The sequence below is a fragment of the Micromonospora pisi genome, from assembly GCF_003633685.1.
GTDB classification, from domain to species: Bacteria; Actinomycetota; Actinomycetes; order Mycobacteriales; family Micromonosporaceae; genus Micromonospora_G; species Micromonospora_G pisi.
In genome coordinates, this window is record NZ_RBKT01000001.1 from 343,131 (window position 1) to 400,269 (window position 57,139).

Below are 57,139 nucleotides of genomic sequence, written 5' to 3' on the forward strand. Positions count from 1 at the left end.
CGATGGTGTGCGGGTCGGTGAAGCGACCGCTGCCGCCGATCAGTCGGATCCGGTTACGGGACAACTGGTTGCGGATGACGTCGATCTCACGCCCGATCACGTGCTGGGTACGGGCGGCGAGGTCGGCCACCGTGATGTCGTCCTTGAGCCGGTAACTCTGGCCGTACGTCTCCCGCTGGCTCAGCCCGGTGAGATAGAGGACCGCCTCGCGCAGGGTCTTCGACGGGATCGTCCCGGTGTTGATGCAGACGCCGCCGACCATGTCGACGCGCTCGACGACCGCTACCCGCCGGCCGAGTTTCGCCGCCGCGACCGCCGCCTTCTGTCCACCCGGGCCGGACCCGAGCACGAGGAGATCGAAGTCATACATCGGTCCAGCATTTCAAGATCAGGTTTCCGTTGGCCATGCGGTACACGAACGACATTCACCTGTCGACGTAACCGACACCGTTCCGTGACATGAGGGATCGCACCACCTCTACTGCATCCTAGGAGGCTAGGTGTCATGGGATGCAATGCTTGTCACCCGGCGCGACCGGGGCCATTCGGAGGGTTCGTGGACGAAGGGTTGGTGGGCCTTGTTCCTGCGGCACCTGGAATATCTCAGCGCCCTCGCCCGCGAGGGGCACTTCGGGCGGGCGGCTGCCGCCTGCTGGGTCAGCCAACCGACCCTCTCCGACGGCATCCGCAAGCTGGAGGCGGAGTTCGGGGTCGCCGTGGTGCGCCGCGGACACCGCTTCGAAGGACTGACACCGGAAGGCGAACGGCTTCTGAACTGGGGCCGGCGTCTGCTCGCCGACCGGGACCAACTGATGGCCGAGTTCGGCCGGACCAGCCACGAGGGCCTGACCGGGCATCTGCGCCTCGGTGCCGTACCAGCCTCGTTGCCACCGGTCTCGCTGCTCACCGGGCCGTTCCGCGACCGGCACCCGGGCACGAACCTCACCGTACTGTCGCTGACCTCGGACGAGATCCTGCGCCGGCTGACCGACTTCGAACTCGACGCCGGTCTGACCTATCTCTCCGGTGAACCGATGGCGGGCTTCCGGACCGTACCCCTCTACTCCGAACGCTACGTCCTGCTGACACCGGAGAACGGTGACTTCGCCGGCCGTACCGAGGTCGGTTGGGCCGAGGCCGCCCGCCTGCCGCTCTGTCTGCTCACCCCGGACATGCAGAACCGGCGCATCCTCGACGGGCTGTTCCACCGGGCCGGGGTGACCGTGACCCCCCGGATGGAAACAAACTCCGTCTCCACCCTCTGCTCGCACGTACGCGGTGGACGCTGGGCGAGCGTCATCCCGCAGGCCTGGCTCGGTCTGCTCGGGGTGCCACCGGGCACCCGGGTACTGCCGTTGGCCCGGCCGGCGGCGACCAGCACCGTCGGGTTGGTCATCCTCGACCGCGACCCTCCCCCACTGGTCGTCAGCGCACTGGTGCACGTCGCGGAAGAGCTCGACCTGCAACGCAGCCTGGACAATCTGGTCCCCGTCGACCTGACGGCGAGATTCGACGGCTGAGCAGGCAGCGCCGCAGGTCAGCTCTCACGAAATATCGTGAGGGCGCGACTGGACCGACCAGCCCACTTGACCGTTGGCGAGAACGACCTGCCCGTTGTCCGGCTCTTAGCGATCGAACCAGGAACGGGACGCCTTGGGCACGATCAGGGCCACCAGCGCGACTCCCACCAAGGCGCGTAGGAGATACGGCGTACCGCCCCCCAGCAGCGAGGTAATCGTGAGGAGAGCGCCAGCGCCCAGGGTTAGCCAGCGGGCCCGACGCCAGCCTTTCCACAGTGCCCAAACAAGCCAACCATGCAGTCCGATCGACACAACCACGAGTCCCAGGGAATCGGATGTACCCGCGCCGACAAGATCAATCAGCATGATCAAGGCATCGAGGAGCACGACTGCCATCGCGACGACGACCGTGAGGGGCGGGCGCGGAGGCTGCTCGGCGGGCGGCTGACCAGCAATGATCTGCTCGACGGTGTGAGGAGCAATGTCATGTCGGGCGGCAATCTCGGCAACGGGCTGCCCGGCAGCCCAAGCAGCGATGATCTGGTCGGTGTCGGTGTGAGGCACGGCGGCACTGTACCGGCACACTCCGATTCCCACGGCAGCCCAGATTCACCAGCATGCCTACAGGGAGCCCCAAGACGGCGGCGTAACTCGGGTTCCGAAACCCATGCTCGCCGCGAGCATGAGCACCCACGGAACCCTCCAACGAGGATCACCCCACTCAGCGGGGACACCGGCGGTCGCCGCCCGGACACCCACCTTCGGCCCGAATCAGAACCTGACCGGGCTCGATAGGCGGCACCGATCGGACGTTCGGGAACTGCTCATTGTGGCCGGGGCCGGTACGACGCAGGCTGGGAACTGTTCACGGAGCGACCCGGACATCCGCCATCAGGAACAGGTGGCGAAGAACCGCCACCAGAGTCTCCCGGGCCTTGATCCGTCCCCGATCGTTTCGAGAGAGGACACCACCATGGCGAAAGTGCTGTGCGTGCTCTACGACGACCCGGTCACCGGCTACCCGAGTTCCTACGCCCGGGACGGTGTGCCGCACATCGACCACTATCCCGGTGGGCAGACCGCGCCGAGTCCGGAGAAGATCGACTTCACTCCCGGCCAGCTCCTCGGCAGTGTCTCCGGCGAACTCGGCCTGCGCCCCTATCTCGAATCCCTGGGGCACACCCTCGTCGTCACCTCCGACAAGGAGGGTCCGGACTCGGCATTCGACCGGGAACTCGCCGACGCCGAGGTGGTCATCTCCCAACCATTCTGGCCCGCCTACCTGACCGCGGAACGAATCGCCAAGGCGCCGAACCTGAAACTGGCCATCACCGCCGGCATCGGTTCGGACCACGTCGACCTGACGGCAGCCATCGGGCGGGGCATCACGGTCGCGGAGGTGACGTACTCCAACAGCATCAGCGTGGCCGAACACGTGGTGATGATGACCCTCGCGCTGGTTCGCAACTACCTTCCGTCGCACCAGTGGGTACGCGACGGCGGCTGGAACATCGCCGACTGCTCGGCGCGCGCGTACGACCTCGAGGCGATGGCGGTCGGTACGGTCGCCGCCGGTCGGATCGGGCTGGCCGTACTGCGTCGGCTCAAGCCCTTCGACGTCGCGTTGCACTACACCGACCGGCACCGGCTCGCCCCGGAGGTCGAGCAGGAACTGAACGTCACCTGGCACCCGGACGTCGAGTCGCTGGTGCGGGCGTGCGACGTGGTGACGATCAACTGCCCGCTGCACCCGGAGACCGAGAACATGTTCGACGACGCGCTGCTGGCGAAGATGAGGCGCGGGTCGTACCTGATCAACACCGCCCGGGGAAAGATCGTCGACCGGGACGCGGTCGTCCGCGCGCTCGAGTCCGGCCAACTGGCCGGGTACGCCGGCGACGTGTGGTATCCGCAGCCGGCGCCGGCGGACCACCCGTGGCGGACCATGCCGAACCACGGCATGACGCCGCACACCTCCGGCACCACTCTCTCCGCCCAGGCGCGGTACGCCGCGGGCACCCGCGAGATCCTCGAGTCCTACTTCCAGGGTCGGGCGATCCGCGACGAGTATCTGATCGTTGATGGCGGGAGGCTGGCCGGGACGGGCCAGCACTCGTACAGCGCGGCTCAGGGCGCGCTGTAGCCGCCCCGTGACGGCGTAGGCCGGCGGGGTCCACCCGGCCTGCGCCGTCCAGGGCGTCTCCCGGCACCGACAGCTCCGTCTTCCACCCTGTCCAGGTCTCCTGGACGGGGTGGTCGTGCGTGCGACTGTCGCATGGATCCGGCCGTCCGCTCGGGGTCGGGTGTCGTCGGCCCGGGGCCCTGGCGCGGGAGCCATAGCGGCAGCGGGCGGCGCTTTCCTGACCGGATCGCGCCGGGGCCAGGCAAGACGTCACCGACACCCGTTTCGGGCACCGGTCAACCGAGGGTTGTCAGTGACGAACCCCTATTGCATACTGTACTCCCCATAACGCATACAGAAGTCTGTCTTTTGTGTGCGCTCGAAGGGAGCAGCCCGTGCGAGTCGCAGTGCTCGGAGCCGGCGCCATCGGCGCCTACGTTGGCGCGGCCCTCTGTCGCGCCGGAGTGGACGTCCACCTGATCGCCCGCGGTGCGCACCTCGCCGCTTTGCAACGGAACGGAGTCCGGATCCTCAGTCCGCGAGGCGATTTCTCCGCCCATCCGCACGCCACCGACGACCCCGCCGCGGTCGGTCCGGTGGACTACGTCTTCCTGGGCCTCAAGGCACATTCGTACGCCTCGGCGGGGCCGCTCCTCACCCCGCTGCTCGGTCCGCACACCGCACTCATCGCGGCCCAGAACGGCATCCCGTGGTGGTACTTCCACAAGCTCTCCGGTCCGTACGAGAACCAGCGGATCGAGGCGGTGGACCCGGACGGCCAGACCTCGTCGGTGATGGAGCCGGAGCGGGCGATCGGCTGCGTGGTCTACCCGGCCACGGTGATCGAGTCACCCGGGGTGATTCGACACCTCGAGGGCACACGTTTCTCCATCGGCGAACCCGACGGGACCATCTCCCGACGGTGTACGGAGTTCAGCGCGGCGATGATCGCCGGCGGCCTGAAGTGCCCGGTCGAGCCCCAACTGCGCGACGACATCTGGATCAAGTTGATGGGGAACGTGTCACTGAACCCGATCAGCGCCCTGACCCGGGCCACGATGATCGAGATCTGCGAGCACCCCGGCACCCGGCAGGTGGTCGCACAGATGATGGAGGAGACGCTCGACATCGCCTCGCGGGTGGGCAGCCACCCGGAGATCTCCATCGACAAACGGATCGATGGCGCCCAACGCGTCGGGCATCACAAGACCTCCATGTTGCAGGACCTGGAGGCGGGCAAGGAACTCGAACTGGACGCGATCATCGCGGCCGTAGTGGAGATGGCCGACATCACCAGCGCGCCGGCACCCACCCTGCGCACCGTCTACGCCGCCACCGACCTGCTCGCCAGGTCCGCCGCCCGGCGGACCGTCACGCCGACCCTGACGGCGGCCTGAGCCCCAGCCCCACCCACCCGCCCGTCCCCACCGCTGCGCCACAGCGCACCGGTCGCGGTCCGGCGGCCACCGGAGTTGGCCGCGAAACCGCACCCCAGCAGCGAATACCCGCTCGAAGTCTTGCACTGGTTCGGGCGACAGAATACTGTATGCAGTACGCGCGAATGGCTCAGTCGTGAACACCGGGATCCGGTGCCGGCCAGCCAGCGGCGCGACGCCGGCGTCCTCGGCGTACCAGACGCCTGACGCGACCCGGCGCGCCAGCCACATTCCGCAGGACACCCGACGCCCTGGAGGCTCCCGTGCCCCTGATCCTCAAGCCTGGTACCGCTTGGTCGGACGTCTACGCCCGTTGCCAGGAGGTAGCACCCGAGGCATTCCACGATGGCCGCCTCTGCAACTACTGGGACGGCCGCTGGCAGGCCGACGGGGTGCCCGCGCTGGCCACCTCCCCCGTGGACGGTACGCCGATCGCCGGCCCACCCCGGGTCACCAGCCCGACCGCGACCGCCGCGGTCCGGTCGGCCCTCGACACCCATCAGGTCTGGTCCCGGCTGCCGCTGGCCACCCGGAAGGCGCGGGTCAGCGCGGCACTGGACGAACTCGACGCGCACCGTGACCTCCTGGCGCTGCTGCTGGTCTGGGAGATCGGCAAGCCGTGGCGGCTGGCCCGGGCCGACGTCGACCGCTGCATCGAGGGGGTGCGCTGGTACGTCGAGGAGATCGACGAGATGGTCGACGGGCGTACCCCGCTCGCCGGCCCGGTCAGCAACATCGCCAGCTGGAACTACCCGATGAGCGTGATCATGCACGCGATGCTGGTGCAGGCGCTCGCCGGCAACGCGGTGATCGCCAAGGCCCCCTCGGACGGCGGGGTCAGCTGCCTGACCCTGGCGGTGGCCATCGCCGCGCGGCACAACCTGCCCTTCACCCTGATCAGCGGCGGTGGGGCGGAGCTCTCCTCGGTGCTGGTCGCGGCCGCCGAGATCGGGTGCGTCTTCTTCGTCGGCGGGCGCGACGTCGGCGGTCAGGTGGCCGCCGGACTGGTCGACTCGGACAAGCGTCACGTCCTCGAGCAGGAGGGACTGAACTGCTGGGGGGTGTGGGAGTTCAGCGACTGGGACCTGCTCGCCACCAACGTGCGCAAGTCCTTCGAGTACGGCAAGCAGCGCTGCACCGCGTACCCCCGCTACGTCGTGCAGCGGTCGCTCTTCGACGAGTTCCTCGCCGCGTACCTGCCCGCCGTCCGAGGTGTGCGGTTCGGGCACCCACTGGCGGTCGAGCCCGGTCAGGAGGAGCTACCCGAGCTCGACTTCGGGCCACTGATCAAGGACGCCAAGGTCAAGGAACTCGACGACGCGGTGCAGGAGGCGATCGCCAAGGGCGGGGTGCCGCTCTACCGGGGCTCGCTGGAGAGCGGGCGCTTCCTGCCGGGGCAGGACACCTCGGCGTACCTGCCGCCGACCGCGATCCTGGCCCCTCCTCCCTCATCGCCGCTGTTCCACGCCGAGCCGTTCGGGCCGGTCGACACGATCGTCCTGGTGGACACGGAGGCGGAGCTGCTGGCGGCGATGAACGCCAGCAACGGGGCGCTGGTCGCCTCGATCGCCTGCGACGACGAGGCGACGGCGCACCGGCTCAGCGGCGAACTGCAGGCGTTCAAGGTCGGGGTCAACCGGCCCCGGTCGCGGGGCGACAAGCAGGAGGTCTTCGGCGGCAAGGGCGCGTCCTGGCGGGGCGCCTTCGTCGGCGGAACGCTGCTGGTCCACGCGGTCACCGAGGGCCCGGCCGACGAGCGGCTCTACGGCAACTTCCCGTCGCACGCCCGTTACCCGGCGGTGTGACCTTCCACCGCCAGCCGCCGCCCGTGCCGTCGCGACCGGTACGGGCGGCGGCGCCGGTCCCCGACCCTCCGCCCGCCCCGACCGCAGGAGTCTCCGCCCATGACGGCACATGATCTCCGGTTCGACGTGAACCTCTCCATTCTCTTCACCGAACTGCCGCTGCTGCACCGACCGGCGGCCGCCGCCGAGGCCGGTTTCGACGCGGTCGAGTTCTGGTGGCCGTTCGCCGAGCCGGTGCCGGCCGACCGCGACGTCAGCGCCTTCCTCGCCGCGCTCGACAACGCCGGCGTACGTCTGGTCGGCCTGAACTTCGACGCCGGTGACATGGCCGCCGGCGACCGGGGCCTGCTCTCCCAGCCGGCGAACTCGGCCCGCTTCCGGGACAACATCGACGTGGCCATCGGGATCGCGGAGGCGACCGGCTGCCGGGCGCTGAACGCGCTGTACGGCAACCGGGTGGACGGGGTCGATCCGGCCGCGCAGGACGACCTGGCCGCGGAGAACCTCGCGCTCGCCGCGGAGGCGGCCGCCGGTGCGGGTGCGATCGTGCTGGTCGAGCCGCTGAACAGCGCGCAGAACCCGGCCTATCCGCTGGCGACCGCCACGGACGTGCGCGCGGTGATCGACCGGGTACGGGTCGGCTCCGGTCAGCACAACGTCCGACTGCTCTGCGATCTCTACCACCTGGCGAGCAACGGTGAGGACCTGGAGAAGGTGATCACCACGCACACCGGGCACATCGGACACGTACAGATCGCCGACACCCCGGGGCGCCACCAGCCCGGCACCGGCGACCTCGACCTCGACGGCCTTCTCGCCCAGTTGGAACGGGCCGGCTACCGCGGCTACGTGGGGTGCGAGTACAAGCCCCTCGGCACCAGCGCGGACAGCTTCGGTTGGCTGCCACGGGAACGCCGCGCGTCCGCCCGGCTCTGACCGTCCGTCGCCCCGGCCCACCCGCCGCCGGCGTTCCGGCATCCGTCGTTCCACCGGCACCCGTCGTCCATCCGCCGCTGAGCGTCTCCCCCGCACCCGAGAGGTATGGAAACTATGCCCAAGATCCCCTGTATGGAAGCGGTGGTCGCCGTGCTCGCGTCGGAGGGCGTGGACATCGCGTTCGGTTGCCCCGGCGCCGCGATCCTGCCGCTGTACGCCGCACTCAGGAACAGCGACATCAAGCACCTCATCGTCCGGCACGAGGAGGGCGCCACGCACATGGCGGACGGCTGGGCCCGGACCAACGGCCGGGTCGGTGTCGCCATCGGCACCTCGGGACCGGCCGGCACCAACATGATCACCGGGCTCTACACCGCGCAGGCCGACTCCATCCCGATGATCTGCATCACCGGGCAGGCGCCGACCAGCAAACTGCACCAGGAGGCGTTCCAGGCGGTCGACATCGTCGAGATCGCCAAACCGGTCACCAAGTGGGCGGTGCAGGTCAAGGAGGCCGCCCAGGCGCCGTGGATCTTCCGCGAGGCGTTCCGGATCGCCCGCTCCGGCCGGCCCGGCCCGGTCCTCATCGACCTGCCGCTCGACGTGCAGCGGCAGGAGATCGAGTGGGACACCGCTATCGACGCCCCGTTGCCGGTGACCCGGGTCGAGCCGCACCCGCCCCGGGTGGAACGCGCCCTGGACCTGCTCCTCGCCGCCGAACGGCCGCTCATCCTGGCCGGCGGCGGAGTCATCCTCGGCGACGCCACCGACCTGCTGCGCGAGGTCGCCGAGACGCTGGACATCCCGGTCCAGGTGACCCTGATGGGCAAGGGTTCGCTCCCGGAGGACCACGACCTGTTCGCCGGGATGACCGGGATCCAGACCACCCAGCGCTACGGCAACGCGTCCTTCCTGGAGTCCGACCTGGTGCTCGCCCTCGGCGCCCGGTTCGGTGACCGGCACACCGGTGACCTGGAGACCTATCGCGGTGACCGGAAGTTCATCCACGTCGACATCGAGCCGACCCAGATCGGCAAGGTGTTCGGGCCGGACCTCGGGGTGGTGTCGGACACCGGCGCGTTCCTGGCGGCGCTGCTCGACGCGGTCCGGCGCCGTGACACCCGGGTCGACCGGACGGAGTGGGTGGCGCGGGTGCGTGAACTGCGCCGCACGCTCACCCGCCGGGACGACTTCGACTCGGTGCCGATCAAGGCGCCGCGGGTCTTCCGGGAGATCAACGAGTTCTTCGGCCCGGAGACCTACTTCGTCACCGCGATCGGCCTCTACCAGATCTGGTCCGGTCAGTTCCAGCACGTGTTCAAGCCGCGCCACTACCAGGTGTGCGGCCAGGCCGGGCCGCTCGGCTGGGAGATCCCGGCGGCGATCGGGGTGAAGGCGGCCCGGCCCGAGGCCGAGGTGGTCGGGGTGGTCGGCGACTACTCGTTCCAGTTCCTGGTCGAGGAGCTCGCGGTCGCGGCGCAGTACAACGTGCCGTTCGTGCTGGTGATGCTGAACAACGAGTACCTGGGTCTGATCCGGCAGGCCGAGATCGGCTACGACATGAACTTCGAGGTGGACATCCACTACGACGAATACGGCACCGACAACGTCAAAATCATGGAGGCGTACGGCTGTTCCGGTCGCCGGGTCACCGAGCCGGGCGAGATCAGCGACACGCTCGCCTGGGCCAGCAAGGAGGCGAAGCGCACCAGCCGGCCGGTGCTGGTCGAGGTGATGATCGAGCGTGAGGCCAACACCGCGCACGGGCTCTCGATCGCGAAGGTCAACGAGTTCGAACCGGTCCCGGAGATCGCGGAAGTCCCCGCGCCCTCCCACTGAAGCACGTCCTCCTGGATCGACCGGTCACCAAGGGCACGCCGGCGCACGTCCACCCCGGGTGGGCGTGCGCCGGCGGCAACGCGGCCGTACGGCACCAGAGATTCGTACGGGTCCAACCCGACCGCGGGCAACGGCGCCAGCGCATCGACGCAGCTAAACCTCATCGTGGTGGCGCCGAGGAATTGCATCTTGGCGACTGTATGCTATGAACACATTCGGACGGGCATCGCGTCCGATCGATCCAGCAGAGCCGGAGGTTTCCATGACGGACTGGGACCCGAGCCCGCCAGCCGCCGCCAGCGGTGGACGACGGCTCGCCGCCGCACGAGCCGAGGCCCGTGCCGTACGCCAGCCGCTGGAGCGCCCCGCACCGCTACGCCAGGCGGTCTACGACGTGATCGCCGAAATGATCATCAATCGTGAGTTGCAGCCCGGCGAGCACCTCGTCGAGAACGAACTGGCGGCCCAGCTCGGTGTCAGCCGGCAGCCGGTACGCGAAGCGCTGCAGCGCCTGCACAGCGAGGGCTGGGTGGACCTGCGGCCGGCGCTCGGCGCCTTCGTGCACGTACCGACCGAATCCGAGGCGGACCAACTGCTCGCGGCCCGCACCCTGCTCGAGACCGAGTCGGCCCGGCTGGCGGCCCGCCTGGCGACGCCGGAGAACATCGAGCACCTGTGGGGGTTGCAGCGCGCCGGCGAGAAGGCGCTCAGCGACGACGACCAGGAGGGCATGGTCGCCGCCAACGCCGCGCTGCACGCGTACGTGGTGTCGATGTCGGGCAACAACGTGCTGGCCGAACTGATCGCGCTGGTCGACCGTCGGGTGCGGTGGTACTACGCGCCGATCGCGCGCTCCCGTGGTCGGGAGGCGTGGGACGAGCACGCGGCCCTGATCGAGGTGATCGCCAGCCGCAACGGCAAGCGCGCGGGCGACATGATGCGCCGGCACACCGAACGCACCCGGGAGAGCTACCACAAGCGTCGCAAGGAGGCCGCCGAGCGGGAGGCCCTGGCCTGACCCACAGCGCCCGTACCGCCACCATCCGACGCCGGGTGGTGGCGGTATTCGTTGCGCCGGGTTCGGCGCGCAGCGGCGACCACAGCCCGTTTTCCGGCTGACTCACGGCAGCCCGGCGGGGTTCGTTCCAACCGGACCGTCCGCCGTTCTCCGCCCACACGCCAGCGTCGACCGGTACGGCTTCCGCCGCGCCGGTCGACGCTGGTCCGGCCAATCCCCACTGGCCGTCGAAACAAGCTGTCCTCAACCGCAACCACTGATTCCGAATTCGGGCCGAAGGCCCCCTACAAAGGTCCGGAACCCTCAACCGCAACCACTGATTCCGAATTCGGGCCGAAGGCCCTTACTTGTACATGGTCTGGTTCATCGTGCCCGGGGCGTACGCGTCCGGGTCGACCCAGACGTTGATCAGCGACGGGAGCCCGGACTCGCGGGCCCGCTGCAGGGCGGGCCCGATGTCGGCCGGATCGCGCACCTCCTCGCCGTACCCGCCGAGCATCCGGGCGAACTCGTCGTACCGGACGTCGCCCAGGGTGTTGCCGACCCGGGCACGGGCGGCGCCGTACTTCTGCGCCTGGCCGTAGCGGATCTGGTTCATCGAGGAGTTGTTCCCCACCACGCCGACGAACGGCAGGTTGAACCGGACCAGGGTCTCGAAGTCCCAGCCGGTGAGGCTGAAGGCGCCGTCGCCGAAGAGCGCGACAACCTCCTTGTCCGGCCGCCCGTACTTGGCGGCGAGGACGAACGGGATGCCGACACCGAGGGTGCCGAGCGGGCCGGGGTCCATCCAGTGACCGGGCGACTTCGGCTGCACCACACCACCGGAGAAGGTGACGATGTCACCGCCGTCACCGATGTAGATCGAGTCCTCGGTGAGGAACTCGTTGATCTCGTGGGCCAGCCGCAGCGGGTGGATCGGGCTGGCGTCGGAGAGTTGGCGGGGCAGCCGCTTCTCGTACGCCGTGGTCTCCTCCGCCCGCAGCTCGGCGAACCAGGGCTTCCGCCCGGCGGCTCCGTTGTCGATCCGGCCCGACGCGGCCTGGGTCACCGCGGCGAGGATCGCACCCGGGTCGCCGACCAGCCCGAGATCGATGTCGCGGTTCTTGCCGACGGTGCGGTAGTCCAGGTCGATCTGCACCACGGTCGCGCCCTTCGGCAACCGGCGGCCGTAGCCCATCCGGAAGTCGAAGGGGGTGCCGACGATGATGATGACGTCGGCGTTGTTGAACGCGTACCGACGCGACAGGTGGAAGTGGTGCGGGTCTCCGGGCGGCAGGGTGCCGCGCGCCGACCCGTTCATGTAAGCGGGAATGTTCAGCGTCCGGACGAAGTCGATCGCGGCGTCACTGCCCCGCGCCGTCCAGACCTGGGTGCCGAGCAGCACGGTCGGCTTCTTCGCCTTGACCAGGATGTCGGCCAGCTGCTGGATCGCGGCCGGGTCACCGATGCTCTTGGTCGAGGCACGGTAGCGGCCAGGCTCGGGAATGGTGCAGTCGGCCAGGCGCACCTCCGCGTCGAGCACGTCACGCGGTATCTCCAGGAAGGACGGGCCGGGTGCCCCGTTGTACGCCTCCCGGAACGCCATCGACACCATGTCCGCCGCGCGCGCGGTGTGCGGCACGGTGGCGGCGAACTTGGTGATCGGCGTCATCATGTCCACGTGCGGCAGGTCCTGCAGCGAGCCCATCTTGTGCTGGTTGAGCGCGCCCTGACCGCCGATCAGGAGCATCGGGCTCTCCGCGCGGAACGCGTTCGCCACCCCGGTCACGGCGTCGGTCGTACCGGGACCCGCGGTGACCACGGCGCATCCCGGCTTGCCGGTGGCGCGGGCGTAGCCGTCGGCCGCGTGGGCGGCGACCTGCTCGTGCCGGACGTCCACCACCGCGATGCCCTCGTCGACACATCCGTCGTAGATGTCGATGATGTGGCCACCGCAGAGGGTGAAGATGACGTCGACGCCCTCGGCCTTGAGCGCCTTGGCCACCAGGTGCCCACCGGAGATTCGCTCCGGGTCACGACTCGGTTCGGCCAGGATCGGGTCCACGACGGGTTCGGTCGCGGTCTGAACCATGTTTCTCAACTCCCTTGAGTCGCCGCCGGCGACCTGCGCACGGTGACGCGACGGGTCCGGCGGTGTTGGGCTGGAAAACTGCTCCGGGACGTACGCGGGCGCGGCGCGGCGGGCGCGCACGGCGCACGGCTCCACATCGGCTGCTCGACCAGGGCAACCTCCCCTGTCCACGGGTGAGCACGGTCGTACGCCGGTGGCCGGGACGGGCCGACCGGCACGGGCCGCGCGTGAAACACGGCGCCAACGGTGGTCGCCGCACGGGCTCGATCTCGCTGACGAGTCATGGGCTTCCTCCGCCACCCTCAAGGATTGCATACCGTATGGGGTAGGCAATATCGTGGCCCATGTAACAGCGGAGTGTCTAGGGGGTAGCAGAAGGTTTTCCGCAGGAGCGGTAGCCGTCTCCCTCCGGTCTCCCCCGGGGCGAAACGACGCGGTGCGTGATATCCGGCCGGACCACACTCGCCGGTTGCGCCCGGCGCACCTCCCGCCACCATGGACAAGCTGGATCAACAACGTGGCACCGGAGAGCACGAAGTTTGGCCCGCCGTCACTGGGGGTAGGGGAACCAACCAGGACCACCGCGCGGGTGTCCAGCAGGGAGGGTCCTCTCCGGACCCGACGGAGCGAGCGCCACGACCCGGCGACGAGCGTCGTGGCCTTGGTCACTGAATCAAATTTTGCATACAAAAGCCTGTATGCTGGAGCCCAGGCGGGGTCACGGGAATCGAGCAAGAAGCAGGTCTGAGCGGTGAACGGAACCACTTCCCACACGACCACCCCACCCGGCTGGCGCCGAACCACCGGCACGCCACCGGAGTCGACCGCTCGCACCACCGGTCAGCGGCGGGCCCAGCACACCCCGGCGGCCCAGCGGCAGGACATCAGCTGCCGCGCCGAAGACCGGACCCGGATCAACACCACAACGCCCGAGGGCCCGAGCCTCGCGGCCCGAGCCCTCGGCGACCACATCGTGCACCCGCGCCCGTCCCCTGGTGGCAACGGAGCAGCCAGCAACAGACGCGCGTGACGGTGCGCACCCTCCCACGGGGCGTCGTCCCGCGGGAACGCCAATAACCATCGAGGTGAGAAGGTCATGGCAACCCAAGGAGAGTTCGTTCGTTTCCTCAACCGAATCCAGCGCGGACTCAATCTTCCGCGTGGATTCAACGCCGACGGTCGTACCCTCGGGCTCGGCCTGGCGCTCGCGCTGGAATCCCAGCGGCGGGCCACCCGGCCGAGCGACGAGGAGATCGCGCGGCTGCTGAACGAGCACACCGAGAACGACCTGGTCAAGGTGTGACAACCACTCAGGACGCGTCACGTTCCGCCATGGCGACCTCCGGCGTACGTGGCTGATCGTCCGTCGTACCGGTCGGGACGGCGGTGGGCTGGGGGGCCCGCTGTCCGTCCCGCCGGGTCTTCAGGAGGCTGGCGACGGTGGTGACCAGCAGGGTTCCGATGATCACCGCGAGTGAGGCGAGGATCGGCACCTCCGGAGCCCAACCGACACCGTCGTGGTGCAGTGCCTCCAGCACGAGCTTGACGCCGATGAACGCCAGGATCAGCGCCAGGCCCTTGCTCAGATACACCAGGCGGTCCAACAGGGCACCGATCAGGAAGTAGAGCTGCCGCAGGCCCATCAACGCGAAGGTGTTCGCGGTGAAGACCAGGTACGGCTCCTGGGTCAGGCCGAAGATCGCCGGGATGGAGTCGAGCGCGAACAACAGGTCGGTGGTTCCGATGGCGACCATCACGATCAGCATCGGGGTCACCATCCGCCGACCGTCGATCCTGGTGAGCACCGACGCACCGTGGTAGCTCTCGGTCGTCGGGAGCACCCGCCGCACCGCCCGCAGTGCGACGTTCTCCGAGAACTCGTCCTCCTGCTGCGGCCCGACCAGCTTGATGGCGGTGTAGATCAGGAACGCGCCGAACAGGTAGAAGAGCCAGTCGAACCGGGTGATCGCCTGGGCGCCCGCGGCGATGAACACGCCCCGGAGCAGGAGGGCGATCACGATGCCGATCAGCAGCACCTTCTGCCGGTACTGCACCGGTACGGCGAACCGACTCATGATGATGACGAAGACGAACAGGTTGTCGACGCTGAGCGAGTACTCGGTGAGCCAGCCCGCGAAGAACTGCCCGCCGTACGTCGCGCCCGCCGTCCCGGTGAGGATGAGGCCGAAGACGACCGCCGCCATGATGTAGAAGCTCACCCACGCCACGCACTCCCGGAACGACGGGTCGCGTGGGTTGCGGGCCACCAGGTAGAAGTCGATGGCGATCATCACGAGGAAGGCAGTGATCGTCACCGCCCACACCCAGCCGGGAAGATTCATGCCCTACCTCCGGTCCGGGGCCGGATCAGCCGGCCCAACCCCTGCCCGGCACCGCGGTTCCGCCGCCGGTTCTCCTTGGCCTGCCACTGCGCCTCGGCGTGCCGGAGGTAGAAGGCGTACAACCGCTCGGCCGCCGGGTTGCCCTGCCGGATCCGGCGCAGCCAACCCGGTGCGAACCGCTCGTGCAGCCAACTGAACCCGATGGCGAACCCGAGACTCACCATCGCCTGGTAGGCGAGGAAGCCGAGCACGTCCGGCGGGAGCGCCGGCTGGCCCACGATCAGTAGGCCGGCCAGCGCCTCGTGGACGAGTCTGGCCACCGGAAACCCGACGAACCAGTAGAGCCCGGCCGGCGCGAACACGCCGGGCGTGACGATCCCCATCCCGAGCAGCACGCTGAACCCGCCACCGAGCAGCGCCAGCGGCAGCCCGAGCGCCACGCCGGTCGCGACCGCCCAGCCGACGGACTGCCCCACGATCAGGGCCAGTCCACCCGCCGCCAGTCCGGCGCTGGCACCGATCAGGGCGCCGGGTACCGCGACCTGACCGAGATCCCTCATCCGGTTGGTAGTCATCTCAACCCACTACCACGCCGAACCGGACCAGGCTGTAGACGAGCATGCCCAGGTAGAAGACCGCTCCGAAACCGATGACCAGGTTCGGCAGGATCCCCGGACGGATGGGTTTGGGCAACATCCGGTTGTTCACCAGGAGCAACACCACGCAGTAGGTGCCCATGGCGAAGGTGGACAGGAACGCCAGCACGTCGAGGATCGCGCCCGGGCCGTCGGCGGGGCCGAACAGCAGGATCAGGATCCCGAAGGTGATGACCCCCCAGAGGAAACCGGCGTACAGCTTCGACATGCTGAACCGCTTCGCACCGCGTACGAAGTGGTAGGTCATGTCCGCCTGGCCACGGGAGAAGGAGTCGAACAGGCCGAGCGTGGCGTTGAGACCGATCAGCGCGATGAAGCCGAGGAAGATGCCGCGCAGGACCGGCGCGCCGGCCGAGGCGAAGGCGTCCGCCATCGCGGTGAGGGCGACCTCCCGGTCACCGTCGCGGATCAGGTCCGCGACGCCCGGGCTCTCCCGGGCCGCGGTCTGGGCCAGCACGGTGAACGAGATGGTGACCAGCATCGTGATGCCCCAGAAGAGCAGGATGGCGTCGAAGGTCACCCACTTGCGCCAGCCCTTCCACTTGCGCATCTCGGCCGGGTTGTCGGTGTCGAACATGAACCCGCGCGACGGCATCTCCTCCTGCTGTCCGGCGGAGCGCAGCCCACGGATCTTCGGGATGTGCGCGCCCATGCCGGCACCGGAGTCGCGCAGGTGCAGGGTGTACCACATCTGCTGCATCCCGGATGGTCCGGCGAACGCGATCGCGCCGACGAGCACCGGGAACCAGGCGGCGGACATCGCCTCTTCGGGGAAGTAGCCGAACTGGAACATGCCACCGAGGGTCGAGGTGACGTCGCTCCACTGGCCGACCAGCGAGGCCGCCACCGAGGTGCCGACGACCAGCACGCCGATCAGGATGCCGAGCAGGCTCTCCAGCAGGGGGTAGATCACCGAGGCCAGGCTGAACAGGATGCCGACGACGATCAGGCCGATGCATGCTGTGACAACCCAGGGTACGCCGCTGACCTCCTCGAAGGCGGCGGCGCCGGTGGATAGGTGTCCTGGCCAGATATAGACCAGGATCGCCACCCCGAAGAAGAACCACATCAGTGGTTTGAATACTCGGGCGGCGCCGAAGAAGATGCTCTCGCCGGTGGCCATCGCGTACCGGGCCATTTCCAGCATCACGAACGCCTGCAGCGTCACACCGATCAGGAACAGCCACCGGATCTCCGGTCCGAAGACCAGGACCAGCCGGGGCCACATGTACGCCTCGCCCATGCCCACGCCGAGCGCGACGAGGAACACGGTGGGGCCGAGCAGATGGATCGAGGGCGGGGCGTCGGGCAGTTCCCGGATCGGCATCGGTTCGAGCTTGCCGGCCCGCCAGACGCGCTCCTCTCCGGCGACCTTTGTGGATGTGGTGGTGCTGGGTGGAGCGGTGGTTCCGCCCCCCTGGGGGTGGGGGGCAGGAGTGTTCGCAGCGTCCACGTTGGACCTCCTCGGGACCTAGTGGCTAGGGGGTCTGGGGGACGGAACCAGACCCCGACGTCATGTCCTGTTCGCCTCCTGGCCGCGGAGCGGTCGCTGTCGCAGGTTTCCCCTCGGCAAGACCGGTGTGCCGCGGGTGTGTCGGATCAACCGCCGGTGTTCGGGTCGGCCTCGATCAGGCCGGCGGCCCGGGCCCAGCGGTACTTCGCACCGAGTACGGCGACCGGCTTCTCCGTGGTGTACGGGTAGGCCACGATGCCGTGCCGGTACAGGTGCTCGCTGGCCTGCTCTACCTCCACGTCGCCGGCGAGCGAGGCGACGACGGGCTTGTGGATGCCCTTGGCCCGGAACTCCTCGACCACGTCGACCACCAGTTCGGCGAAGACCATCGGCGGGGTGACGATGGTGTGCCAGTAGCCGAGGATCAGCGAGTGGATGCGCGGGTCGGAGAGGCCGAGCGCGATCGTGTTCCGGTAGGTCGACGGCGGTTCGCCGCCGGTGATGTCCACCGGGTTCCCGGCCGCACCGAAGGGCGGGATGAACTTGCGGAACGCCTGGTCGAGGTCGGCCGGGATCTCCATCAGACTCAGGCCGTTGTCGACGCAGGCGTCGGAGAGCAGTACCCCGGAGCCGCCCGCACCGGTGATGATGACGACGTTCTCGCCCTGCGGTGTGGGCAGCAGCGGGATGCCGCGGGCGTACTCGAGCAGGTCGTTGAGGCCCGGGGCGCGGATGACGCCGCTCTGCCGCAGGATGTCGTCGTACACCTTGTCGTTGCCCGCCAGGGCCCCGGTGTGCGAGCTGGCGGCCTTGGCGCCCTGGTCGGTACGGCCCGCCTTGAGCACCAGGACCGGCTTGGTCTTCGACACCCGCTTGGCGGTGTCGGCGAAGGCGCGGCCGTCCTTGAGGTCCTCCAGGTGCATGGCGATCAGCTGGGTGTTGTCGTCCTGCTCGAAGAAGGTGAGCAGGTCGTCCTCGTCGATGTCGGCCTTGTTGCCGACGCCGACGATGGACGAGACGCCCATCTGTGCGGATCGGCTGAAGCCGAGGATGGCCATGCCGATGCCGCCGCTCTGCGAGGAGAGGGCGACCCCACCCTTGACGTCGTACGGGGTGCAGAACGTCGCGGAGAGGTTCTCCGGGGTGTAGTAGTAGCCGTAGATGTTCGGGCCGAGGATCCGTACGCCGTGCCGGCGGGCGATCGCGACGACCTCGTCCTGGAGTTCGTGGTTGCCGGTCTCGCCGAAGCCGGACGGGATCAGGATCGCCCCGGCCACGCCCTTGGCGCCGACCTCCTCGAGCGCCTGCGGCACGAACTTCGCCGGGATGGCGAAGACCGCGACGTCCACCGGACCGGGTACGTCGCTGATGCTCCGGAACGCCTTGCGGTCGAGGATCTCGTCGACCTTCGGGTTGATCGGGTAGATCTCACCCTGGAAACCGCCGTTGACCAGGTTCTTCATCACCGAGTTACCGATCTTGCCGGCCTCGGCGGACGCGCCGATCACGGCGATCGCGGCGGGCCGCATGATCCGGTTCATGCTGGCGAGGATCTCCTCGTCGGTGAACCGCTCCGGCGTCTTCGCCGCCGCGTCGTCGACCAGGATCCGGACGTCCACCGCGGTCGCCCCGGCGGCGGTCGCCAGCACCGGGTTGAGGTCGACCTCGGCCAGTTCCGGGAAGTCGGTGACCAGGTCGGAGAGACGCGTGATCAGCCCGGCCAGCACCTCGCGGTTGGCTGGCTCGGCGCCCCGTACGCCGCGCAGGATCTCGGCCGAGGCGATCCCGTCGATCATCGACAGAGCGGTGTCGCGGTCGGTCGGGGCGAGCCGGAAGGTGACGTCCTTGAGTACCTCGACCAGCACGCCACCGAGCCCGAAGGCGACCACCTTGCCGAAGGTCTGGTCCGTGACGGTGCCGACGATCACCTCGTGACCGGAGTTGAGCAGTTGCTGCACCTGGACGCCGACGACCTGGGCGTCAGCCTTGTACGCGTGCGCGTTGTCCAGGATGGTCTGGTAGCCGTCGGCCACCTCCGCCGGGGTCTTCAGCCCGACGAGCACGCCACCGGCCTCGGTCTTGTGCAGGATGTCCGGGGAGACGATCTTCAGCACCACCGGCAGACCGATCTCGGTGGCCAGGGTGACCGCCTCGTCCGCGCTGGTGGCAAGCCCTTCCTTCGGCGTCGCGATGCCGTACGCCTCGACCACCAGCCGACCCTCGGGGGCGGTCAGCGAGTCGCGGCCCTCGGCACGGACCTGGTCGAGGACCCGGCGTACCGCCTCGCGGTCGTAACTGGTTGCGATATCTGGCATTTCCTCGTCTCTCCTTTGGACCGTACGCTCCGCCGGTCGCGGCGGACGGCAGTGAACAGCGGGATGGTCAGATCACACCGGCGGCGCGCAGGTCGGCGACCTGCCGCTCGTCGTAGCCGAGCTCGGCGAGAACCTGGGTGGTGTGCTCGCCGAGCAGGGGCGAGCGCTCGATCTCGACGGTCGAGTCGGAGAGCTTGATCGGGTTGCCGACGGTCTTGTAGGCACCCCGTTCGGGGTGCGCGACCTCGACCACGGAGCCCAGCTCGGCCAGGGTCTCGTCCTCGATCAGTTCCTTGGTGGAGAGGATCGGACCGCAGGGGATGTTGTGGGCGTTGAGCTTCTCCATGACCTCCCACTTGGTGTGCTTCTCGGTCCACTCCTCGATCAGGGCAAATGCCTTGTCGAGTTTGGCGAGGCGCACCGCCGGGGTGTTCCAGGCCGGGTCGTCGGCGAGCTCGGGCTTGCCGATCAGCTCGGTGATCGGCTTCCAGCCCACCGGCTGGATGATCACATAGATGTAGTCGTTCGGCCCGCCCGGTGCGCAGCGCACCGCCCAGCCGGGCTGTCCGCCGCCGGAGGCGTTGCCGGAGCGGGGCACCTCGTCGCCGAAGTGCTCGTTGGGGTACTCCCCCAGCGGTCCGTGCACCAGTCGCTGCTGGTCGCGGAGCTTGACCCGGCAGAGGTTGAGCACCGCGTCCTGCATGGCCACCTGGACCCGCTGGCCACGGCCGCTGTTGGTGCGCTGGTAGAGCGCGGCCAGGATGCCGGCGACGAGGTGGATGCCGGTGCCGGAGTCGCCGATCTGCGCACCGGTGGCGGTCGGCGGTCCGCCCTCGAAACCGGTGGTGCTCATCGAGCCGGCCATCGCCTGGGCGATCACCTCGTACGCCTTGAAGTTGGCGTACCGCCCGGGGCCGAAGCCCTTGATGGAGGCGTACACCAGGCGGGGGTTGATTTCCTGGAGCCGTTCCCACGGGAAGCCGAAGCGCTCCACCACGCCCGGCCCGAAGTTCTCCACCAGGATGTCCACGCCGGCGACCAGGGAGGTGAAGATCTCCTTGCCCTGCTCGCTCTTCATGTTCAGGGTGATGCTCCGCTTGTTGGAGTTGAGCATCGTGAAGTAGAGACTGTCCACGTCGGGCAGGTCCCGCAGCTGGCCCCGGGTGATGTCACCGGAACCGGGCGCCTCCAGCTTGATGACATCGGCGCCGAGCCAGGCCAGGATCTGTGTGGACGAGGGACCCGACTGCACGTGCGTCATGTCGAGGACGCGGATGCCCTCCAGTGCCTTACCCATGAGCCAACCTCCTGTACGTGACACGCCACGTGTTGCTGATCAGGGGATTCAGACCCGAGGTGCGCTCCTCGCGGGCAGGGCCTGACCGTCGAGTCATCAGCACCCTCCGCATCCTCGGGGATTGCATACCGTATGGGGTAGGCAATATCGTGGCCCATGTAACAGCGGGGTGTCTAGGGGGTAGCAAAACGAATTCCTGCGAACCCCCCGCGGGCCGGCCTCACCTGCGCAACGCCGGGAACCCACGCCCGCTTCGCCAGTCGGCGCCCACCCGTCCCGAGTCCGGGCGCGACTTACCACGAAGGTCGAAAGAGAGGAAGGCCCTCAGTGGATCTGTTGGAGCACCAGGCACAGGATCTCTTCGCCAAACACGGCGTGCCTGTGGGTAGGTACCGCGTCGCCAGCACCGCTGAACAGGCCCGGGAGGCCGCCACCGAGATCGGCGGTCGGGTCGTGGTCAAGGCCCAGGTGAAGACCGGCGGCCGGGGCAAGGCCGGCGGCGTCAAACTCGCCGACGACCCGGACTCGGCGTACGACCGGGCGAGCGCGATCCTCGGCATGGACATCAAGGGCCACACCGTCGGCCGGGTCCTGGTCACCGAGGCCAGCGACATCGCCGACGAGTACTACGTCTCGCTCCTGCTCGACCGCTCCAACCGCTCCTTCCTCGCCATGGTCTCCCGCCAGGGCGGGATGGACATCGAGCAGGTGGCGGCCGAGAACCCGGGTGCGCTGATCCGACTGCCGGTCGACCCGGCCGAGGGGCTGACCCCCGCCACCGCCGCCCGCCTCTGCGTCGAGGCGCAACTCCCGCCCGAGGTCCACGACGGCGTGAGCGACGTACTGGTCCGGCTCTGGACCGTCTTCCGTGAGGAGGACGCGACCCTGGTGGAGATCAACCCGTTGGCGAAGCTTGCCGACGGGTCGATCCGCGCCCTCGACGGCAAGGTCACCGTCGACGACAACGCCCGGTTCCGCCAGAGCGGACACGCCGAGTTCGTCGACACCGCCGCCGCCGACCCGCTCGAGGCGTTGGCGGCCGCGAAGCACCTCAACTACGTCAAGCTCGACGGCGAGGTCGGTGTCATCGGCAACGGTGCCGGCCTGGTGATGAGCACCCTCGACGTGGTCGCGTACGCCGGCGAGGAGTTCGGCGGGGTGAAACCGGCCAACTTTCTCGACATCGGCGGTGGCGCCTCGGCCGAGGTGATGGCGAACGGTTTGGAGATCATCCTCGGCGATCCCGCGGTGCGCAGCGTGTTCGTCAACGTCTTCGGCGGCATCACCGCCTGCGACGCGGTCGCCGACGGCATCGTCCAGGCGATCGAACTGCTCACCGCCGACGGCGCCGAGATCACCAAACCGCTGGTGGTCCGACTGGACGGCAACAACGCCGAAGAGGGCCGACGCATCCTCAGCGCCGCCGCGCTGGACTGCGTACGGACCGTGGACACGATGGACGGCGCGGCCCGCCTCGCCGCCGAACTCGCCGCGAAGGGGGCATGACCGAGATGGCAATCTTCCTGACCGACTCCAGCAGGGTGCTCGTCCAGGGCATCACCGGTTCCGAGGGCACCAAACACACCCGGCGGATGGTCGCCGCGGGCACGAACATCGTCGCCGGTGTCACCCCGGGCAAGGGCGGCCAGCAGGTCGACGGCATCCCGGTCTTCAATACCACCGCCGAGGCCGTCGCCGCGACCGGTGCCGACACCTCGGTGGTCTTCGTACCGCCACGGTTCGCCAAGGCGGCGGTGATCGAGGCGATCGACGCGCGACTGAGCCTGGTGGTCGTACTCACCGAGGGCATCCCGGTGCACGACACCGCCGCGTTCTGGGCGTACGCCTGCGCGACCGGCAACCGGACCCGGATCATCGGACCGAACTGCCCCGGACTGATCAGCCCCGGGCAGTCCAACGCCGGGATCATCCCGCCCGACATCACCGGCCCCGGCCGGATCGGCCTGGTGAGCAAGAGCGGGACCCTGACCTACCAGCTCATGCACGAGCTGCGCGACTTCGGCTTCTCCACCTGCGTCGGCATCGGTGGTGACCCGATCGTCGGGACCACCCACATCGACTGCCTGCAGGCGTTCCAGGACGACCCGGAGACCGACGCGATCGTCATGATCGGCGAGATCGGCGGGGACGCGGAGGAGCGGGCCGCAGAGTACATCGCCGCCAACATCACCAAGCCGGTGGTCGGCTACGTCGCGGGCTTCACCGCCCCCGAGGGCAAGACCATGGGACACGCCGGTGCGATCGTCTCCGGCTCGTCCGGCACCGCCGCCGCCAAGCAGGCGGCGTTGGAGGCGGTCGGCGTACGGGTGGGCAGGACACCGTCCGAGACCGCCCGACTGATGCGCGAGACACTGCTGTCGCGGATGGCCACCCGGTAGCCGGGCACGAAAATTCCGGCCTCCCCCGCCGCCAGGAGGGGGAGGCCGGAAGGCTGTCGTGGTACCGGATTCAGGAGCGTGCGGGGGCCGCCGGCGCCCGATCCGCGAGCCCCAGCCGGTGCGCCCCGGTGTAGACGTTCATCGACGCGCCACGCAGGAAACCGACGAGGGTGAGTCCGTTGTCCTCGGCCAGGTCGACGGCGAGCGAGGAGGGCGCGGAGACCGCGGCGAGCGCCGGTACGCCGGCCATCACCGCCTTCTGCACCAGCTCGAACGAGGCCCGGCCGCTGACCAGCAGCACGGTACCGCGCAGCGGCACCCGACCGGAGCGCAACGCCCAGCCCACCACCTTGTCGACGGCGTTGTGCCGGCCGACGTCCTCGCGCAGGCAGAGCAGCTCGCCGGCCGCGCTGAACAGCCCGGCCGCGTGCAGGCCGCCGGTACGGTCGAAGACCCGCTGGGCGGCACGGAGCCGGTCGGGCAGTTCCGCGATCAGGTCCGGCTCGACGCGGAGCGGGTCCTGCGCGACCGACCAGGCCGCGGTGGTGCGTACCGCGTCCAGGCTGGCCTTGCCGCAGAGGCCGCAGGACGAGGTGGTGTAGAAGTTGCGCTCCAGCGACGGGTCGGGCGCCGGCACCCCGGCGGCGAGCACCACGTCGACCACGTTGTAGGTGTTGACGCCGTCGTCGGTCGCCCCGGCGCAGTAACGGATGCCGGCGACGTGCTCGCCGCGCTGCACCACGCCCTCGCTCACCAGGAAACCCGCCGCCAGGTCGAAGTCGTCGCCCGGCGTACGCATGGTGATGGTGAGCGCGCGCCCGTTGACCCGGATCTCCAACGGTTCCTCGGCCACCAGGGTGTCCACCGGTTCGGTGACCGTCCCGTCGACCACCCGTACCACCCGACGCCGACTTGTCACGCGTCCCATCCGCCACCACCCATCAGTAGATCCGGTTCCGGTCCGTGTCCCGGACCGGGCCGGCGCGCGCCGGTGACCGGGACGGTCACAGCTCGTCGGGACGCAGCCGGGGCAGGACCGACAGGGTCGGCCGGCCCGGTTGGCGCATCCCGCTCGTCAACAGTGCACCGAACAGGCCGAGACAGCCAGCCGCGACGAAGGCCGCGATCGCACCGGGCGCACCGGTCACCAGCCCGGCCAGGCCGATGCCGGCCAGTCCGCCGACCACCTTGCCGGTGTAGACGATGCCGTAGTTGAACAGGGTCGCCTCGCCCCCGAACCAGTCCCGCACCAGGCTGACCAACAGAGAGTATCCGGCTCCGGTGCCCGCGCCCGCGAGTCCGGCGAACGCCACCACCGCCAGCACCTGCTCCGCCTCGACGGCGGCGAGCAGGCCGAACTGGGCGACCCCGCCGACCGCCAGGGCGAGTCCGAGGGTGCGGCGCCGACCGAGCCGGTCGGAGAGCGAGCTGGTGACCGCCCGGCCGATGCCGGTGGCGACGGCGAGTACGCCGATCGAGGCCACGATGAGCAACGGCTGCTCGACCCGGTGATGGGCGAACCCGACCAGGTACGCGATGTCGAACAGGGCCATCGCGGCGGTCAGCACGACGAGGAAGAACATCAGCGGCAGCATGCCGCTGCGTACCGCCGCCCGGGGCGAGTAGGGGCGCAGGGCCGGCATGTTGTTCGGGATGCTGCGGTTGAGCCGACGGTCGACGGCCCAGCGTTGCGGGTCGATCTGCGCCGGCCACCAGTGCCGGGGCGGTTTGCGCAGCACCAGGCCGCTGACCGCGATCACGACGAAGACCGCGACCGCGGTGCTGTCGAGCACCACCGGGAGGTTCTCGATCCCCAGCACGTACGCGGCGATCACGACGAACGGGACGGCGCCGTAGCCGAAGGCCCCGCTGACCACGCCCACCATCGTGGCGGTGCGCTCGGGGTACCACTCGGTCACGGTGGCGATGCAGGTCATGTAGACCAGTCCGGCGCCGATGCCACCCAGCACCGAGTAGCCGACCAGCACCGTGGCCAGGTCCCGGCTGTGGCCGAGGGTGATCAGCGCGACCAGGCTCAGCGACGCGGCGGCGAGCATCGGTACGACGAGCCGAACCCGGACCCGGCGGTAGAGCCAGACCGCCGGTAGGGCGGTGCCCGCCTGGCAGACGATCCAGACGGCGAGCACGCTGAACGCCTCCCAGAGGGTCCAGCCGTTGGCCCGGGTGAGCGCCGGGATCGCGGCGCCGAAGCCGTACTGGAACAGGCTGATCGCCAGCATCGAGGCCCAGCAGAGCCGGAGCATCCAGATCCGGGATCGTCCCGTGAGGTCGAAGTCGGTCTCCCCGACGCGGTACCGACGCCCGTAGACGTCACGTACCTCACGCACGGGTAGGGCATTGCTGGAGTCCGGCATCCTGGCACCTCCACCTGTCACCGTGCGGCGGACGTGGTGATCAACCCGCCGGCGGCCATTGTATACAGTATGTTACGTGCACTAGTGTCTACCAGGGATGCGCGGCTGTCCAGGATCAATCGATACCCGCCCCTCGGGTCGGGCACGATGGAGGTGCCGGCGCCACCGACCGGAAGACGACGAGGAGCGCTGATGAGCCAGTTGCGGGATGGAACCCACCGAACCTCGGACGGTGGGCCGGCACAGGGCGGTCGGCCGTGAACGCGACCAGTTGGCCCGAGGCGCGGCGGGTCGCCCGCTCCGCCGGCCACCCCCTGGACCCGACCGACGTCACCCTGCCCGAGGCGCTCGGCGCCACCCTGGCCGTACCGCTGGTGGCGCTCTCTCCCCTGCCCGCGTACGACGCCGCCGCGATGGACGGGTACGCGGTCTCGGGCCCCGGACCGTGGCGGGTGACCGGTCGGGTGCTCGCCGGCGACGCCCGCCCGGTCGAACCACTGCTCCCCGGTACGGCGGTGGAGATCGCCACCGGCGCCCTGGTGCCCGCCGGGGTCGACGCGGTGCTGCCGTACGAGCGTGCCCGGTCCCGGTCCGACCGGGTGCACGGCGAGATCGAGACCGGTCGGCACATCCGGCGACGCGGCGACGACTGCCCGCTCGGCGAGGAGGTCCTGCCCGCCGGCACCCTCGTCACGCCCACGCTGCTCGGCCTCGCCGCGAGCCTCGGGCACGACCGGCTGACCGTACACCGGCGCCCCCGGGTGGGAGTGGTGGTCACCGGGGCGGAACTCCTCTCCCACGGCCTGCCCACACCGGGACGGGTCCGGGACGCGATCAGTCCGATGCTGCCCGGCCTGGTCGACTCCGCCGGCGGCGTCATCACCTGGACCACCCGGGTGACCGACGACAAGACCGCCCTGGTCGAGGCGATGTCCCGACCGGACGCCGAGATCGTCGTGGTCTGCGGCGCGACCTCGGTGGGCGCCGCCGACCACCTGCGCGGCGCGCTGGAGGCGTTGGCCGCACAGGTACGGGTGCACGGGGTGGCGTGCCGGCCCGGGCACCCGCAACTGCTCGCCACGCTGCCCGACGGCCGCTGTGTCGTCGGGCTGCCCGGCAACCCGTACGCCGCGCTGGTCGCCGCGCTCACCCTGCTCACGCCACTACTCGGTCGGCTCGCCGGGCGGGCGCAGCGGCGAGCGGTGACGGCCCGGCTGGTCGGCCCGGTCAAGGTACTCGACCGGGACACCCGGCTGGTGCCGGTGGCCCGCGAGGGTTCGGTCGTGGTGCCGGTCGGTCACGACCGCCCCGGCCTGCTCTGGGGGGCCGCCGAGGCGAACGCGCTCGCGGTCGTACCGCCGGGGTGGCAGGGTGCCGAGGTCGAACTCCTCGCACTTCCCGACGCGGACGCCGCCGCGGCGGTGGCGGTACGACCGCCCGAACCCGAGTCCGGGCCGACCCCGCCCGAGGTCGCCCCTACCGGCGCCGACGGGCCGCCCGGTGGCGTGCTGCGCCTGCCGGCGCGGACGCCGCTCGCCGTGGCGACCACCAGCGAGAACTGAGGGTCGCCACGGGCGCACGGCAACCGCCGCCGCCGCGTCGGCAACGGCCGTCAGGGCACGGGTTCGGGGCTGGGAGCCGCCTGCCGGGCAAGTCGGACCGCCGCGTGAACCGGCGGCCGGGCCATCACCCGGTCGCCGAGCCGCAGCAGGCGCATCGTGTTCGTCGAGCCGGGCAGGCCGGGCGGACTACCGGCCACGATCAGAACCAGGTCACCGATCTGGAAGCGGTCCAGCGAGAGCAGCACGTCCTGCACCTGCTGCACCATCTCGTCGGTGTGCACGACAACCGGCATGGTGAACGTCTCCACCCCCCAGGTCAACGAGAGCTGGGCGGGTACGGCCCGGTCCGGGGTGAACGCGAGCAGCGGCACCGTGGGCTGGTGCCGGGCCAGCTGTCGCGCGGTCGCCCCCGACCGGGTGAAACAGCAGATCGCCCCGACCGTCAGCGACTGGGCCACCTCGGCGGCGGCCGCCGTGATGGCGTCCACGTTGCCGGCCGACCCGGTCGGTGGCCCACCGTCACCGGCGACGCCGTTCTCCTCGGCTGTCGCGATGATCCGGGCCATCATCCGCACCGCCGGCACCGGGAACGCCCCGACGCTGGTCTCGGCGGCGAGCAGCAGCGCGTCGGCCCCGTCGAGCACCGCGTTCGCCACGTCGGATGCCTCGGCGCGGGTGGGCCGGGACTGCTCGACCATCGAGTCGAGTAGCTGCGCGGCCACGACCACCGGCTTCGCCAGCTCCCGACAGCGTCGGATGGCCCGCTTCTGGACCAGGGGTATCTCGTCCAACGGCAGCTCGACCCCGAGTTCGTCGCGGGCCACCACGACCCCGTCGAAGGCGGCGACGATGGCGTCGAGGTGCCGTACCGCGGCCGGGGTCTCCAGCTTCGCCAGCACCGGCCGCCAGACACTCAGCTCTTCCATCACCTGATGGGCGACCTCGACGTCCTCCGGCGAGGTGACGAACGGCAGCGCCAGCAGGTCGACCCCGAGACCGAGAGCGAACCGCAGGTCGGCGGCGCGTTGCTCGGCCAGGGCGGCGCCGGTCGCGCGCTGTCCGAACCGGATCCGGGGACCACGCAGGTCGGCGAGGACGCCGACGGTGCGACCGGCGCGCGCGGCGACCTCGCGTACCAGGTGGTAGGTCGCGGCGTGCTCGACCGGGGTGCCGTGGCCCAGATCGAGCCGGGCCACGTCCATCCCGGCCTCGACCAGCTCCCGCAACCGGTCCGCCCCGGCGGTCGCGGGCCCGAGGGTGCAGACGATCTTCGCGCGGCGGGCCATCGGAGGCGGCCTCAGCCCGAGGTACGACCGGAGAGCTGCTCGACCAGCTTGAGCAGCGCCGAGTGGTCGAGTCCGCCGTGCCCCTGCGCCTTCAGCGCGGCGATGAGCTGGGCGACCGCCGCACCGAGCGGGATCACCACCCCCGCCTCGCGCGCCGCCGAGGTGACGATGCCCATGTCCTTGTGGTGCAGGTCGATCCGGAACCCGGGCTGGAACTCCCGGGCCAGCATGCCGGCCGCCTTCCGGTCGAGGATCCGGTTGCCGGCCAGGCCGCCGGCGAGCACCCGGACCGCGGCCTCGGTGTCCACCCCGTACGCCTCCAGGAAGACGATCGCCTCGGCGACGAGTTCGATGGTCCCGGCGACGATCAACTGGTTCGCGGCTTTGACGGTCTGCCCGGAGCCGTGCGGGCCGACGTGCACGATGGTCGCCCCGACCACCTCCAGCAGCGGGCGGGCGGCCTCGAAATCGGCCGCGTCACCGCCGACCATGATGGAGAGGGTGCCCTCGATCGCACCCTGCTCGCCGCCGCTGACCGGTGCGTCGAGGACCCGTACGCCGTAGGGCTTCGCGGCCTCGGCCACCCCCTGGGCGGTCTTCGGCGAGATGCTGCTCATGTCGATGTAGAGCTGCCCCGGACGGGCGGTGGCGAGAATGCCGCCCTCGCCGAGGGCGACCGCCTCGACGTCCGGCGAGTCGGGGACCATGGTGATGACCACGTCGGACTCCTGGACCGCCTCGACGATGCCGGCGGCGGCGCGTCCACCACCGGCCGCCAGCGCCTCGGTCCGGGCCGGGCTGTAGTCGTAACCGATCACGTCGAAGCCGGCCTTCACCAGGTTTCCGGCCATCGGGCCGCCCATGATGCCGAGGCCGATGAACCCCACGCGTGTCATATCAGCGATCTCCTCACGTAGCTCCAGGTCTCACTGCCGGCGCGGTGGGGCGGTAGGTCGGGCCGCCGCCCGCCTACCACCCGGCGGGGACACCGCAGTCACCCCCTAGGATTCTGTATGCAGTATGGAAGCCCGTCAAGGCGTTGCCGTCCCGGCGCCGAGACGCCCGCTACTGCGGCACGGTCAGGCGAGAGCGCCCACCGGCGCGACGACGGCACCGTCCACGGGACACACCCACACGGCAACGGCGCCGCGTACGGTCGCGGTCAGCGGATGGTTGTCGGGATGGCGCGGGCAGACGGGCCAGTTCGTCGCCGCCCGCCGCCACAACTCCTCGATCACCCACTCCTGCACCTGGTCGGCGACGTGCGCGACGCGATCGGGTGCCGGCTGCGCCACGATGGCGCTGACACCCACACCACTGCCGTCCGGGCTCCACAGCATCGCCGACTCGGCCCCCGGGTCGCGGGTCCAGTCGTCGTCCCGGATGTCGGGCAGGGGTGCGCCGGTCGCGTTGATGTCCCGCAACACCGGCTCCAGCGCCTGCCGCAACACGTCACCCATGGCGACCATTCTCCGTTTCCGCGAGGCGCGCGGCCACGGAATTCGATCTACTGCCCGCCCCGGTCCGCACCGGGGGACGTACGACGCCCGGGCGCCTCGGCCCGCCAGGTACGGACGTACTTGGCCGCGGTGCCGCGCTCGGCCGGCGTGAGCTGGAGTTCCCGCACCGCGAGGTCGGTGAGGGAGGAGTTGTCCCGCTCGTCGTCGGCGGAGACCATGGCGTCGAGCAGGGCGTGCACCCGGGACCGCAACGAGCCCTCCCCCGGGGCCGGGACCGGGGCCACACCCCGGGCCGCCCGTACCGGGTCGGCCGCCGGCATCGCGGCGACCTGGGCGGGCGCGAGCGTACGCGTCGCCGCCGCGGCGACCAGATCGGGCAGCGGGCGCTCGGTGATCGGCACCACCGGCACCGGTCCGCCCGGTGCGGCGATCTCCGACCCGACCTCCGGTGCCGGTTCGGGCTCCGCATCCACATCCGACTCGACGTCCACCCCGGTCGACGCCGGCCGCGCGGGCGCCGGTTCCCGTTCCGGACCGGTCCGCGCGGGGCGCCGCTGGCTGGTCGAGAAGATGGCGCTCACCTCGGCCGTCAACGCGTCCCAGCGCGGCCGCACCGGCTCCGGCCGCTCGACGGAATCACCCCGCCCGCTCCCGTCCGGCGCGGAGTCGTCCACACTCTCGGCCACGCGGTCCGCCCGGTCCGTGCGTCCGTTCGCGCGGTCAGCCACCCGGTGGGTACGCCCGTTCGCCCGGTCCCCGCGTCCATTCGCCCTGCTCACCCGCGCGGTCGCCCGCTCCTCCGACTCGACACGCACGGCCGACGAACCCGGCTTACCGGCAGTTGCCTCCGCCTTGACCGACTGACCGGCCGCCACCTCCGACTGACCGGCCGCCACCTCCGACTGACCGGCCGTCCCGTCCGGGCTCCCGGCCACCGCGTCCAGCGGGACCGGCTGACCGGCGGCCACGTCCGATGGAACCGTCCGCCGCGCCGCCACGTCCGGGGGGTCCAACCGCGTGTCCACCGTTGCCGACGGAGCCAGTGCGTCCGGTACGGCCGGGGCCTCGGTCAACGCCGGCAGCGGGCCGGGATGTTCGAGTGCGGGCGCGAGCGGGCCGCGTACCGCGTCGACCGTGGGGCGGTGTTCCGGGTGGAGCCCGGACGGATCCGGCGCCGAGAGGGCGTCACTGAGCAGCCGGCCGGCCGAGGCGAGCTCGACCGCGTCGGGCGTCGCCCCGCGACGGCGCCACCACCTTCGACGGGCCGCCGGCAGATTGCCGGCCAGCACCCGCGCGGGCGAGAGGTCGGCGGCGATCAGCGCGGTCAACCCGTCGTAGTCGGCGCGCTCCGCCAGCCGCCGCGCGATCTCGTCGAGGTCGTACACCGCCACCGCGATGTCCGCCGTGGTCCCGTCGAGCGCACGCCTGATCTTGCGCCGGAGGACCTTGGCGAGCGCCGCCTGCCGCCGCTCGGTGCGTACCTGGGTGCGGGCGGCGTCCAGCGAACCGTAGAGACCGAGCGCGGGTGCCGCCTTGGCCAGGGTCCGGGCCCGGCGGGTCAGCAACGGATGCCGCAGCCAGTGACCGGCGAACTCGTACGCGGGCGGGGTGGGCGGCAACTGCCGCTTGGCCCGCAACCGGTCACGGCGCTTGTTCTCCGTGTTCATCAGCCACACCAGGTAGCCGAGCAGCGACATGCCGCCGTAGAAACCGCCTTCGAGGTGGTTGGAGTGGGCCAGCCAGTTGAAGGCCACCGCACCACCGGCGATGCCCGCCGACAGCAGCCGGGAGAGCGTCGCGTGTTCACCGAGCCGGCGTCGGACGTCCGCGTTCGCCAGCACCACCATGCCTCCGAGTTCCAGCGCGCCGACCGCCGGCAGCGCGACGTACCAGGGCATGTCCAGTGCCTCCATCGCCCCGGACACCTGGCCACCGAGCGCGATCAGCAGCACCACCACGTAGAACGCGGTCCGCATCCGGGTGGTGGAGCGGACCGCCGCGGCCAGGTCGGCGTCCTCCTCCGGCTGCGCCACGGCCGCCACCGACCGCTCCGGGTCGCGGACCCGCCCATCGGGCAGCCCGCGCGCCGGATCGTCGCGCCGGTACGGGTCCTGGGCTCCAGACATCGGGTCGCGTGTCCTTTCGTCGGGGCCGACCGCGGCTGGCCCGACGATCGTCGGAGCCGGGTGGCACCGGTCCGCCTCGGCACGACGTCAGGCGCGGCATCCGCGCCGAACCACCCGAAACGCCCCCACAAGATAGCCCCCGGTCGTGTCCTCGATCGACGCGGTCGGGGGATCACCGCACGCCGGGGCGGTAGCGTGGTGAAGGCCCCCGACGCGACCAGCGACGATCCCGTACGGCAACCGGGCCGCTACCGCCGATCGGTCGGGCGGGTGGCCGTCACGGTTGAGCGGTCTCGATGCTCCCCCGCCACCAGGGCGTCTCGACGAAGCCACGGCGCAGTACGAGCAGCACCACGCTGGCGGTCCAGCCCTGCACCCCCTCCAACCGACCAAGGGTGTTCGTGGTGAACTCGAACAGGTCCTGGGTGGTCGGCAGGATCAGCTCGCACATCAGCGCGTTGTTGCTCAACATCGCCGCGACGTACCGCACCCCCCGATAGGCGGAGAGGGTGCGGGCCACCGAGTCGAGGAACGGCGGGGCCACGGTGATGTTGAGGACGATCTCCGACTCGAACCCCAGTGCCGGTGCCGGAACCAGGGTGGTGACCAGGATGCAACCACGACCGAGCAGTGCCTCGAACCGGCGCCGTACGGTGCTCTCGTTGAGCCCGACCTCGGCGGCGACGGTCCGGAAGCTGGACCGGCCGTCCTCGCGCATAAGGTCGATGATCTGCCGGTCGACCGCGTCGAAATGACTCGGATCGCACTGGTGCGCCTCCGTCACCTCTTCCGGCGGGGCGTCGCTGAGCAGTTGCCGGCTCCAGTCGTGCGACACCTTGTAGACGTGCAGTGTCAGGTCGGTGTCGCAGCGCTGCACACCCTTGATCGCCAGGATCCGTTCGACGATCCGGGCCTGTAGCGACTCCTCCCGCCGCAGGTTCAACTCGGCCAGGATGTCGTACGGGCCGGTCACCAGGCCGAGGAAGCGCAGGTCGCTGTGGCGGACCAGTTCGGCGAGCACCTCCATCTGGGTGCCCGGCTCGCAGGTGATGCGCAGCACGAAGAGGTCCGCCGCGCCGGCGTGGTTGTTCCCGGGGATGGCGGCGACCCGGACGACTCCCTCACGCAGCAGTTGCTGCCCGCGCCGGGCGACGGTCGCGACCGAGCTGCCGGAAAGTTCCGCGATCTCCGTCCAACTGGCCCGACCGTCGCTCTGCAACGCGGCGATGATCCGCCGGTCGAGGTCGTCGAGGTCGTCGGTGCTACTGCTCATCGGCGCCAATCTCGTGGAGGAAGTCGCGTACCACCTGTCGCCACCGCTGCGCCTCTTCGATCTGCGGCGAGTGGCCGGACTTCTCGAACACGACGAGCCTAGCGTCCGGAATCAGGGATGCAATTACCTCGCTGCTCGCCACAGGGGTGATCCAGTCGTCCCGGCCGACGGTCACCAGGGTCGGGCAGGTGATCCGGTGCAGCTGGGACTTGATGTCGTAGTTCGGCATGTTGACGGCGAAGGCGTAGTTGTGGGTCTGGTACCGGTACGGGGTCGCCTCGACCCGCGCGGCGACCAACGCCGGGTCGTACACGTGGTCGTAGAGGGGCAGGATCTCCCGCCAGCAGTCGCGCAGGTCGGCGTCGTCGTAGGTCTGCCCGGTGTTGATCCGGTCGAGTTTCTCGAGGTCGATGGTGACCCGGGTGGAGGTCTCCGCGTTGTGCCGGGCCGCCTTGTCGTTCTCGTGGTCGGCCGAGGTGTCCCGGAGCACGAGCGCGCGTACCCGCTCGGGGTGGCGGATGGCGTACTCCATCGAGATGAAGCCGCCGTACGAGCCACCGGCCATCACGAACTGTTCGACCCCGGCCCACTCGCGCAGACCGTCCACGTCGGCCACCCACTGCTCGTGACTGAACGGCGGCTGTCCCTCGCTGGCCCCGGAGCCCCGGGCGTCGAAGACGATCACGCGGAAGGTGTCCGCGAAGGGGCTGAAGGTGGCTCTCGGCTCGGCGCGTGAGCCGAGACCGGGCGCCCCGTGGTGGGCGATCAGAACCGGGGCGTCGTCGGCGCCGAAGACCTCGACCTCGAGGTCGTTGCCGTTGATCGTGAGCCGCACGGTCATTCCTTTCCTGGCGGGTGGTGGTGCGGGCTAGAGCGCGATGACCACGTCGTCGAGGCAACGGGGGTACGCGGTGAACGGCCGGGCCCCGTCCTCGGTGATCAGCATCGAGTCGGAGATGCGGTATCCCGCGTGTCCGGGGATGTAGATGCCGGGCTCGTTCGAGACGACCATGCCGGCTTCGAGCGGGGTGTCGTCACCGTCGGCGAGCCACGGCGGCTCGTGCATGCCCAGGCCGATGCCGTGCCCCTGCCGGTGCCGCAGGTATTCGGCGAGCCCGGCGTCGCGGATCACGTCCAGGCACCGGTTGTTCGCGGCTGAGCAGGCCACGCCGGGACGCAGCGCCTCGCCGCCGACCTGTTGCGCCTGCCTGACCGCCTCGTAGTAGCGGCGCTGGTCGGCGCTGGGTTCGCCGAGGATGAAGGTCCGCTCCCCCTCGACGAACCGGCCACCGACCGCGCAGCCGAGGGAGAGCATGAAGGTGTCGCCGGGACGCAGCCGGTAGCCCGAGGGCAGCGCATGTGGACGGGCGCTGTTCGGCCCGGCGTACACCAGTCCGCCGGCCAGTGGCGAGACCACCACCACGTCGGCGTGCTCGGCGTACATGGTGCGGGTGCCGACGGTGGTGATGTGGTCGGCCAGTTCGGACTCGCTGGGCAGTTCGCCACCGGCGGCGACCGCGTCGGAGATCAGGGTGCGGCCGGCGGCCAGCATCAGGTCGGTGATCCGGGCCGCCTCCGCGTGCAGGGCGATCTCCTCCGGCCGCTTGCGGAACCGGGACCGGGTGACCAGATCGGTACGGACCAGGGTGGCGTCCGGGAAGGCCGCGGTCACCTGGGCCAGCCGGTCCACGCTCATGCTGCCGGCGTACCCGATCCGGCCGGTGACCGGGGCGAGGTAGCTGAACTGCGGTCGCAGGCCGGGAAACTCCGGGTACGCGACCAGCTCGGCGGCGCTGCGCTGCGCGGACGCGTGCTCATGTTCCAGTTCGGGCAGGAGTAGCCGGGTGGTGCCGTCGAGCGGGAGCAGCACCGCCACCGGCCGCTCGCCGGGGTGGTGAAAGAAACCGGTCAGGTACGCGACGTCCTGCGGGTCGTCGGCGAGCATGGCGTCGAGGCCGTGGCGGGCCAGTTCGGCACGCAGGTCGTCCTGGAGCGCCTGGTAGAAGGTGGGCGACAACCGTTGGGTTTCCAGCATCGTTGCTAGTCCTCCCGGGTGCGGGGGTTGCGGGCGTCGTTGTAGGCGATCGAGATGAGAGTGGCCGAGACCACCAGGGCGAGCATGGCCAGCGAGGGAAAGAGGGTGGTCCACCAGGCGCTGGACATCGCGCCGGACTGCTGGGCCTCGTAGAGGATCCGCCCCCAGGACCAGCTGTTCGGGTCACCGAGGCCGAGGAAGGCCAGGCCGGCGGCGGAGAGCACGGCCCGGGAGGCGGTCAGCACCACCGACACCACGATCACCGGGGCGACGGCGGGCAGCAGGTGCTTGCGGATGATCCAGACGTGCGATCCGCCGGTGAGCCGGGCCGCGTCCATGTACGGCAACCGGACCACCGACAGCGCCTGGGACCGGACCACCCGGGTCACCTCCGGCCAGGAGAAGAACGCGATCACCAGGACCAGGGTGACCAGGCTCGGCCCGGCCAGCGCGGCGACCAGGATCATCAGCGGCAGCACCGGCAACGACAGGCAGAGGTCGACGATCGTGCCGATCACCGTGTCCGCCTTCGGGAAGTAGGCGCCGAGCACAGCGACCAGCACACCGATCACGATCGCCAGCGCCGAGGAGAGCGCGGCGATGACGATACTGAGCCGGGCGCCCCAGACCACCTCGGCGAAGATGTCCCGGCCGAGGTTGTCGGTGCCGAACCAGTGCGCCCCGGAGGGGCCCTGGAGCACCTGTTCGCCGTACCCGGACGGGGAGGCGGTGATCAGCGGTGCGCAGACGCCGACGACCACGAGCACGACCAGGATGCCGACGGAGACAAGGCCGAGCGGGTTGCGCCGGAACGCGGCCCAGGTGGCGCGGGCGGCGGTGACCTGGTCGGCGGCGACGGTCTCCAGCGGGCCGACTCCGGCGGTGGCTGCCGCGGTCATGCTGTCCTCACTCTCGGGTCGAGCAGTCCGTAGGCCAGGTCGGTCAGTACGTTGGCGACCACGACGGTGGCGGCCAGCAGTACGAACGCGCCCTGCAGGACCGGGAAGTCGAGCTGGGTGACCGCCTCGTAGATACCCCGACCGATGCCCGGATAGGCGAAGACGGTCTCGGTCAGCACGGCTCCGCCGACCAGGAAGCCGAGCTGCAACCCCACCAGGGTGGTGGTGGGCAGCAACGCGTTGCGCAACCCGTGTTTCCAGACCACCTTGCGGTTGGGCAGTCCCTTGGCCCGGGCGAGCACGCAGTAGTCCTCGCCGAGGGAGTCGATCAGGGTGGAGCGCAGGGTCAGCACGTACGAGCCGAGCTGGACCAGGACCAGGCTGAAGCAGGGCAGGACGAGGTGCAGGGCGACGTCGCCGTACCAGGCGGGGCCGTAGACCCCGGGGCTGTAGGCACCGCCGATCGGGAGCCAGTGCAGTTGCAGTCCGAAGACGAAGAGCAGGAAGATGCCGACGCTGGGGACGAAGAGCGACTGGCCGGTGACACCGCCGACCTGGACGAGCCGGTCCAGGAAGCCGCGGGGGCGGGTCGCCGCCAGCACCCCCAGGGGGATACCGACGGCGACCGTCACCACCAGCGACGAGATGGTCAGCAGCAGGGTCCACGGCAGGCGTTGCAGGAGCACGTCCGTGACCGAGATCTGCTGGGTGAACGAGATCCCCAGGTTGCCGTGGAGCAACTGCCACAGGTACTTGCCGTACTGGGTGAGCAGCGGCTGGTCCAGACCGTACTGGTGCAGCAGGATCTGGCGCGCTTCCGGAGTCATGTTCGGGCTGGCGACGGCCAGCGCGGGGTCTCCCGGCAGCAGTCGGAGCAGGAGGAAGGTGACCGTGGCGGCGAACCAGAGGGTCAGCACTCCCCTACCGAGTCTGCGGATCGCGAATCGAACAACCTGGGGCATCGGCGTCAGCTCTTCGTCACGTTGGCCAGCGACTGCGGATCCACCACGGAGAGCAGCTCACTGGGCTTGACCACGAATCCGCTCCACTTGTCGCTGTGGGCGAAGTAGAGGTTCTGCATGTACATCACGTTGTCGTACACGTTGTCGTGCACCAGCTTGGCGGCCTGCTGGGCGAGCGAGCGCTGCTCGGCCCGGTCGGTGCTCGCCTGCGCCCTGGTGATCAGGGCGTTCAGCGCCGGGTCGTCGACCAGGGAGTAGTTGATCGCACCGCCGGGCAGGTAGGTCAGCGCCATGTTGGTGGTCGGGTCGTCCATGATGGCGAAGTTGCCGGCGTAGATGTCGTACTCGCCCGCGGCCGTCTTGGCCAGGTAGGTGTTGCGGTCCATGCCCTGCAGGTTGATGGTGATGCCGGCCTTGGCCGCGTCGTCCTTGACGATGGTCGCCCACTGTGCGGTCACCGCGTCCTGCAACGAGTAGATCATCGACAGCGAGAGCGTCCTGCCCGCACCGTAGCCGGCCTCGGCGAGCAGTTGCTTCGACAGGTTCGGGTCGAAGTTGTACTCGGTCAGGGACGGGTCGACGAACTCCTTGAGCACCGGCGGGATCGGGCTGGAGCCGGTGCTGACCGCCTGGCCCTGGAGCACCACCGTACGGATCGCGTTGTAGTCGACCGCGTGTGCGAGGGCCTGACGCACCTTGAGGTCGTCCAACGGCTTGCGCTTCATGTTGTACGTCATGTGCGCGTACCCGAGGCCGGGCACCTGTTCGACCTTGACCCCGCTGACCGCCTGGAGGTTCTTCACCTGGGCCGGTGGCAGCGCGTTGGCGATGAGGTCCACGTCGCCGTTCTTCAGCGCCAGGATCTCGGTGTTGATGTCCGGGTAGACCCGGTACACGATCTTCGCCACGGTCGGGGTGTTGTTCGGCGCGAACGGGTACGGGGTGACCCGCTCCAGGGTGTAGTTCTGCCCCTTGGCGAAGCTGGTCAGCTTGTATGGGCCGGCGCTGACCCAGTTGCTGTTGTTGGCGAAGTTCGCCACGCTGCCGGCGGGCTCGAAGACGTGCTGCGGAACCACGTTCATCCAGAACCCGGCCTCGCCGACCACGGTCGAGTCCGGGGCCTTGAGCTTCAGTTCGACCCGGGTGGGCGACGGCGCCGAAGCGGAGTCGACGTTGACGAGCTGGCCGTAGGTGGTGTTGCCGGCCGGCTTGTCCTTCAGGATCGCGTTGATCGTGTACGCGACGTCGGCGGCGGTGACCGGCTTGCCGTCACTCCAGGTCATGTCGTCGCGCAGCTCGTAGTAGCCGGTGGTCGGGTTGGTGTAGCCGAACGACTTGGCCAGGTAGGGCTGCTTGGCGCCGTTGGCGTCGATGGTCAGCAGCCGGGGGTACATCAGGCTGGTGATCCAGTTGTCGGTCCGGCTGTTGCCGATCAGCGGATTGAAGTTGACCACGTCGGTGGTGGTGGCGATGGTGAGTGTCGCGTCGCTGCCGCCGCCGGCTGTCTTCGACGGGGCGGAGGGACCGCAGGCGGCGACCGTGGTCGCGACAGCGAGGGCGGCGACCGCGACGAGCGATAGACGGGCACGCATCTAGACCCAGACCTCCTCGAGGACGCGGATGGTGTTCCCCCCGACGACCTTGCGGATCTCGTCGTCCGAGTAGTCGTGGCTGACCAGCCATCCGATGATGTTGTAGAAGCACTCGGCCGGGTTCTCCAGGCCGTCGACGTACTCCACCTTCGGGTGCTCCACGTGACCGTGGGCCTGCGAGATGGACAGGTTGCTCGAGAACGCGTTGTGCAGTCCGACGTGGTCACCGAAGAGGGTGTCCGGGCCGAAGGTCACGTGGTCGATGCCGATCTTGTCGACCAGGTGGGTGAAGTGGTCCATCACCGATTCGAGCGAGTGGTGCGGGTGCGCCTCGGAGAGGGTGGTGTGCGGTGCCGCCTCGATGCCGATCACGCCACCACGCTCGGCGCACGCCTTGATCAGGGCGTCCGGCTTCATCCGGTTGGTCGGCCAGACCTCACGGGAACCGCAGTGGGTGATCAGGACCGGCTTCTTGGAGTAGTTGATGACGTCGAGCGCGGTGCGGTCACCGGAGTGGGAGATGTCGATGGCGAAGCCGAGCTTGTTCATCCGCTCCACGGCCCGTTCACCGAAGTACGTCAGTCCGCCGTCGCCGCGCTCCTTGAGTCCGCTGCCGAGGTAGTTGGCCTCGGAGTAGGCGATGCCGATCTGCCGTACGCCGAAGCCGTAGAGCACGTCGAGCCGGTCCACCTCGTTCTCGATCGGGGTCGCCGCCTCCAGCGCGAAGACGTGGGCGAGCCGACCGGTCTGGTGCGCGTGGTGGATGTCCTTGAGCGACTCCGCCTTGATCACGTAGTCCTGGTGGGCCAGGTCGGCCATGCGTACGCCGAGGTCGAAGAGGACGTCCTGGTACTTCCAGCCGGCGTCGCTGGAGATGCAGCAGGTGCCGTCCATGCCGTTGTCGAAGACCGCGGTCATGCCGGAACGGGCCAGGCCCTGGTAGCCGGTGGGTTCGCGCCCCTGCCGGATGTGTTCGCGGAGCTGCCCCATGTCCTCGGGGAAGACCTGGACGTGGTCGTGCAGGGAGATCACGATTTCGTCGGTGAGTAGCCGGACGGTCCGTTCCCGCTGGCTGTCCGACAGCTCCAGCCCCTGGTAGGCGGGGACCCGGCTGATCTGTTCGGCGTACTTGAAGATCCGGTAGTCCTTGCCCGGCTCCAGGTAGTCGTACGCGGTGTAGCCGGTGTATCGCTTTGCGCTGTCGAGCATCAAAGCCCCTCTCTTCGTGACGCCGAGTCGCCAACCATTGGTGACGCTCGGTGTCCTTGCACTGCCGGATGGGTGGTGGCGCGCTCCGGTCGCCGCGCCGGCCGGAAAATCGGCGACCGGGGCGACCGATGCAAGGCTTGCAATAATCCGGCACCGAAGTCAAGATGCAAAAGAAGAACAGGCGCAGCAAGTGCTTGTTGAGCGAGCTACGGGCAGAAGCGTCCGGATGATTTACCGGGAGGAAACAGATGCGTCACCCGCCCGACGCCGCGTTACACGTACGCGGCCTCTCGGTAACGTTCGGCACCCGCCGTGGCCCCGTACCCGCCGTAGTCGACGTCGATGTGGACGTCGCCCGAGGTGAGCTCGTCGCCCTGCTCGGTGAATCCGGCTCCGGCAAATCCGCCGCCGCCCGCGCGATGATGGGCCTCTCCGCCGCCAACGCCACCGTCACCGCCGACGCGCTCCGCCTCGGCGAGACCAACCTGCTCACCCTCCCCGACCGGCAACGCCGGGAGATCCTCGGCAACCGGATGAGCATGGTTTTCCAGGACGCGCTCTCCGCGCTCAACCCGGTGCTCGCCATCGGCGACCAGCTCGGCGAGCTGTTCCGCACCCACCGGGGGGCCTCCCGCCGGCAGGCCCGCGCCGCCGCGATCGACCTGCTCGGCCAGGTCGGCATCCCGGCCCCGTCGAAGCGGGTCGACGACTACCCGCACCAGTTTTCCGGCGGCATGCGGCAGCGCATCCTGATCGCGATGGCGATCGCACTCGAACCCGAACTCGTCATCGCCGACGAACCGACCACCGCGCTCGACGTGACCGTGCAGGCGCAGATCCTCGAACTTCTCGACAAGCTGCGCCGCGACCTGAACATGGCCGTCCTGCTGATCACCCACGACCTCGGGGTCGTCTCCGAGGTAGCCGACCGGGTCATGGTGATGTACGCCGGCCGGGTGGTGGAGGCGGGCAGCGCCGACGACCTGCTGAGTCGGCCGTCGCACCCCTACACCGAGGCGCTGCTGCGCTCGGTACCGGCAGCCGAACATCGGGGCCAGGAGCTGTACGCCATCCCCGGCAGCCCACCCAGCCCGGCCCACCAGCCCGGCGGCTGCCCGTTCCACCCCCGCTGCGCCATGGTCGTCGAGCGCTGCCGGACCGAACGCCCCGCGCTCACCGTCGTCTCCGCCGGCCGCAGCGCGGCCTGCCATCGCAGCGAGGAGGTACGCCATGTCGCCGTCCCCGGGTGACCTGGTGCTCGACGCCCGGGACCTGCACAAGACCTTCGCCACCGGCCGCTCCGGACTGCGCAAGTCGCGGGTCAGCGCCGTCGACGGCGTCAGCCTGCGCCTGCACGCCGGCGAATCGCTCGGCATCGTCGGCGAGTCCGGCTGCGGCAAGTCGACCCTCGCCCGGATGCTGGTCGGGTTGGAACGACCCGACTCCGGCAGCATCGAGATCCACGGTCGGGACGTCACCCGGGTACGGGGCCGCGACCGGCGGCTGCTGCGCCGGCAGGTGCAGATGGTCTTCCAGGACCCGTACACCTCGCTCGATCCTCGGATGAGTGTGCTGGAGCTGATCGGCGAGCCGCTCACCGTACACAAGCGGGTGACCGGCAAGACCGCCCTCACCGATCGGGTCGCCGAACTGCTCGGCCTGGTCAACCTGGCGCCCGAGCTGATGCACCGCTATCCGCACCAGTTCTCCGGCGGGCAGCGCCAGCGCATCGGCATCGCCCGCGCGCTCGCCCTCGACCCCGAGGTGCTGGTCTGCGACGAGCCGGTCTCGGCGCTGGACATGTCGGTCCAGGCCCAGGTGGTCAACCTCCTCCGCGACCTGCAGAAACGCATGAACATCGCACTGCTGTTCATCGCGCACGACCTGTCCGTGGTCCGGCACGTCTCGGACCGGACCGCGGTGATGTACCTCGGTCGGCTCGCCGAGGTCGGCGACACCCCCACGGTGTACGACCAACCGGCCCACCCGTACACCCAGGCCCTGCTCTCGGCGGCGCCGGTGGTCGACCGGAGCCGGCGCCGGCTGGCCGACCGGATCATGCTGCTCGGCGACCCGCCCAGCCCGGCCGACCCGCCCACCGGCTGCCGGTTCCACACCCGCTGCCGGTTCGCCCGGGACCGGTGCGCCGCCGAGCAGCCAGTCGCCCGGCGGCTGGAGGACGCGTCGGACCGGACGGTGGCCTGCCACTTCGCCGAGGAGGCCCAGGCCACCGCGCCAGCGGTCGGCTGACCTGGCGCACGCTCGCCGCCGGTCGGCCGGTCCTCCTCAGCGGCCGGCCGGCGGCGCACCACCGCGCAGGGTCACCGCAGTGGTTGCTTCCCGCCGCGTTCTGTGACCACCGTCGCTGGATCTTGTATTGACCTGAAGTGAGGTTGAAGTTTTAGCGTTCCCTGGGTGGGTGACGAAGCTCAGTGGCACGAAGGAGCAGGGAAACACGTGATGGATCGTCCTGTGCGGGTCGCCGTCGTCGGTGCCGGGCCGGCTGGCATCTACGCCGCCGACATCCTCACCCGGGCCGCCCCGGCGGCCCAGGTGGACATCTTCGACCGGTTGCCGACACCGTACGGTCTGATCCGGTACGGCGTCGCACCCGACCACCCCCGGATCAAGGAGATCGTCACCGCGCTGCATCAGGTGCTGGACAATCCGCGGATCCGGTTCATCGGCAACGTCGACTACGGCGTCGACGTGAAACCGGAAGAGCTTGACCCGTTCTACGACGCGACCGTGATCGCCACCGGCGCCGACCGGGACCGCGACCTGAACATCCCCGGGATCGGCCTTCCCGGCAGCTTCGGCGCCGCGGACTTCGTCTCCTGGTACGACGGGCACCCCGACGCCCCGCGCGACTGGCCGTTGACCGCCTCCAGGGTAGCCGTCATCGGAGCGGGAAACGTCGCGGTGGACGTCGCCCGGATACTCGCCAAGACCGCCGACGAACTGCTGGAGACCGAGATCCCGGACAACGTCTATCAGCCGCTCCTGACCAGCCCGGTGACCGACGTGCACGTGTTCTCCCGGCGCGGCCCGGGTCAGGTCAGGTTCACCCCGCAGGAACTCCGGGAACTCGACGAGTCGCCGAACGTCGACGTCATCGTCCATCCCGAGGGCATCGAATTCGACGACGCGAGCCTGGCCACGATACGTGCCCGGCGGACGGTCAAGATGTGCGTGGACATCCTGCAGAACTGGGCGGCGCGCGAGCCTCGCGGGCGTGCCCGCCGCCTGCACCTGCATTTCCTACAGGCGCCAGTGGCGATTCTCGGGTCGGACCGGGTGACGCACCTGCGCACCGAGACACAGCAGCTGACCGGCGACGGCTGGGTACGCGGCACCGGCGAGTTCACCGACTGGGACGTGCAGGCGGTCTACCGCGCGATCGGCTACCTCGGCCGTCCGATCACGGACCTGCCGTTCGACCCGGCGACCGGGACCATCCCGCACACCGATGGTCGGGTGCTGGACCTCGACGGCGACCAGATCCCCGGACGGTACGTGACGGGCTGGATCAAACGCGGCCCGGTCGGCCTGATCGGCCACACCAAGAAGGACGCGAACGAGACGATCAGCAGCCTCCTGGCCGACCTGCGGACCCTGCCATCCGCCAGTTACGGCGACCCGGCCGACGTGCTCACCTACCTGAGCCGCCGGGACCTCGACTACACCACCTGGGCGGGCTGGCAGAGGCTGGACCGGCACGAGATCGAGCTCGGCCGACCGCACGGCCGCAAGCGGGTCAAGGTCGTGCCCCGCGACGAGATGATCAGCATCAGCAACACGGCGGACGCGCCGTAGATCCGCTGGCGGTCGTGAACCCGGGGACGGCACGACCCGTCCCCGGGTGTGGCATCACGATTGCGCCGACGGCAGGGTGTCCATGAAGGAACTGACCGAGAACACCGCCCGGCCGGGTCCGGCCGGGCCGTACCCGGGCGGGCTGGACAGGCCGTTGGCGTCCATGGTGGCGCGATAGACCTCGAGCAGCCGTACGTGGTATTCGAGCGGCGCCCCTCCGGGGTTGGCCCGGCCGAGCGGAGTGGTCGGCTCCGGGCACCAGGTGGTGAACCTCGGTGCGATCCCCCGCGACATGAAGTACCGGAGCCCTTCAGCGGTGGAGTCGATCGCCTCGTCCACGCTGCTGAAGCCGTGCGGGGCGGCCATCTCGATGCCCGCCACGAAGTTCGGGATGACGTTGCGTGGGCCGAACACCTCGGCGGAGTCGAGGATGCGGCGATGCCATTCCTCCCGGCCGACGTACCGCTCCTTGCCCGGGCAGTACAACTCGAACAGCCGCTTGTCCCACACCTCGTAGTTCGGATGGTAGATGCGGATCCCGTAGTCGTGGAATCGTTGCACGTCGGCTCGGGGCAACGCCTGGGCGACCACCTTGCCGATCCACCGCCCCGGGAACCGTTCCTCGATCGCCCGAGCGTACTGGCCGTAGAAGTCCGCCTCGGCCAGTCCGCCGACCTGGGAGGTGATGCTGCCACCGGTGAGGGTGTACGCCTGCGAGGCCCGGTCGGTGTCGTGCCGGTCGATGATCTCCAGAGCCTCCAGCACCTCGTCGACGGGCTTGACCCCGGTGTAGGGACGTCCGGCCTGTTTGTGCTGCCGCCAGTTGTGGTTGATGTCGCAGTACTGGCATTCCTCCTTGGCGCCGAAGTACTGGCAGACCCGGAACGCGGTCAGGTAGATGAGATAGCCCCATTGGATCGTCGGGGCGACCTCCATCACCGACTTCCCGTTGGCCAGCGTGTGGCGGTAGTAGGCCGGCATCGGCGGCAGTCCCACATCGGCGATCGGCCGATCGTCCAGGAACAGGCGCAGTCGCCCGTCGCCGTCGGTGCGGACGCGGTACGGCGAGCCGGGGTTGGTACGGACCGAGACGACGGTGCGGCGCAGCTCGTACGGGCCCCCGGTGAGCACGATCTCCTCCGGTGGCCGGCGCAGCGCGGCCGTGCCAAGCTCCGGCAGCGTCCGGTGGTCGAAGGAGAAGATGAAGTACGACTTCGGCTTGACGTCGCCGTGTTCGTTGTCGGTCAGCGCCGAGTCGTCGAAGGCCAGTCCCCCGCGCAGCAGGTCTTCCTTGATGACCGCCTCTCGCGGCACCTGCGGGAAACGGCTCATCAACTCTTCGACGAGGTCGGTACGCGACGCCATGTGGTCCTCCCGGACGGGGTGTACGGAACCGGGGTGTACGGAACCGGGTGGCAGGGCGCCACCCGGTTCCGGCGGTTCAGCTCTGCTTGGTCTCCCAGAAGATCTTCGAGATCTCCTCGATCTTCGCGAGGAGCTGCTCCGCGACGGCCGGATCCGCGGAGCCCTTCGCGCCGCCGGCACCGGCCAGCTTGGTGGCCTCGTTGAAGAGGCCGTGCAACTGCGGGTACCTCTCGAAGTGCGGCGCCTTGAAGTAGTCGGTCCACAGCACCCAGAGGTGGTGCTTGACCAGTTCGGCCCGCTGCTCCTTGATGATCAGCGATCGAGTGCGGAACTCCGGATCGTCGCTGGCCTGGTACTTCTCGGAGATCGCCTTGAGCGACTCGGCCTCGATGCGGGCCTGCGCCGGGTCGTAGACGCCACAGGGGAGATCGCAGTGCGCGCTCACGACGATGCGCGGGCGCAGAAAGCGTGGCAGGTGCATCAGATTCCTTTCGACAGCGGTGACGGGGTGAAGAACCCCCCGGCGTGATGGGATGCCTTGTCGGCCCCGGAGGTGGACAACGCCGGGCAGCTTGATCCACGACCGGACGGTAAGACCTCAACCGCACTTCATGTCAAGTCCCGTGGCGCTCACCGTCGGGCGGCGCCGGTTCATGCCGGCCAGGTTCGACGGCCGGGGTAGGTCGATCCGGTGAGTGGCCTATGTGTCCGCTGTGAGTCGGGGCAGTCGGACCGTCAGCGCGGTCCGCCCCGGACGACTACTCAGGGTGACCGTGCCCCGGTGTGCCTCGACCACTGCGGCGACGATCGCCAGACCCAGCCCGGTGCCACCGACGGCACGGGAACGTGAACTGTCGCCACGGGCGAACCGTTCGAAGACCTCGCCCTGCAGAGCCTCCGGAATGCCGGGCCCGTCGTCGCGTACGGTGAGCGCCACCCCGTCCGACCCGACCTCGGCCAGGCTGGTGGTGACGGTGGTGCCGGGCGGGGTGTGGGTACGGGCGTTCGTCAGCAGGTTCGCCAGGATCTGGTGCAGCCGGGCCGGGTCACCACCGACGCAGACCGCCCGCTCGGGCAGGTCGAGCCGCCAGCGGTGGTCCGGCCCGGCGACGTGCGCGTCACTGACCGCGTCGACCGCGAGCGCGCTGAGGTCGACCGGTTCGACCGCGAGCGGGCGCCCCGCGTCGAGCCGGGCGAGCAGCAGCAGGTCGTCGACGAGGGCGGTCATCCGGGTCCCCTCCGACTCGATCCGACGCAACGCGTGGGCGATGTCCGGCGGCACCGGGTCCCGGCCCCGCCGGGTCAGTTCGGCGTAGCCCCGGATCGCGGCGAGCGGCGTACGGAGCTCGTGGCTGGCGTCGGCGACGAACTGACGTACCCGGGTCTCGCTGGCCTGGCGGGCGGCGAGCGCGGCGCCGACGTGGCCGAGCATCCGGTTGAGCGCCGCCCCGACCTGTCCGACCTCGGTACGTTGATCGGTGTCCCCGGCCGGCACCCGGACGGCGAGCGCCACCTCGCCCCGGTCCAGCGGCAGTTCGGCGACCCGACCGGCGGTCGCCGCGACCCGGCGCAGCGGGCGCAGCGCGGCCCGTACGATCAGCGCCCCGGCGGAGCCGGCGAGCAGCAGGCCACCGGCGCCGATCCCGACCGACATGCCGATCATCTGCCAGACGGTCTGCTCCAGTTCGGTCAGTGGCAGGCCGGTGACCACCACGTCGCCGTCCGGCATCTGCCGCGCGATCAACCGGTAGTCGCCCAGCTCGCCCAACGCCCGGGTACGGGCCCGACCGTCGGTCGGAAGGCTGGCCAGGGTGGCGTGCTGCGCCGTCGGTACGGGTTCCGGCGCGGCGCTGGTGTCGGCCGGGAGGGTGGCCGCCCACTCGAACTCCCCGTCCACGATCCGGGCGGTGAGGGTGCCGATCGGCTGCCCGCGCTGGAACGGATTGCCCGAGCCCGGTGTGACGCCGGGGGGCGGCCCGCCGTTAGGTGGTCCGCCGGACCGGCCGGCCACCGTGCCGAGTTGCTGGTCGAGTTGGCGGATCAGCGAGTGGTGCAGCGCGATCGTGGTGGCCGCGCCGACCAGTACGCAGACGACGGCGAGCAGCGCGACGACCGCGGCCACCAGTCGGGCCCGCAGCGACCAGCCGGTCAGCCAGCGGCGCAACGGGGTGGGATCAGCCGGCGGGTTTGAGGACATAACCCGCTCCGCGCAGGGTGTGGATCATCGGCTCGCGGCCGGCATCGATCTTCTTACGCAGGTAGGAGATGTAGAGCTCGACGATGTTGGCCTGACCGCCGAAGTCGTAGTTCCAGACCCGGTCCAGGATCTGCGCCTTGCTCAACACCCGCCGCGGGTTGCGCATCAGGTAGCGCAGCAGGTCGAACTCGGTGCTGGTGAGCGAGATCAGGTGACCGGCGCGGTGCACCTCGTGGCTCTCCTCGTCGAGGGTCAGGTCGCCGACCACCAGCACCGCGTCCGGCTCGGTGGCGACGCCGACCCCGGCCCGGCGCATCAGGCCGCGCAACCGGGCGACGACCTCCTCCAGGCTGAACGGTTTGGTCACGTAGTCGTCGCCGCCGGCGGTCAGGCCCGCGATCCGGTCCTCGACCGAGTCCCGTGCGGTGAGGAAGAGCACCGGCATCGCCGGGGCGTGTCCGCGCAGCCGGCGCAGCACCTCCAGGCCGTCCAGGTCGGGGAGCATGACGTCGAGCACCACCGCGTCCGGTTGGAAACGCTTCGCCTGCCGGACCGCGCCCATGCCGGTGTCCGCGCTGCGTACCTCCCAGCCCTCGTAACGCAGCGCCATGCAGAGCAGGTCGGTCAGGACCGTCTCGTCGTCCACCACCAGCACCCGGACCGGCTCGCCGTCCGGGCGCCGAAGTTCCACCTGCCGACCGTTGGCGCGCGCGTCCGTCGTCATTCGCCCATGTTGCGGCCGGCGGCTGTGTCGTAGCTCGGCGTCACCTGTGTGCCGGCTGTGTACGACCCCCCTCCCGCCGCGCGGCCGAGGCGGGACCGGGCCGATCACACAGGGGACACACAGGTACGACCTACCACCTGCTCAGCCAGGCCGACGACGGTGGCGGGGTGGTTCATCGAGACCGGGAGGGCATCATGGCGGAAGCACGCTGGTCGGATCGGGGCACCGAGGTACGAGTGGTGGTGGCCGGAAGCGGGCCCCCCCGGGCCGCCCGCCGCCTGGTCACGGCCGAACTGGCCGGGTTGGACCGGGCCTGCGGCTCCCGGTGGGGCGGCAGCGAACTGTCCCGGGTGCACCGGGCGCTCGGTCGACCGGTGCCGGTCGGCCCACGACTCGCCGAACTTGTCGGCGCCGCCCTGACCGCCGCCGAACTGACCGGCGGCGACGTCGACCCGACCGTGGGCGCCGCCCTGCTCCGGCTGACCCCGCCCGACGGCGGATGGCTGCCGGTCTGCGGCTCGACCCTGCGACCGACGGCACAACCGGACGGGTGGCGGCGGGTGCTGCTCGGTGACGGGTGGCTCGCCGTACCGGCGACCCTCCTGCTCGACCTGCGGGCCACCGCGCGGGCGGTGACCGCCCGGCGGTGCGCGGACCTGCTCGCGGCGCGCGGCGACGGCGGTGCGCTGGTCGCTCTCGGCGGCTGCGTCGCCACCGCCGGCCCGACCCCGCGCAGCGGCTGGCGGGTGTCGCTCGACGGCCTCGTGCTCCAGCTTCCCGACGGTGCGCTCGCCACCACCCGCGCGGCGGGTCGCGGTCCGGCCGGTCCGATCGTCGACCCCCGCACCGGGCGACCGCCGGCACCGGTGTGGCGGCGGGTCACGGTCGCGGCCGCCGATCCGGTGGTCGCGAAGGCGCTGAGCGTCGCCGCGTTCGTCCGTGGGGTCGAGGCGACGCGGTGGCTGGCCGGGCTCGGCGTCGACGCCCGGTTGGTCGCGCCCGACGGCACCGTACGTACGGTCGGCACCGGCCCGCTGACCGGCCCGGCCCGCCCGGCGCCGACCCGTCCGGGGCCGGCACCGCAGCGGCTCGGCGCCCGGTCAGCGGCGGCCGAGAACGACCGTCGCCTGCAACTCCTCGTCGCGGGCGACGGCCGGGTCGAGTCCTGATCCGGCGAGCACGGCGAGCGCCGCCGCCACCTGGTCGCCGCTGGTCTCCAGCAGCAGGTGCCCGCCCGGGGCGAGCCAGTCCCGGGCGTCGGCGGCCACCCGGCGCAGCACGTCGAGCCCGTCGGCGCCACCGTCGAGCGCGACCAGCGGTTCGTGGATCCGCGCCTCCGGCGGCAGCAGGTCGACCGCCGCGCTGGGTACGTACGGGACGTTCGCCACCAGCACGTCCACCCGCTCGCGCAGTACCGGCGGCAGTGGTGCGTACAGGTCGCCGAGGTGGACGTGGCCGCCGTACGGGGCGAGGTTGCGCCGGGCGCAGCGTACGGCCGCCGGTTCGATGTCGGCGGCGTGCACCGTGGGACGGCCGACCCGGGTGGCGACCGCCAGCCCCAGCGCACCGGATCCGCAGGCGAGGTCGACGATGGTCGCGCCGTGCGGGGCGAGCGCCACGGCCCGGTCGACGAGGAGCGCGGTACGGCGGCGCGGGACGAAGACCCCCGGGTCGACCAGGACCCGCAGGCCGCAGAAGTCCACCCAGCCGACGATGTGTTCGAGGGGCAGGCCGGCGACCCGACGTTCGACCATCTCGCCGAGTGCGCTCGGGGTGGTCGCCGCCTCGATCAGCAACCTCGCCTCGTCCTCGGCGAAGACGCAGCCAGCGGCGCGGAGGCGGTTGACGATGGCGGTCCGGCTCAACGCCGGGGTGGAGCGGGATGTTGACATGTGTGACCCTTCGGGACGCCTCTGGGCGCTCCCGCGGTTACCTGCCCTCGACCTCGGTCAGGGCAGCCATGGCGCCGCGTGGTGGGAGCACCCGCCGTTCGTGACGAGAATCGAACCCACCTCCTCGGGCAGTGGCCAACTGAGGCAGGCAACGTTACCCCCTCCCCCGCCCCGAGGTGCCCGGGGGTCGGGAGTGGGCCGGTGGGGACGAACGACCGGAGGGCGGTGGTAGATCATGTGGCGAACCGCCGCCCCCACGGAAGGGAAGCCCTCATGTTCGTCGACTGGCCGTTGGACCAGCTTCGCGACTACCTGCCGACCCGTACCGAACCGGATGACTTCGACGACTTCTGGGCCGGGACGCTGGCGCAGGCCCGAGCCGCGGAGAGCACCGCGCGGTTCGAGCCGGTCGACGCCGGCCTGGCCACCGTACGGGTCTACGACGTCACCTTTCCCGGTTTCGCCGGGCAGCCCGTACGCGGTTGGTTCCTGTTGCCGCGCGACGCCACCGGCCCGCTCCCCTGCGTGGTGGAGTTTCTCGGGTACGGTCGCGGGCGCGGCCTGCCGCACGAGTGGTTGACCTGGAGCGCCGCCGGCTACGCCCACCTGGTGATGGACACCCGGGGACAGGGCAGCAACGGCTCGATGGTGGGCGCCACACCGGACCCGGACCCGACCGGCCTGCCGCAGACCCCGGGCTTCATGACCCGGGGCATCACCGACCCGCAGCACTACTACTACCGGCGGGTCTTCACCGACGGGGTCCGGGCGGTCGACGCGGCCCGGTCACACCCGGCGGTGGACCCGGACCGGGTGGTGGTCGCCGGCATCAGCCAGGGTGGGGGCATCGCGATCGCCGTTTCCGGGCTGGTCGACGGCCTGGCCGGGGTGATGCCGGACGTGCCGTTCCTCTGCCACCACCGGCGGGCCACCGAGATCACCAACGAGCAGCCCTACGCTGAGCTGGTCACCTATCTGAAGACGCACCGGGAGAGCGTGCAGCGGGTCTTCGACACCCTCGGTTACTTCGACGGGGTCAACCTCGCCAGCCGGGCCAGCGCACCGGCGCTCTTCTCGGTCGCGCTGATGGATGCGATCTGCCCACCGTCGACGGTCTTCGCCGCGTACAACCACTACGCCGGTACGGCGAAGGAGATCACCGTCTGGCCGTACAACGGGCACGAGGGCGGGGCCGCCTTCCAACAGCGGCGCCAGCTCGACTGGCTGCGTGACCGCCTCGGCGCCCCCGCCGCGATCTGAGAAGTTAGGAAGGGCCCCTTCCTATACAGAAGACGATAAGAAGGGGCCCTTCCTTACGTCAGGTGGCGTACGCCTCCAGTTCGAAGATCCGGGCGGCGGTGTCGCTGTCGTTGGTCGGGGCGAGCACGTTCAGCCGGACGTACCGGGCGGTGACCGGGGTGAACGTGTGCGTGGTGACGTTCGCGGTGTTGCCGCGTACGGTCGCCACCGTGCTCCAGGTGGTGCCGTTCGTGCTCACCTGTAGGTCGAAGTCGCGGGTGTTCCACGCCGGTTTCTCGCCGCCCGCGCCGGAGTGGCGCACCACGAACCGCCCCACCTGCTGGCTGCTCTGGAGGTCGACCCGCAGCCACTTGGACCCGCCGAGGGAGCACCACTTGTCCGAGGTGCCGCCGGTCCAGCTGCCGTTGACCGCCTTGGCCGGTGCCTCGACCGCCGCGCACTGGCTGTCGGCGGTGGCCGGCTTGTTCAGCGCCAGGTTGGTGCTGGTCGGTGGCGCCGGGGTGTAGAGGCGGATGTCGGTGAGGCTGGCGCTGCCCTCGTAGACGTTGGTGTAGAGGTCGCCGATGACGAAGTAGTCCGGGTACGCGGAGCCGGCCGGCCACTGGTTCGGCCAGGTGGTGCTCCCGTACGCGTCGTTCTGCACCAGGTTGGCGTTGTACCGCCCGTCGTACTCGCCGGGTTCGCTGTTGTAGTGCCAGATGGGCGCGTTGTTGACGATGAACGGGCGGTGGAAGCGAAGGGTCTTCTGCCCGACCCGGGCGAAGTTGCCACTCGCCTCCAGGGTGTAGCCGGTGGTGTCACGTTCGATGGCGAAGGTGTAGAACTCGTTCGGCATCAGCTCCGGCTGCAACTCGGCGGCGGAGGAGAGCTGTTGTTCGGCGACTCCGCCGGAACAGCTCGTCATGAACCACTGGGAGTTGCCGGCGAGCCCGCCCGGACCGGGGTTCCAGTTCGGCAGGCCGCTGATCCACATGTTCACCGTGTTGAAGTTGCCGTCGCGGTAGTTGTAGTACTGGTTGGTGTTGGAGTCGCAGACCCGGCCGCCGGTGCCGGTGCCGACCCGGTCGGGGTGCTGGGAGAAGGAGTCCATCAGCACCTTGCGCCGGTAGTGCCAGAAGTGGTTGTTCCGGGGCGCCGGGTTGGCGAAGTCGACGATCGACAGGAAGTGGAACCCGTTGTAGCCGTACGGGCCGGAGCGGACGTCCTGCCACTCGCAGTACGGCACCGACGCGTCACCGGTCCAGCCGGGGCTGTTGGAGCCCTCGCCCCACGGGTGCTGGGTCTTGCAGCCCTGGGTGCTGTAGCCGTTGACCCGGCCGCCGTACTCGATCGAGCCGTTGCGTTTGCCGCCGAAGTCGATCGTCTTGAGCTTGTACTCGATCCGGTACTGCGACGGCAGTCGGTTCGTCGGCCGGAGGATCGCCCCGCCGGTGTGGTCGGGTACGTTCAGCACCGCCACGTTTCCGCCGCCCTGTGGCTGGGTGGTGATCGACGGTGGGGCTTCGATGACCCCGTTCTTGTCCCAGTCGCGGGCGGAGAGCGAGGCGGTGAGCCAACCGTTCTGGCCGACCGGGAACTCCTTGCGGTAGGTGTCGAACGAGGTGAGGGCGGTGGTCCAGTCGGGCCCGTAGTCGTTGCGGTACCACTGCCCGGAGTCGTCCATGATGGTGTCGAACGGGTTGGCGTACGTTTCCCGTACCCAGGGGGCGTTGCCGGGGTTGATCGGGTCGGCGAAGTTCTCGGAGTAGAGCAGGTTCCAGGCCACCTGGGCGTTGACGTCCGACGGTGCCGCCGGGTCCGCGGGCGCGGCCAGCGCACTACCGGGTACGAACGAGGTGAACGCGACGATGCCGGCGGTGACCGCGGCGACGGCGCTCCGACGGCCGACACCGCCGATGGTGTGACGCATGATTGCTTACGACCCTTCACTCGACGGGTAAAGAGCGAGCTGATCTGTCGGGTGACCGTGGATGACGCGCCGATCGCCATCCGATAATTCGAGTTACTCGAATTATCGAGCAATTTCAATCACCTATCGGAAATGCTTACACCGATAGCGACTCCAGTCAATGCGACCCGTCGTCGGGCTGCCGCACGGGACACCTGAGTGGATCTCCGGACGGGAGCTGGGCCATGATGGGCGCCGGTTGTCCCGACAGGTGAGGAAGTCGACGTGAGCGCAGGAACGATCGTCCGGGCCCCGGACGGAAGCCCGGTGACCCTCGGCGAGATCGGCCAGCGGGTGCTGCTGGTCAACCCCCGGGTACGCGCCTGGGACGTCGCCCTCGCCCCCGGTGAGTCCCAGCCCTGGCACCTGCACCACAACCCGTACGTGGTGCTCTGCCTGGAAACCTCGCCGTGCCGGATGGACTGGCTCGACGGCAGCCCGCCCCGGTTCCTCTCCGAGCGGGTCGGCGGTGTGGTGTACCGGCCGGTATCGCCGGTGCACATGCTCACCAACCACGGGGACGCGAACTACCGCAACCGGATCGTCGAGCTGCTCGACCTCGGCGAGGAGGCGTCCGGCGTACCCGATCCGGTCGGCCCGCCCGCCGAACCCGCCACCGACGGCCTCGACCCGGAGCTGGTCTTCGCCGACGACGACGTACGCGTCTGGGGCGTGGAGGTGGCGCCGGGCGCCCGCCACGAGTGGCGGGCCGGCAACCTTCCCGTGGTCGTCGTCGGCCTCTCCGACCCGGACCGGGACGGGGTGCACTACCTCGCCCCGGGTGAGCGTCACGTCCTCGCCGCCGACGGCCCGACCCCGCACGCCTTCCGCCTGGTCGAGCTGGCCTACCTCGACGGGAAGCCGGCCTGACCCGGCACCCGAATCCCCGGAGGGCTGGCGACTGATCGACTGGGAAACCGCCCTGGTCGCACCGCCGGAGCGCGATCTGTGGGATCTCGACCCCGGTGACGGCTCGATCCTGGACGCCTACGCCGAGGCGACGGGCGTGACAGCGCTGCCCGGGGTGCTGGAGTTGTACCGCATCCGTTGGGACATCTCGGACCTCGCGGTCGACGTCGACCGCTTCCGCCGCCCGCACACCGGAAACGCCGACGACAAGCAGTCGTGGGAACTCCTGAACCGTCTGGTCGCCCGCCTGACGCGATGAGCCCCCGCCCCGGTCATGCCGAGGGTCCGGGCTCGTGTCGGTCCTGGCCGCCGCTCGGCTTCTGATACGGGCGACGAACGCGCGCCAGGGGTCCGGTCCGAACGTCAGGACCGGGCCGCGCTGGTCCTTGCTGTCGCGTAGCCGACCACGCCCGCGACATTGTCCGCGACCTCTAGGCAGTCGCCGAGAATGCCAAAGGAGATCGACGCGGGCATCGTCGGGGATCCCGGCCGCCGAACGTGTGACCGCACGTAGTCTTGCCGGAAGCGGTAACTCGGTTTTCTTCTACATGGAACAACGTGTACGCGCACGTCATTCCATGATCCTCTTTAGTGCGATCAAGGGTGGTCACACTTTCCGGCCGTGGTAGTCCACGAGAGTGGTGAGCAGCCGCGCGAGCTGCTCGCGTTGCGGCAGGGTCAGTGGCGCGAGCACCTCGTCCTCCACGTCGGCCAGCAGCTTGTCGAGCCTCAGCAGTTGGCGACCGCCCTGGGCGGTGAGGGTGATGAGGTTCTGCCGCTGGTCGGCCGGATTGGGCGAGCGTTTCACCAGTCCGCGATCACCCAGCTCGTTGATGACCGCGACCAGGTCGCTGCGGTAGATACCCGTACGGCTGCTCAGTTCCGACTGGCTGACCGGGCCGGACGCGTCGAGCGTGGCGAGCACCGCGTAGTGCCACTTGCGGGCATCCACCCGCGCCAGCTCCGCGTTCACCAGTCGATCCGAGTGCATGGCGGCGAGGGACAGGAGTCGGGTCCGCAGGTGCCGCAGCCGCGCGACGGCGTCCTGCCGGTCGGCCGATCGCATGTCGGACGTGGCGTCGCTCATGCCATCATCGTACCCCTTGCGTTAGTCGCACTAACAAACTAGCGTCGTCGTTCCCGAACACCGTTAGTGTGACGAACGATCGCGAAGGACTCGCCATGCCTGAGATCAACGTGCTGGACTCGACGATCTACTACGAGGAGAACGGCGGCGGCACTCCCTTCGTCTTCCTGCACGGCAACCCCGGCTCGTCCCACCTGTGGCGCAAGGTGCTCCCCTCGGTCGACCTGCCCGCCCGCCTTCTCGCCCCCGACCTCATCGGCATGGGTCGCTCCGGCAAACCCGACCTGCCGTACCGGTTCGCCGACCACGCCCGGTACCTGGACGCCTGGTTCGACCGGCTGGACCTGCACGAGGTGGTGCTCGTCGGCCATGACTGGGGAGGGGCGCTCGCCTTCGACTGGGCGGCCCGCCACCCCGGCCGCGCCCGCGCGGTGGCCTTCTTCGAGACCATCGTCCGGCCGATGTCCTGGGACGAACTGGGTGCCGGGCCGCGCTCACGGGCCGAGGCCATGCGGGGACCCGAGGGCGAGACACTGGTACTCGACCGGAACTTCTTCCTGGAATCAGCCTTCACCGGCGGGGTGCTGAACCCGCTGAGCGAAGACGACATGGCGGCCTACCGGATGCCGTACCCCACCCGCGACAGCCGCCGCCCCCTGCTGGAATGGGCCCGCTCGCTACCGCTCGACGGGGAACCCGCCGACGTCACCGAACGCGTTCAGCAGTACGGAAAGTGGCTGGCGAGCAGCGACGACATCCCCAAGCTGCTGCTCACCTTCGACTCCTCGCCCACCCTGCTCATCGGGAAGGAGATGGCCGACTGGTGCGGGGCGAACATCGCCGCCCTGGAGACCCGGGCCTGTGGCCCCGCCGGCCACCACGCGCCCGAGGACCAACCCGAGGCCATCGCCGAGTCGATCACCGACTGGGCCCGGCGACACCATCTGGCCGGCCACATCTGAAGCACGAGACGTCCGCCGTGCCCCACCCCGCCGTTCAGTTCGGCCAGTCCCGTACCGCCTGTGCGACGTCAGGGTCGATGTCGTCGAGCATCGCGAGCACTTCCGACGGGGTCAGCTCAGGGCCTCGTGACACCTCGCACAGACGCCGGAACGCCGCCGGGCCGCCGTTCTTCCACAAACGCTGGGCAAGCAGTACGAGTCCGAACTCGAACCAGAGGTAGTTGGCCACCCCGCCCAGCCCATGGCCCTCCACGGGCTCCCGCATGCGGGCGAGCTCGCGTACCGGCCATGACACCGGCGCGGACCAGAACACCTCCGCCGCCTCCAGGGTCGGCAGCATCTCTGTCTCGACTTCCGAGAAGTACCCGACCATGCCGACGTTCGCGATGAACTCCCATAGCCAGAGGTTTACCGGATCTTCCCAGGTCGCGAAGTCGTGCGACAGGTGACTCATCTCGTGGGCCACGAACAGGTCGTTGAGCGGCGCGAGGTCGATCGGGTCGCCGTACAGGGCGTGCAACTGTCCCTTGGTCTGTTGCGACAACGTCGGAACAACATTGTCCAGGAGGGCATCCCACATGGGGGACGGTTCCTGACCGATCACCATCCGGTCGGTGGACACGTGCACCACTCCGTAGATGGAGAACAGGCCGACCCTCGGCCAGTCCCGGGGACCGACCACAAAAAGCGGTGGCGTCGGCGGGGTGCCCACGGTCTCCGACAACCAGGCAGCCACTCGTTGAACGCGCTCGGCGACAAATTGTCCCCGCTCCACCCCACCATCGCTGACGTAGACGGGGAACGGAAATCCCGTGACCTCGTGCAGTCCGCTGCTGTCCGGTGCGGGCCGCTCGGGTCGCGGCGGGGGTGCGTTGTCGTCAGTATCAGTACCCATATCGGACCAATCGTAGAAACGGCCTAGCCGTGGCAATGGCTCACATGTCAAGGACGTCAGTGGGTGGGGTGGTCGGCGAAACGCGTTTCGGCGACC

General features: G+C 69.9%; 49 protein-coding genes and 1 pseudogene (1 of these 50 running past the window's edge). 20 read left to right on the top strand and 30 right to left on the bottom strand.

The annotated features are described in order from the left end of the window. On the bottom strand, positions 1-370 hold the 5' portion of the coding sequence (sthA, locus tag BDK92_RS01470; RefSeq protein WP_121153869.1) for a Si-specific NAD(P)(+) transhydrogenase. Its footprint begins 1,034 nt before the window's first position; 370 of the gene's 1,404 nt are visible here — the first part of the coding sequence; the start codon lies at positions 368-370; its stop codon lies beyond the left edge, outside the window. A 130-nt stretch (positions 371-500) separates the two neighbouring features. On the opposite strand from sthA, the gene BDK92_RS01475 reads away from it, so the two are divergent. After that, the gene (locus BDK92_RS01475; RefSeq protein WP_211349004.1) at positions 501-1,520 is read left to right on the top strand and encodes a LysR family transcriptional regulator; all 1,020 of its coding nucleotides are present in this window, start codon (positions 501-503) and stop codon (positions 1,518-1,520) included. A 105-nt stretch (positions 1,521-1,625) separates the two neighbouring features. On the opposite strand, the gene BDK92_RS01480 is transcribed toward BDK92_RS01475, so the two are convergent. Next, positions 1,626-2,084, bottom strand: a complete 459-nt coding sequence (locus BDK92_RS01480; protein WP_121153872.1) for a hypothetical protein — start codon at positions 2,082-2,084, stop codon at positions 1,626-1,628. A 409-nt stretch (positions 2,085-2,493) separates the two neighbouring features. Here BDK92_RS01480 and BDK92_RS01485 point away from each other — a divergent pair, with 409 nt between their 5' ends. The 6 genes from BDK92_RS01485 to BDK92_RS01510 all read left to right on the top strand — a co-directional run bounded on the left by BDK92_RS01485 (position 2,494) and on the right by BDK92_RS01510 (position 10,676). Next, positions 2,494-3,663 (top strand): NAD-dependent formate dehydrogenase, encoded by a 1,170-nt coding sequence (locus tag BDK92_RS01485; protein WP_121153874.1) that lies wholly within the window; start codon positions 2,494-2,496, stop codon positions 3,661-3,663. 374 nt (positions 3,664-4,037) lie between these two features. Further along, positions 4,038-5,039, top strand: coding sequence for a 2-dehydropantoate 2-reductase (locus tag BDK92_RS01490; RefSeq protein WP_121153876.1), 1,002 nt, complete (start codon positions 4,038-4,040; stop codon positions 5,037-5,039). Positions 5,040-5,341: 302 nt separating this feature from the next. Next, the gene (locus BDK92_RS01495) at positions 5,342-6,883 is read left to right on the top strand and encodes an aldehyde dehydrogenase family protein (RefSeq protein ID WP_246016718.1); all 1,542 of its coding nucleotides are present in this window, start codon (positions 5,342-5,344) and stop codon (positions 6,881-6,883) included. Between the two features lie 99 nt (positions 6,884-6,982). Then, a complete protein-coding gene (locus BDK92_RS01500; protein WP_121153880.1) occupies positions 6,983-7,819 on the top strand; it encodes a hydroxypyruvate isomerase family protein in 837 nt (278 codons plus the stop codon). A 114-nt stretch (positions 7,820-7,933) separates the two neighbouring features. Then, positions 7,934-9,658, top strand: coding sequence for a glyoxylate carboligase (gcl, locus tag BDK92_RS01505; RefSeq protein WP_121153882.1), 1,725 nt, complete (start codon positions 7,934-7,936; stop codon positions 9,656-9,658). Between the two features lie 262 nt (positions 9,659-9,920). Next, positions 9,921-10,676, top strand: a complete 756-nt coding sequence (locus tag BDK92_RS01510; protein WP_121153884.1) for a GntR family transcriptional regulator — start codon at positions 9,921-9,923, stop codon at positions 10,674-10,676. Positions 10,677-11,019: 343 nt separating this feature from the next. Here BDK92_RS01510 and BDK92_RS01515 read toward each other — a convergent pair whose 3' ends face one another. Beyond that, entirely contained in the window at positions 11,020-12,747 is a 1,728-nt protein-coding gene (locus BDK92_RS01515; protein WP_211349007.1) for a thiamine pyrophosphate-binding protein, read from the bottom strand. A 751-nt stretch (positions 12,748-13,498) separates the two neighbouring features. On the opposite strand from BDK92_RS01515, the gene BDK92_RS01520 reads away from it, so the two are divergent. Further along, positions 13,499-13,777 carry a hypothetical protein gene (locus BDK92_RS01520; protein ID WP_121153886.1) on the top strand — a complete coding sequence of 93 codons (279 nt, stop codon included), beginning with the start codon at positions 13,499-13,501 and terminating at the stop codon, positions 13,775-13,777. A 66-nt stretch (positions 13,778-13,843) separates the two neighbouring features. Further along, positions 13,844-14,050 carry a hypothetical protein gene (locus BDK92_RS01525; RefSeq protein ID WP_121153888.1) on the top strand — a complete coding sequence of 69 codons (207 nt, stop codon included), beginning with the start codon at positions 13,844-13,846 and terminating at the stop codon, positions 14,048-14,050. A 7-nt stretch (positions 14,051-14,057) separates the two neighbouring features. Here the strand turns inward: BDK92_RS01525 and BDK92_RS01530 are convergent, their stop codons facing one another. The 5 genes from BDK92_RS01530 to frc form a co-directional block, all read right to left on the bottom strand. Further along, positions 14,058-15,089 (bottom strand): TerC family protein, encoded by a 1,032-nt coding sequence (locus BDK92_RS01530; protein ID WP_121153890.1) that lies wholly within the window; start codon positions 15,087-15,089, stop codon positions 14,058-14,060. After that, the gene (locus BDK92_RS01535) at positions 15,086-15,664 is read right to left on the bottom strand and encodes a hypothetical protein (protein WP_121153892.1); all 579 of its coding nucleotides are present in this window, start codon (positions 15,662-15,664) and stop codon (positions 15,086-15,088) included. The genes BDK92_RS01530 and BDK92_RS01535 overlap by 4 nt, the downstream gene beginning before the upstream one ends. 1 nt (position 15,665) lies before the next feature. Continuing rightward, complete coding sequence (locus BDK92_RS01540) at positions 15,666-17,198, bottom strand: Nramp family divalent metal transporter (RefSeq protein ID WP_170208448.1); 1,533 nt, start codon at positions 17,196-17,198, stop codon at positions 15,666-15,668. A 146-nt stretch (positions 17,199-17,344) separates the two neighbouring features. Then, a complete protein-coding gene (locus BDK92_RS01545; RefSeq protein WP_121153896.1) occupies positions 17,345-19,513 on the bottom strand; it encodes an acetate--CoA ligase family protein in 2,169 nt (722 codons plus the stop codon). A gap of 67 nt (positions 19,514-19,580) precedes the next feature. Continuing rightward, on the bottom strand, positions 19,581-20,810 hold the full coding sequence (frc, locus tag BDK92_RS01550; protein WP_121153898.1) for a formyl-CoA transferase: 1,230 nt from the start codon (positions 20,808-20,810) through the stop codon (positions 19,581-19,583). A 327-nt stretch (positions 20,811-21,137) separates the two neighbouring features. Between frc and sucC the strand changes: the two genes are divergently transcribed. Then, positions 21,138-22,316, top strand: coding sequence for an ADP-forming succinate--CoA ligase subunit beta (gene sucC, locus BDK92_RS01555; RefSeq protein WP_121153900.1), 1,179 nt, complete (start codon positions 21,138-21,140; stop codon positions 22,314-22,316). 5 nt (positions 22,317-22,321) lie between these two features. Then, the gene (gene sucD / locus BDK92_RS01560; RefSeq protein WP_121161473.1) at positions 22,322-23,209 is read left to right on the top strand and encodes a succinate--CoA ligase subunit alpha; all 888 of its coding nucleotides are present in this window, start codon (positions 22,322-22,324) and stop codon (positions 23,207-23,209) included. A 70-nt stretch (positions 23,210-23,279) separates the two neighbouring features. Here sucD and fdhD read toward each other — a convergent pair whose 3' ends face one another. Further along, positions 23,280-24,137 (bottom strand): formate dehydrogenase accessory sulfurtransferase FdhD, encoded by an 858-nt coding sequence (gene fdhD / locus BDK92_RS01565; protein ID WP_121153902.1) that lies wholly within the window; start codon positions 24,135-24,137, stop codon positions 23,280-23,282. Positions 24,138-24,213: 76 nt separating this feature from the next. Then, a complete protein-coding gene (locus tag BDK92_RS01570) occupies positions 24,214-25,584 on the bottom strand; it encodes an MFS transporter (RefSeq protein WP_121153904.1) in 1,371 nt (456 codons plus the stop codon). A 257-nt stretch (positions 25,585-25,841) separates the two neighbouring features. On the opposite strand from BDK92_RS01570, the gene BDK92_RS01575 reads away from it, so the two are divergent. Next, a complete protein-coding gene (locus tag BDK92_RS01575; protein ID WP_121153906.1) occupies positions 25,842-27,146 on the top strand; it encodes a molybdopterin molybdotransferase MoeA in 1,305 nt (434 codons plus the stop codon). A 50-nt stretch (positions 27,147-27,196) separates the two neighbouring features. Here the strand turns inward: BDK92_RS01575 and BDK92_RS01580 are convergent, their stop codons facing one another. The 11 genes from BDK92_RS01580 to BDK92_RS01630 form a co-directional block, all read right to left on the bottom strand. Next, positions 27,197-28,432 carry a pyruvate kinase gene (locus BDK92_RS01580; protein ID WP_121153908.1) on the bottom strand — a complete coding sequence of 412 codons (1,236 nt, stop codon included), beginning with the start codon at positions 28,430-28,432 and terminating at the stop codon, positions 27,197-27,199. Between the two features lie 11 nt (positions 28,433-28,443). Then, the gene (locus tag BDK92_RS01585; RefSeq protein WP_121153910.1) at positions 28,444-29,328 is read right to left on the bottom strand and encodes a 2-hydroxy-3-oxopropionate reductase; all 885 of its coding nucleotides are present in this window, start codon (positions 29,326-29,328) and stop codon (positions 28,444-28,446) included. A gap of 183 nt (positions 29,329-29,511) precedes the next feature. After that, positions 29,512-29,892, bottom strand: coding sequence for a hypothetical protein (locus BDK92_RS01590; protein WP_211349009.1), 381 nt, complete (start codon positions 29,890-29,892; stop codon positions 29,512-29,514). A 47-nt stretch (positions 29,893-29,939) separates the two neighbouring features. Next, positions 29,940-32,018, bottom strand: coding sequence for a hypothetical protein (locus tag BDK92_RS01595; protein WP_121153914.1), 2,079 nt, complete (start codon positions 32,016-32,018; stop codon positions 29,940-29,942). A 277-nt stretch (positions 32,019-32,295) separates the two neighbouring features. After that, the gene (locus BDK92_RS01600; protein ID WP_121153916.1) at positions 32,296-33,291 is read right to left on the bottom strand and encodes an Lrp/AsnC family transcriptional regulator; all 996 of its coding nucleotides are present in this window, start codon (positions 33,289-33,291) and stop codon (positions 32,296-32,298) included. Further along, positions 33,281-34,126 carry an alpha/beta fold hydrolase gene (locus BDK92_RS01605; RefSeq protein ID WP_246016719.1) on the bottom strand — a complete coding sequence of 282 codons (846 nt, stop codon included), beginning with the start codon at positions 34,124-34,126 and terminating at the stop codon, positions 33,281-33,283. Before BDK92_RS01605 ends, BDK92_RS01600 begins: the two co-directional genes overlap by 11 nt. A gap of 33 nt (positions 34,127-34,159) precedes the next feature. Then, positions 34,160-35,326, bottom strand: a complete 1,167-nt coding sequence (locus BDK92_RS01610) for a M24 family metallopeptidase (protein WP_121153920.1) — start codon at positions 35,324-35,326, stop codon at positions 34,160-34,162. A gap of 5 nt (positions 35,327-35,331) precedes the next feature. Further along, on the bottom strand, positions 35,332-36,225 hold the full coding sequence (locus tag BDK92_RS01615) for an ABC transporter permease (protein ID WP_121153922.1): 894 nt from the start codon (positions 36,223-36,225) through the stop codon (positions 35,332-35,334). Then, entirely contained in the window at positions 36,222-37,187 is a 966-nt protein-coding gene (locus BDK92_RS01620) for an ABC transporter permease (RefSeq protein WP_121153924.1), read from the bottom strand. The genes BDK92_RS01615 and BDK92_RS01620 overlap by 4 nt, the downstream gene beginning before the upstream one ends. A gap of 5 nt (positions 37,188-37,192) precedes the next feature. Beyond that, positions 37,193-38,779, bottom strand: a complete 1,587-nt coding sequence (locus BDK92_RS01625) for an ABC transporter substrate-binding protein (protein WP_121153926.1) — start codon at positions 38,777-38,779, stop codon at positions 37,193-37,195. Continuing rightward, positions 38,780-39,988 carry a dipeptidase gene (locus BDK92_RS01630; protein ID WP_121153928.1) on the bottom strand — a complete coding sequence of 403 codons (1,209 nt, stop codon included), beginning with the start codon at positions 39,986-39,988 and terminating at the stop codon, positions 38,780-38,782. Between the two features lie 248 nt (positions 39,989-40,236). On the opposite strand from BDK92_RS01630, the gene BDK92_RS01635 reads away from it, so the two are divergent. The 3 genes from BDK92_RS01635 to BDK92_RS01645 all read left to right on the top strand — a co-directional run bounded on the left by BDK92_RS01635 (position 40,237) and on the right by BDK92_RS01645 (position 43,804). After that, positions 40,237-41,238 (top strand): ABC transporter ATP-binding protein, encoded by a 1,002-nt coding sequence (locus BDK92_RS01635; protein ID WP_121153930.1) that lies wholly within the window; start codon positions 40,237-40,239, stop codon positions 41,236-41,238. After that, positions 41,219-42,238: an ABC transporter ATP-binding protein gene (locus tag BDK92_RS01640; RefSeq protein ID WP_121153932.1), complete on the top strand. Its 1,020-nt coding sequence runs from the start codon at positions 41,219-41,221 to the stop codon at positions 42,236-42,238. The genes BDK92_RS01635 and BDK92_RS01640 overlap by 20 nt, the downstream gene beginning before the upstream one ends. Positions 42,239-42,448: 210 nt before the next feature. Then, on the top strand, positions 42,449-43,804 hold the full coding sequence (locus BDK92_RS01645) for an FAD-dependent oxidoreductase (protein WP_121153934.1): 1,356 nt from the start codon (positions 42,449-42,451) through the stop codon (positions 43,802-43,804). A 54-nt stretch (positions 43,805-43,858) separates the two neighbouring features. On the opposite strand, the gene BDK92_RS01650 is transcribed toward BDK92_RS01645, so the two are convergent. From BDK92_RS01650 to BDK92_RS01665, 4 genes are all read right to left on the bottom strand, one after another. Next, positions 43,859-45,169, bottom strand: coding sequence for a radical SAM protein (locus tag BDK92_RS01650; RefSeq protein WP_121153936.1), 1,311 nt, complete (start codon positions 45,167-45,169; stop codon positions 43,859-43,861). Positions 45,170-45,245: 76 nt separating this feature from the next. Then, entirely contained in the window at positions 45,246-45,650 is a 405-nt protein-coding gene (gene sodN / locus BDK92_RS01655; protein ID WP_121153938.1) for a superoxide dismutase, Ni, read from the bottom strand. A gap of 219 nt (positions 45,651-45,869) precedes the next feature. Continuing rightward, a complete protein-coding gene (locus BDK92_RS01660; RefSeq protein WP_121153940.1) occupies positions 45,870-47,366 on the bottom strand; it encodes a sensor histidine kinase in 1,497 nt (498 codons plus the stop codon). Then, positions 47,344-48,090: a response regulator transcription factor gene (locus BDK92_RS01665; protein ID WP_121153942.1), complete on the bottom strand. Its 747-nt coding sequence runs from the start codon at positions 48,088-48,090 to the stop codon at positions 47,344-47,346. The genes BDK92_RS01660 and BDK92_RS01665 overlap by 23 nt, the downstream gene beginning before the upstream one ends. 194 nt (positions 48,091-48,284) lie before the next feature. Between BDK92_RS01665 and BDK92_RS01670 the strand changes: the two genes are divergently transcribed. Further along, positions 48,285-49,259: an FAD:protein FMN transferase gene (locus BDK92_RS01670; protein WP_121153944.1), complete on the top strand. Its 975-nt coding sequence runs from the start codon at positions 48,285-48,287 to the stop codon at positions 49,257-49,259. On the opposite strand, the gene BDK92_RS01675 is transcribed toward BDK92_RS01670, so the two are convergent. Continuing rightward, positions 49,191-49,982 (bottom strand): putative protein N(5)-glutamine methyltransferase, encoded by a 792-nt coding sequence (locus tag BDK92_RS01675; protein WP_121153946.1) that lies wholly within the window; start codon positions 49,980-49,982, stop codon positions 49,191-49,193. The two genes, BDK92_RS01670 and BDK92_RS01675, sit on opposite strands and share 69 nt — an antisense overlap. 273 nt (positions 49,983-50,255) lie before the next feature. Here BDK92_RS01675 and BDK92_RS01680 point away from each other — a divergent pair, with 273 nt between their 5' ends. Next, entirely contained in the window at positions 50,256-51,242 is a 987-nt protein-coding gene (locus BDK92_RS01680; RefSeq protein ID WP_121153948.1) for an acetylxylan esterase, read from the top strand. A gap of 58 nt (positions 51,243-51,300) precedes the next feature. Here the strand turns inward: BDK92_RS01680 and BDK92_RS01685 are convergent, their stop codons facing one another. Continuing rightward, positions 51,301-53,151 (bottom strand): discoidin domain-containing protein, encoded by a 1,851-nt coding sequence (locus BDK92_RS01685; protein ID WP_121153950.1) that lies wholly within the window; start codon positions 53,149-53,151, stop codon positions 51,301-51,303. 264 nt (positions 53,152-53,415) lie between these two features. Between BDK92_RS01685 and BDK92_RS40035 the strand changes: the two genes are divergently transcribed. After that, positions 53,416-54,060: a cupin domain-containing protein gene (locus BDK92_RS40035; protein WP_121153952.1), complete on the top strand. Its 645-nt coding sequence runs from the start codon at positions 53,416-53,418 to the stop codon at positions 54,058-54,060. A gap of 136 nt (positions 54,061-54,196) precedes the next feature. Next, the gene (locus BDK92_RS40040) at positions 54,197-54,358 is read left to right on the top strand and encodes a hypothetical protein (RefSeq protein WP_170208449.1); all 162 of its coding nucleotides are present in this window, start codon (positions 54,197-54,199) and stop codon (positions 54,356-54,358) included. Positions 54,359-54,454: 96 nt separating this feature from the next. On the opposite strand, the pseudogene BDK92_RS40045 reads toward BDK92_RS40040, so the two are convergent. After that, positions 54,455-54,583 (bottom strand): annotated as a pseudogene (locus tag BDK92_RS40045) (hypothetical protein); the annotation flags it as partial. A gap of 123 nt (positions 54,584-54,706) precedes the next feature. Further along, entirely contained in the window at positions 54,707-55,186 is a 480-nt protein-coding gene (locus BDK92_RS01700; RefSeq protein ID WP_121153954.1) for a MarR family winged helix-turn-helix transcriptional regulator, read from the bottom strand. A gap of 95 nt (positions 55,187-55,281) precedes the next feature. On the opposite strand from BDK92_RS01700, the gene BDK92_RS01705 reads away from it, so the two are divergent. After that, positions 55,282-56,148 carry a haloalkane dehalogenase gene (locus BDK92_RS01705; RefSeq protein ID WP_121153956.1) on the top strand — a complete coding sequence of 289 codons (867 nt, stop codon included), beginning with the start codon at positions 55,282-55,284 and terminating at the stop codon, positions 56,146-56,148. A 34-nt stretch (positions 56,149-56,182) separates the two neighbouring features. On the opposite strand, the gene BDK92_RS01710 is transcribed toward BDK92_RS01705, so the two are convergent. Next, positions 56,183-57,043, bottom strand: coding sequence for a hypothetical protein (locus BDK92_RS01710; protein ID WP_147456876.1), 861 nt, complete (start codon positions 57,041-57,043; stop codon positions 56,183-56,185). Between the last annotated feature and the right edge of the window lie 96 nt (positions 57,044-57,139).

Bases quoted from the DNA above. Each gene is read 5' to 3' on its own strand.
- BDK92_RS01650 (WP_121153936.1), bottom strand. From the start codon at position 45,169: ATGGCGTCGCGTACCGACCTCGTCGAAGAGTTGATGAGCCGTTTCCCG.
- BDK92_RS01595 (WP_121153914.1), bottom strand. From the start codon at position 32,018: ATGTCTGGAGCCCAGGACCCGTACCGGCGCGACGATCCGGCGCGCGGG.
- gcl (WP_121153882.1), top strand. From the start codon at position 7,934: ATGCCCAAGATCCCCTGTATGGAAGCGGTGGTCGCCGTGCTCGCGTCG.
- BDK92_RS01580 (WP_121153908.1), bottom strand. From the start codon at position 28,432: ATGGCCCGCCGCGCGAAGATCGTCTGCACCCTCGGGCCCGCGACCGCC.
- BDK92_RS01525 (WP_121153888.1), top strand. From the start codon at position 13,844: ATGGCAACCCAAGGAGAGTTCGTTCGTTTCCTCAACCGAATCCAGCGC.
- BDK92_RS01705 (WP_121153956.1), top strand. From the start codon at position 55,282: ATGCCTGAGATCAACGTGCTGGACTCGACGATCTACTACGAGGAGAAC.
- BDK92_RS01645 (WP_121153934.1), top strand. From the start codon at position 42,449: ATGGATCGTCCTGTGCGGGTCGCCGTCGTCGGTGCCGGGCCGGCTGGC.
- BDK92_RS01680 (WP_121153948.1), top strand. From the start codon at position 50,256: ATGTTCGTCGACTGGCCGTTGGACCAGCTTCGCGACTACCTGCCGACC.
- BDK92_RS01615 (WP_121153922.1), bottom strand. From the start codon at position 36,225: ATGACCGCGGCAGCCACCGCCGGAGTCGGCCCGCTGGAGACCGTCGCC.
- BDK92_RS01610 (WP_121153920.1), bottom strand. From the start codon at position 35,326: ATGCTGGAAACCCAACGGTTGTCGCCCACCTTCTACCAGGCGCTCCAG.
- BDK92_RS01635 (WP_121153930.1), top strand. From the start codon at position 40,237: ATGCGTCACCCGCCCGACGCCGCGTTACACGTACGCGGCCTCTCGGTA.
- frc (WP_121153898.1), bottom strand. From the start codon at position 20,810: ATGGGTAAGGCACTGGAGGGCATCCGCGTCCTCGACATGACGCACGTG.
- BDK92_RS01530 (WP_121153890.1), bottom strand. From the start codon at position 15,089: ATGAATCTTCCCGGCTGGGTGTGGGCGGTGACGATCACTGCCTTCCTC.
- BDK92_RS01660 (WP_121153940.1), bottom strand. From the start codon at position 47,366: ATGTCCTCAAACCCGCCGGCTGATCCCACCCCGTTGCGCCGCTGGCTG.
- BDK92_RS01710 (WP_147456876.1), bottom strand. From the start codon at position 57,043: ATGGGTACTGATACTGACGACAACGCACCCCCGCCGCGACCCGAGCGG.
- sucD (WP_121161473.1), top strand. From the start codon at position 22,322: ATGGCAATCTTCCTGACCGACTCCAGCAGGGTGCTCGTCCAGGGCATC.
- BDK92_RS01535 (WP_121153892.1), bottom strand. From the start codon at position 15,664: ATGACTACCAACCGGATGAGGGATCTCGGTCAGGTCGCGGTACCCGGC.
- BDK92_RS01670 (WP_121153944.1), top strand. From the start codon at position 48,285: ATGGCGGAAGCACGCTGGTCGGATCGGGGCACCGAGGTACGAGTGGTG.
- BDK92_RS01630 (WP_121153928.1), bottom strand. From the start codon at position 39,988: ATGCTCGACAGCGCAAAGCGATACACCGGCTACACCGCGTACGACTAC.
- BDK92_RS01590 (WP_211349009.1), bottom strand. From the start codon at position 29,892: ATGGGTGACGTGTTGCGGCAGGCGCTGGAGCCGGTGTTGCGGGACATC.
- BDK92_RS01510 (WP_121153884.1), top strand. From the start codon at position 9,921: ATGACGGACTGGGACCCGAGCCCGCCAGCCGCCGCCAGCGGTGGACGA.
- BDK92_RS01675 (WP_121153946.1), bottom strand. From the start codon at position 49,982: ATGTCAACATCCCGCTCCACCCCGGCGTTGAGCCGGACCGCCATCGTC.
- BDK92_RS01640 (WP_121153932.1), top strand. From the start codon at position 41,219: ATGTCGCCGTCCCCGGGTGACCTGGTGCTCGACGCCCGGGACCTGCAC.
- BDK92_RS01545 (WP_121153896.1), bottom strand. From the start codon at position 19,513: ATGCCAGATATCGCAACCAGTTACGACCGCGAGGCGGTACGCCGGGTC.
- fdhD (WP_121153902.1), bottom strand. From the start codon at position 24,137: ATGGGACGCGTGACAAGTCGGCGTCGGGTGGTACGGGTGGTCGACGGG.
- BDK92_RS01585 (WP_121153910.1), bottom strand. From the start codon at position 29,328: ATGACACGCGTGGGGTTCATCGGCCTCGGCATCATGGGCGGCCCGATG.
- BDK92_RS01625 (WP_121153926.1), bottom strand. From the start codon at position 38,779: ATGCGTGCCCGTCTATCGCTCGTCGCGGTCGCCGCCCTCGCTGTCGCG.
- BDK92_RS01570 (WP_121153904.1), bottom strand. From the start codon at position 25,584: ATGCCGGACTCCAGCAATGCCCTACCCGTGCGTGAGGTACGTGACGTC.
- BDK92_RS01685 (WP_121153950.1), bottom strand. From the start codon at position 53,151: ATGCGTCACACCATCGGCGGTGTCGGCCGTCGGAGCGCCGTCGCCGCG.
- BDK92_RS01500 (WP_121153880.1), top strand. From the start codon at position 6,983: ATGACGGCACATGATCTCCGGTTCGACGTGAACCTCTCCATTCTCTTC.
- BDK92_RS01485 (WP_121153874.1), top strand. From the start codon at position 2,494: ATGGCGAAAGTGCTGTGCGTGCTCTACGACGACCCGGTCACCGGCTAC.
- BDK92_RS01665 (WP_121153942.1), bottom strand. From the start codon at position 48,090: ATGACGACGGACGCGCGCGCCAACGGTCGGCAGGTGGAACTTCGGCGC.
- BDK92_RS01600 (WP_121153916.1), bottom strand. From the start codon at position 33,291: ATGAGCAGTAGCACCGACGACCTCGACGACCTCGACCGGCGGATCATC.
- BDK92_RS01700 (WP_121153954.1), bottom strand. From the start codon at position 55,186: ATGAGCGACGCCACGTCCGACATGCGATCGGCCGACCGGCAGGACGCC.
- BDK92_RS01620 (WP_121153924.1), bottom strand. From the start codon at position 37,187: ATGCCCCAGGTTGTTCGATTCGCGATCCGCAGACTCGGTAGGGGAGTG.
- sodN (WP_121153938.1), bottom strand. From the start codon at position 45,650: ATGCACCTGCCACGCTTTCTGCGCCCGCGCATCGTCGTGAGCGCGCAC.
- BDK92_RS01515 (WP_211349007.1), bottom strand. From the start codon at position 12,747: ATGGTTCAGACCGCGACCGAACCCGTCGTGGACCCGATCCTGGCCGAA.